This is a genomic window from Acidaminococcus sp. HCP3S3_G9_1 (assembly GCF_052122455.1).
Classification (GTDB): Bacteria; Bacillota; Negativicutes; order Acidaminococcales; family Acidaminococcaceae; genus Acidaminococcus.
Genome location: NZ_JBQKCH010000009.1, coordinates 56,174 through 111,293, shown reverse-complemented (window position 1 = coordinate 111,293; position 55,120 = coordinate 56,174). Strand labels below are relative to the sequence as shown.

The 55,120-nt window shown below is 57.8% G+C and carries 50 protein-coding genes and 1 tRNA gene (1 of these 51 only partly in view); 13 read left to right on the top strand and 38 right to left on the bottom strand.

Annotated features, from left to right (window positions below):
- Positions 1-159 precede the first annotated feature (159 nt).
- From ACTQY1_RS07245 to ACTQY1_RS07180, 14 genes are all read right to left on the bottom strand, one after another.
- Positions 160-1,296, bottom strand: coding sequence for a murein hydrolase activator EnvC family protein (locus ACTQY1_RS07245; protein WP_022488374.1), 1,137 nt, complete (start codon positions 1,294-1,296; stop codon positions 160-162).
- Between the two features lie 12 nt (positions 1,297-1,308).
- Complete coding sequence (gene ftsX / locus ACTQY1_RS07240) at positions 1,309-2,196, bottom strand: permease-like cell division protein FtsX (RefSeq protein WP_022488373.1); 888 nt, start codon at positions 2,194-2,196, stop codon at positions 1,309-1,311.
- The gene (ftsE, locus tag ACTQY1_RS07235) at positions 2,186-2,872 is read right to left on the bottom strand and encodes a cell division ATP-binding protein FtsE (protein ID WP_154487931.1); all 687 of its coding nucleotides are present in this window, start codon (positions 2,870-2,872) and stop codon (positions 2,186-2,188) included. Before ftsE ends, ftsX begins: the two co-directional genes overlap by 11 nt.
- A gap of 63 nt (positions 2,873-2,935) precedes the next feature.
- Positions 2,936-4,024 (bottom strand): polysaccharide pyruvyl transferase CsaB, encoded by a 1,089-nt coding sequence (csaB, locus tag ACTQY1_RS07230; RefSeq protein ID WP_441373948.1) that lies wholly within the window; start codon positions 4,022-4,024, stop codon positions 2,936-2,938.
- Positions 4,017-6,116: a DUF5693 family protein gene (locus ACTQY1_RS07225; protein ID WP_154487932.1), complete on the bottom strand. Its 2,100-nt coding sequence runs from the start codon at positions 6,114-6,116 to the stop codon at positions 4,017-4,019. The genes csaB and ACTQY1_RS07225 overlap by 8 nt, the downstream gene beginning before the upstream one ends.
- Before the next feature lie 16 nt (positions 6,117-6,132).
- Entirely contained in the window at positions 6,133-7,233 is a 1,101-nt protein-coding gene (gene prfB / locus ACTQY1_RS07220) for a peptide chain release factor 2 (protein ID WP_441373947.1), read from the bottom strand.
- A gap of 129 nt (positions 7,234-7,362) precedes the next feature.
- Complete coding sequence (gene secA / locus ACTQY1_RS07215) at positions 7,363-9,834, bottom strand: preprotein translocase subunit SecA (RefSeq protein WP_441373949.1); 2,472 nt, start codon at positions 9,832-9,834, stop codon at positions 7,363-7,365.
- A 186-nt stretch (positions 9,835-10,020) separates the two neighbouring features.
- Positions 10,021-10,566 (bottom strand): ribosome hibernation-promoting factor, HPF/YfiA family, encoded by a 546-nt coding sequence (gene hpf / locus ACTQY1_RS07210; RefSeq protein WP_154487933.1) that lies wholly within the window; start codon positions 10,564-10,566, stop codon positions 10,021-10,023.
- 146 nt (positions 10,567-10,712) lie between these two features.
- A complete protein-coding gene (locus ACTQY1_RS07205; protein ID WP_154487954.1) occupies positions 10,713-11,432 on the bottom strand; it encodes an amino acid ABC transporter ATP-binding protein in 720 nt (239 codons plus the stop codon).
- Between the two features lies 1 nt (position 11,433).
- Positions 11,434-12,090 carry an amino acid ABC transporter permease gene (locus ACTQY1_RS07200; protein WP_154487934.1) on the bottom strand — a complete coding sequence of 219 codons (657 nt, stop codon included), beginning with the start codon at positions 12,088-12,090 and terminating at the stop codon, positions 11,434-11,436.
- Positions 12,091-12,117: 27 nt separating this feature from the next.
- Positions 12,118-12,897 carry a basic amino acid ABC transporter substrate-binding protein gene (locus ACTQY1_RS07195; protein WP_154487935.1) on the bottom strand — a complete coding sequence of 260 codons (780 nt, stop codon included), beginning with the start codon at positions 12,895-12,897 and terminating at the stop codon, positions 12,118-12,120.
- A 236-nt stretch (positions 12,898-13,133) separates the two neighbouring features.
- On the bottom strand, positions 13,134-13,919 hold the full coding sequence (locus tag ACTQY1_RS07190; RefSeq protein WP_154487936.1) for a basic amino acid ABC transporter substrate-binding protein: 786 nt from the start codon (positions 13,917-13,919) through the stop codon (positions 13,134-13,136).
- Positions 13,920-13,985: 66 nt separating this feature from the next.
- Positions 13,986-15,092, bottom strand: coding sequence for a glycosyl hydrolase family 18 protein (locus ACTQY1_RS07185; RefSeq protein ID WP_441369070.1), 1,107 nt, complete (start codon positions 15,090-15,092; stop codon positions 13,986-13,988).
- Positions 15,093-15,195: 103 nt separating this feature from the next.
- Positions 15,196-15,789, bottom strand: a complete 594-nt coding sequence (locus tag ACTQY1_RS07180; RefSeq protein ID WP_154487937.1) for an HD domain-containing protein — start codon at positions 15,787-15,789, stop codon at positions 15,196-15,198.
- 49 nt (positions 15,790-15,838) lie between these two features.
- Between ACTQY1_RS07180 and ACTQY1_RS07175 the strand changes: the two genes are divergently transcribed.
- On the top strand, positions 15,839-16,003 hold the full coding sequence (locus ACTQY1_RS07175) for a hypothetical protein (protein ID WP_154487938.1): 165 nt from the start codon (positions 15,839-15,841) through the stop codon (positions 16,001-16,003).
- A gap of 60 nt (positions 16,004-16,063) precedes the next feature.
- On the opposite strand, the gene ACTQY1_RS07170 is transcribed toward ACTQY1_RS07175, so the two are convergent.
- Entirely contained in the window at positions 16,064-17,083 is a 1,020-nt protein-coding gene (locus ACTQY1_RS07170) for a YeiH family protein (protein ID WP_441373946.1), read from the bottom strand.
- 109 nt (positions 17,084-17,192) lie between these two features.
- Between ACTQY1_RS07170 and ACTQY1_RS07165 the strand changes: the two genes are divergently transcribed.
- The gene (locus tag ACTQY1_RS07165) at positions 17,193-18,113 is read left to right on the top strand and encodes a LysR family transcriptional regulator (RefSeq protein ID WP_154487956.1); all 921 of its coding nucleotides are present in this window, start codon (positions 17,193-17,195) and stop codon (positions 18,111-18,113) included.
- Here the strand turns inward: ACTQY1_RS07165 and rsmI are convergent.
- From rsmI to ACTQY1_RS07135, 6 genes are read right to left on the bottom strand one after another with little or no spacing between them, the layout of a single operon-like run.
- Positions 18,086-18,919 carry a 16S rRNA (cytidine(1402)-2'-O)-methyltransferase gene (gene rsmI, locus ACTQY1_RS07160; RefSeq protein WP_329777927.1) on the bottom strand — a complete coding sequence of 278 codons (834 nt, stop codon included), beginning with the start codon at positions 18,917-18,919 and terminating at the stop codon, positions 18,086-18,088. The two genes, ACTQY1_RS07165 and rsmI, sit on opposite strands and share 28 nt — an antisense overlap.
- Complete coding sequence (locus tag ACTQY1_RS07155; protein WP_154487939.1) at positions 18,909-19,643, bottom strand: tRNA1(Val) (adenine(37)-N6)-methyltransferase; 735 nt, start codon at positions 19,641-19,643, stop codon at positions 18,909-18,911. Before ACTQY1_RS07155 ends, rsmI begins: the two co-directional genes overlap by 11 nt.
- Positions 19,643-20,488 carry a PSP1 domain-containing protein gene (locus tag ACTQY1_RS07150; RefSeq protein WP_022488355.1) on the bottom strand — a complete coding sequence of 282 codons (846 nt, stop codon included), beginning with the start codon at positions 20,486-20,488 and terminating at the stop codon, positions 19,643-19,645. Before ACTQY1_RS07150 ends, ACTQY1_RS07155 begins: the two co-directional genes overlap by 1 nt.
- A gap of 10 nt (positions 20,489-20,498) precedes the next feature.
- Positions 20,499-21,539, bottom strand: coding sequence for a DNA polymerase III subunit (locus ACTQY1_RS07145; RefSeq protein ID WP_022488354.1), 1,041 nt, complete (start codon positions 21,537-21,539; stop codon positions 20,499-20,501).
- 21 nt (positions 21,540-21,560) lie between these two features.
- On the bottom strand, positions 21,561-22,181 hold the full coding sequence (tmk, locus tag ACTQY1_RS07140) for a dTMP kinase (RefSeq protein ID WP_022488353.1): 621 nt from the start codon (positions 22,179-22,181) through the stop codon (positions 21,561-21,563).
- Positions 22,178-23,623: an aminotransferase class I/II-fold pyridoxal phosphate-dependent enzyme gene (locus tag ACTQY1_RS07135; protein WP_022488352.1), complete on the bottom strand. Its 1,446-nt coding sequence runs from the start codon at positions 23,621-23,623 to the stop codon at positions 22,178-22,180. Before ACTQY1_RS07135 ends, tmk begins: the two co-directional genes overlap by 4 nt.
- Positions 23,624-23,937: 314 nt before the next feature.
- Here ACTQY1_RS07135 and ACTQY1_RS07130 point away from each other — a divergent pair, with 314 nt between their 5' ends.
- Complete coding sequence (locus tag ACTQY1_RS07130; RefSeq protein ID WP_022488351.1) at positions 23,938-24,726, top strand: HAD-IIA family hydrolase; 789 nt, start codon at positions 23,938-23,940, stop codon at positions 24,724-24,726.
- Positions 24,727-24,823: 97 nt separating this feature from the next.
- On the opposite strand, the gene ACTQY1_RS07125 is transcribed toward ACTQY1_RS07130, so the two are convergent.
- Positions 24,824-24,914, bottom strand: a tRNA-Ser gene (locus ACTQY1_RS07125).
- A 416-nt stretch (positions 24,915-25,330) separates the two neighbouring features.
- A complete protein-coding gene (locus ACTQY1_RS07120) occupies positions 25,331-26,098 on the bottom strand; it encodes a basic amino acid ABC transporter substrate-binding protein (protein WP_441373945.1) in 768 nt (255 codons plus the stop codon).
- A gap of 425 nt (positions 26,099-26,523) precedes the next feature.
- On the opposite strand from ACTQY1_RS07120, the gene ACTQY1_RS07115 reads away from it, so the two are divergent.
- The 3 genes from ACTQY1_RS07115 (at position 26,524) to ACTQY1_RS07105 (ending at position 28,257) form a co-directional block, all read left to right on the top strand.
- The gene (locus tag ACTQY1_RS07115) at positions 26,524-27,120 is read left to right on the top strand and encodes an HD-GYP domain-containing protein (protein ID WP_022487092.1); all 597 of its coding nucleotides are present in this window, start codon (positions 26,524-26,526) and stop codon (positions 27,118-27,120) included.
- Positions 27,121-27,175: 55 nt separating this feature from the next.
- Entirely contained in the window at positions 27,176-27,430 is a 255-nt protein-coding gene (locus ACTQY1_RS07110) for a TIGR03905 family TSCPD domain-containing protein (protein ID WP_441373944.1), read from the top strand.
- Between the two features lie 92 nt (positions 27,431-27,522).
- Entirely contained in the window at positions 27,523-28,257 is a 735-nt protein-coding gene (locus tag ACTQY1_RS07105; protein ID WP_022487094.1) for a DUF554 domain-containing protein, read from the top strand.
- A 37-nt stretch (positions 28,258-28,294) separates the two neighbouring features.
- On the opposite strand, the gene alr is transcribed toward ACTQY1_RS07105, so the two are convergent.
- Together alr and ACTQY1_RS07095 are read right to left on the bottom strand one after the other, a co-directional pair.
- Positions 28,295-29,464 carry an alanine racemase gene (gene alr, locus ACTQY1_RS07100; RefSeq protein ID WP_441373943.1) on the bottom strand — a complete coding sequence of 390 codons (1,170 nt, stop codon included), beginning with the start codon at positions 29,462-29,464 and terminating at the stop codon, positions 28,295-28,297.
- 88 nt (positions 29,465-29,552) lie between these two features.
- Positions 29,553-30,557, bottom strand: coding sequence for a nucleoside hydrolase (locus ACTQY1_RS07095; protein ID WP_441373942.1), 1,005 nt, complete (start codon positions 30,555-30,557; stop codon positions 29,553-29,555).
- Positions 30,558-30,684: 127 nt separating this feature from the next.
- On the opposite strand from ACTQY1_RS07095, the gene ACTQY1_RS07090 reads away from it, so the two are divergent.
- Positions 30,685-31,236, top strand: a complete 552-nt coding sequence (locus ACTQY1_RS07090) for a PH domain-containing protein (protein WP_329777923.1) — start codon at positions 30,685-30,687, stop codon at positions 31,234-31,236.
- A gap of 62 nt (positions 31,237-31,298) precedes the next feature.
- Here the strand turns inward: ACTQY1_RS07090 and ACTQY1_RS07085 are convergent, their stop codons facing one another.
- The 4 genes from ACTQY1_RS07085 to recD2 form a co-directional block, all read right to left on the bottom strand.
- Entirely contained in the window at positions 31,299-33,173 is a 1,875-nt protein-coding gene (locus tag ACTQY1_RS07085; RefSeq protein ID WP_441373941.1) for an ABC transporter ATP-binding protein, read from the bottom strand.
- Positions 33,166-34,977 carry an ABC transporter ATP-binding protein gene (locus ACTQY1_RS07080; RefSeq protein ID WP_441373940.1) on the bottom strand — a complete coding sequence of 604 codons (1,812 nt, stop codon included), beginning with the start codon at positions 34,975-34,977 and terminating at the stop codon, positions 33,166-33,168. Before ACTQY1_RS07080 ends, ACTQY1_RS07085 begins: the two co-directional genes overlap by 8 nt.
- Before the next feature lie 84 nt (positions 34,978-35,061).
- Positions 35,062-35,736 (bottom strand): ComF family protein, encoded by a 675-nt coding sequence (locus ACTQY1_RS07075; protein WP_022487100.1) that lies wholly within the window; start codon positions 35,734-35,736, stop codon positions 35,062-35,064.
- Positions 35,737-35,747: 11 nt separating this feature from the next.
- Positions 35,748-37,913: an SF1B family DNA helicase RecD2 gene (gene recD2, locus ACTQY1_RS07070; RefSeq protein WP_022487101.1), complete on the bottom strand. Its 2,166-nt coding sequence runs from the start codon at positions 37,911-37,913 to the stop codon at positions 35,748-35,750.
- 143 nt (positions 37,914-38,056) lie between these two features.
- On the opposite strand from recD2, the gene speD reads away from it, so the two are divergent.
- From speD to ACTQY1_RS07055, 3 genes are all read left to right on the top strand, one after another.
- On the top strand, positions 38,057-38,521 hold the full coding sequence (gene speD / locus ACTQY1_RS07065) for an S-adenosylmethionine decarboxylase (RefSeq protein ID WP_022487102.1): 465 nt from the start codon (positions 38,057-38,059) through the stop codon (positions 38,519-38,521).
- A 64-nt stretch (positions 38,522-38,585) separates the two neighbouring features.
- Positions 38,586-39,275, top strand: a complete 690-nt coding sequence (locus ACTQY1_RS07060; protein ID WP_441373939.1) for an HAD family hydrolase — start codon at positions 38,586-38,588, stop codon at positions 39,273-39,275.
- A 4-nt stretch (positions 39,276-39,279) separates the two neighbouring features.
- Entirely contained in the window at positions 39,280-40,026 is a 747-nt protein-coding gene (locus tag ACTQY1_RS07055; RefSeq protein WP_154488388.1) for a pentapeptide repeat-containing protein, read from the top strand.
- A gap of 108 nt (positions 40,027-40,134) precedes the next feature.
- Here the strand turns inward: ACTQY1_RS07055 and pta are convergent, their stop codons facing one another.
- Both pta and leuS read right to left on the bottom strand, forming a co-directional pair.
- Complete coding sequence (pta, locus tag ACTQY1_RS07050) at positions 40,135-41,148, bottom strand: phosphate acetyltransferase (RefSeq protein ID WP_022487105.1); 1,014 nt, start codon at positions 41,146-41,148, stop codon at positions 40,135-40,137.
- Between the two features lie 521 nt (positions 41,149-41,669).
- Positions 41,670-44,159, bottom strand: a complete 2,490-nt coding sequence (gene leuS, locus ACTQY1_RS07045) for a leucine--tRNA ligase (protein WP_279128484.1) — start codon at positions 44,157-44,159, stop codon at positions 41,670-41,672.
- Between the two features lie 155 nt (positions 44,160-44,314).
- On the opposite strand from leuS, the gene ACTQY1_RS07040 reads away from it, so the two are divergent.
- Together ACTQY1_RS07040 and lgt are read left to right on the top strand one after the other, a co-directional pair.
- On the top strand, positions 44,315-45,019 hold the full coding sequence (locus tag ACTQY1_RS07040) for a metallophosphoesterase (RefSeq protein WP_288310549.1): 705 nt from the start codon (positions 44,315-44,317) through the stop codon (positions 45,017-45,019).
- 15 nt (positions 45,020-45,034) lie between these two features.
- A complete protein-coding gene (gene lgt / locus ACTQY1_RS07035; RefSeq protein WP_288310550.1) occupies positions 45,035-45,811 on the top strand; it encodes a prolipoprotein diacylglyceryl transferase in 777 nt (258 codons plus the stop codon).
- Between the two features lie 84 nt (positions 45,812-45,895).
- On the opposite strand, the gene ACTQY1_RS07030 is transcribed toward lgt, so the two are convergent.
- The 3 genes from ACTQY1_RS07030 to ACTQY1_RS07020 are packed head-to-tail and all read right to left on the bottom strand — an operon-like array spanning position 45,896 to position 50,644.
- The gene (locus tag ACTQY1_RS07030) at positions 45,896-48,190 is read right to left on the bottom strand and encodes a hydratase (protein WP_441373938.1); all 2,295 of its coding nucleotides are present in this window, start codon (positions 48,188-48,190) and stop codon (positions 45,896-45,898) included.
- Positions 48,191-48,211: 21 nt separating this feature from the next.
- Positions 48,212-49,477, bottom strand: coding sequence for an SLC13 family permease (locus tag ACTQY1_RS07025; protein ID WP_022487761.1), 1,266 nt, complete (start codon positions 49,475-49,477; stop codon positions 48,212-48,214).
- 24 nt (positions 49,478-49,501) lie between these two features.
- The gene (locus ACTQY1_RS07020; RefSeq protein WP_022487760.1) at positions 49,502-50,644 is read right to left on the bottom strand and encodes a 2-methylaconitate cis-trans isomerase PrpF family protein; all 1,143 of its coding nucleotides are present in this window, start codon (positions 50,642-50,644) and stop codon (positions 49,502-49,504) included.
- Positions 50,645-50,978: 334 nt separating this feature from the next.
- Here ACTQY1_RS07020 and ACTQY1_RS07015 point away from each other — a divergent pair, with 334 nt between their 5' ends.
- On the top strand, positions 50,979-51,887 hold the full coding sequence (locus ACTQY1_RS07015) for a LysR family transcriptional regulator (protein ID WP_022487759.1): 909 nt from the start codon (positions 50,979-50,981) through the stop codon (positions 51,885-51,887).
- 91 nt (positions 51,888-51,978) lie between these two features.
- Here ACTQY1_RS07015 and ACTQY1_RS07010 read toward each other — a convergent pair whose 3' ends face one another.
- From ACTQY1_RS07010 to recO, 4 genes are all read right to left on the bottom strand, one after another.
- Entirely contained in the window at positions 51,979-52,755 is a 777-nt protein-coding gene (locus ACTQY1_RS07010) for an ADP-ribosylglycohydrolase family protein (RefSeq protein WP_022487758.1), read from the bottom strand.
- Positions 52,756-52,765: 10 nt separating this feature from the next.
- Positions 52,766-53,518 (bottom strand): exodeoxyribonuclease III, encoded by a 753-nt coding sequence (locus tag ACTQY1_RS07005; RefSeq protein ID WP_022487757.1) that lies wholly within the window; start codon positions 53,516-53,518, stop codon positions 52,766-52,768.
- 304 nt (positions 53,519-53,822) lie between these two features.
- Positions 53,823-54,539, bottom strand: a complete 717-nt coding sequence (locus ACTQY1_RS07000; RefSeq protein ID WP_022487756.1) for a hypothetical protein — start codon at positions 54,537-54,539, stop codon at positions 53,823-53,825.
- Positions 54,532-55,120, bottom strand: partial view of a DNA repair protein RecO gene (gene recO / locus ACTQY1_RS06995; RefSeq protein ID WP_022487755.1) — the 3' portion only. The gene runs 158 nt beyond the window's last position; the window shows 589 of its 747 coding nt (coding positions 159-747); its start codon lies beyond the right edge, outside the window; the stop codon is at positions 54,532-54,534. The genes ACTQY1_RS07000 and recO overlap by 8 nt, the downstream gene beginning before the upstream one ends.

Genomic DNA, 55,120 nt, shown 5'->3' with positions numbered 1-55,120 from the left:
TTCTGATAGACAATTACCAAACGTCCATTTTAAAGGTACCAGGATTGTTGAACTGTCTAAAACAAGGGGTCCTACTTTTAGAAACTGTCCTTGACAAGGGGTACGGTTTACTCTTTTCTCTGCACTCTGCACTCTGCACTCTTTACTCTGCACTCCTGCTTACGGCAGATACTGCAGGGGGCTGACCACTTCTCCGTGGATACGGACTTCGAAATGACAGTGGGGTCCGGTAGAATTGCCGGTGCTGCCGGCCAGGGCGATGGTCTGCCCTTTGCTCACCTGTTCCCCTTCTCCCACGGTAATGGAAGAATTGTGGCCGTACAGGGTCACCATGCCCCCGCCGTGGTCGATCATCACCGCATTGCCGTAGCCGCCCATCCAGCCGGCGTACACCACGGTGCCGCTGTCCGCGGCATGGACCGGATCCCCGTAATCGGCGCCGATATCCAGCCCTGCATGGAAGATCTGGGTCCCCCAGATGGGATGGACCCTCCAGCCGAAGGGAGAGGTGATCTCCCCGTTCACCGGCCAGGCCAGCTGGCCGGTGCCCCCTGCCTGGGGCATCATCCGGCCTTCCTGTTCCATCCGCTGGATCATGGCGGTGATTTCCTGGCTGTTCCGCTGGAGTTCTTCATATTCCGCATCCAGCTGGGCTTTTTCCGCCAGAGCCTGTTCATACAGTTTCTGCCGTTCCACCGTCTTCTGGGCCACGATCTGCTGTTCCTTCTGGCCTTCCGCATGGGCAGCTGCCAGCTGGCTCTTGATGTCGTCCAGTTCCGCCTTTTTCGCCAGCAGTTCCTCCCGCTGGGTCTCCAGCCGGTCGATCAGGTTGAAATCCCGGCGGACCACCCGCTGGAGCAGGTACATCCGGGAAGAGAAATCCCGAAAATCCGCCGCTCCCAGCAGCACATCCAGATAGTTCACCTGGCCGTTTTCGTAAATGTCCCGGAGCCGTTTTTTGTACACCGCCCGGCTTTTGTCATATTCCTTCTGTTTGGCTGCCAGAGCCGCCTCGTTCTGACGGATCTTGATTTCCAGAGCCTGCTGCCGGGCCTCGATGGCCGCCAGCTTCCGCTTGGCTTCCGCCAGTTCTTCCTGGGTCAGGATCAGCTGCTCCATGGCATTGCCGATTTCTTTTTTCTTTTCTTCCAGCTGGGCGTCCTTTTCCCCCAGCTGCTGCTGGATCTCGTCCAGCTGAGCCCGCTTCTCCTCAATGGTTTCCGCCCAGGAAACGGAAGCGGACAGCTGGGTCCCCAGCAAAAGGAGGGCGGCAGCAAGGGCTGCTTGTTTCTTCATCCCCACCGCCTCCTACACATCCAGGAACTTCCGCAGGGAGATGCTGCTGCCCAGAGCCCCGATCAGGGTCCCCACACAGACCAGTCCCCCGCAGAGCCAGCCCATGGTGGGCCAGCTGGGCAGCATGGGGAAGAAGGCCAGTGTCCCGTAGATCTTGGCCTGGATGGCATTGTACCCTTTGTACAGAGCCGCCGAAGCGATCACCGCCCCCACAAAGCCCATGATCATTCCCTCCAGCAGAAAGGGCCAGCGAATGAACCAGTCAGTGGCCCCCACATATTTCATGATGTTCACTTCCCGGCGCCGGGCAAACACGGTGATCCGGATGGTGTTGGAGATAATGAACAGGGTGGCAATGGCCAGAAGCACGATCAGCAGCACCCCGCCGATCCGGAGCACCCGGGTCAGCTGGAACAGATGTTCCACCACTTCCTGGCCGAACTTGGCGGTTTCCACCCCGGGCATCTGCTGGAACTGGGGCACCAGCTGGGGAATCCGTTCCGGATTGTCCACCTGGATCTCAAAGGAGGCCGGGAAGGGATTGTCCTCTCCCAGGGCCGCCAGCAGCTTCTGCTGTTCTCCCAGACGGCTCTTGAAATCCGCCAGGGCCTGCTCCTTGGTCCGGGGCGTCACCTTCACGATCCCGGGGGTGCTCCGGAGCACTTTTTCCATCTGCTTCAGCTGGTCGGCGGAAGCGCTGTCTTCCATATAGATGGTGACCTGGACCTGGTTCTCCAGATGTCTGGCCAGGTTGTTCACATTGAGCACCATGGTGAGGAACATCCCCAGCACCAGGATGGACAGGGCCACAGTGCTGATGGAAGCAATACTCATCAGGGAATTCCGCTTCAGAGAGGTAAAGGTCTCCTTGATGTAATACCATTTTGTACTAAACTTCATACCCGTAAACTCCTTTGCGGTCATCCCGGACCAGCCGCCCGTTTTCCAGGGCGATGACCCGTTTCTGCATATAATCCACCATGGTCTTGTCGTGGGTGGCCATCAGGATGGTGGTGCCCCGGCTGTTGATCTGGGTGAAGATTTCCATGATTTCCTTGCTGGTTTCCGGGTCCAGGTTGCCAGTGGGTTCATCGGCGATCACCAGGAGAGGATCGTTGACAATGGCCCGGGCAATGGCCACCCGCTGCTGTTCGCCCCCGCTCATCTCTCCCGGATAGTTGTCCCCCCGGCCCTTCAGGCCCACCAGTTCCAGCACTTCATTGACCCGCTGTCGGATCTTGTGGCTGGGGGCCTCGATCACCTGCATGGCAAAGGCCACGTTTTCATAGGCGGTCCGGTCGTTGAGCAGCCGGAAGTCCTGGAAGACGATGCCCAGCTGCCGCCGGAGATAGGGAATGTCCCCCCGCTTCAGTTTCATCACATCCACTCCGTCCACCAGGATCTGCCCGGAAGTAGGTTCGATTTCCCGGGAGATCAGCCGGATGAAGGTGGATTTGCCGGCCCCGCTGGGGCCCACCAGGAACACAAACTCTCCCGGTTTGATATGTACGTTGATATCCTCCAGGGCTACCGCCCCGCCAGGATAGACCTTGCCTGCATGACGCATTTCCAGCATGGGATTCCTCCTGTATTTTCATAGGTTGGAAAACCCGGTCCAAAAAAGGCCCGTGGACATCTGTCACCGGGCCAAAAGGGCCAGGGCCCCTCCAATATTGGCTCTGGCTTCTTCCCGGAGGGCACGGATCTGTTCCCGTCCCTGCCGGCCGTCAGAGTTCCAGAGTTTTTCGGCCATGGCCGTCAGTTCTTCCGCCGTCACCTGGCCGATGGTATCCACCACCGTCCCCTTCATGCCATCCACGAACCGGTCCACCTTGGGGTCATAGGAAATGGCCATAAAGGGAACGTCGTTGATGGCGGCAAACACCAGGGCGTGGAGCCGCATGCCAATCAGCAGATGGAGACAGCTGATCAGGTCCTGGTATCCCTGGGTGGAACATTTCTGGTCCAGGATGAACACATCCCGGCGGTTTTCCATAGCCTCCGCCACCTGATTGGACAGTTCCCCGTCCGCCGGAAACTGGAGGGGCACAAAGACAATCTGGGCCTGGAACCGCTTTTTCAGTTCATCCGCCGCCCGGGCAAATTCCCGTACGAACCGTTTTTCTCCCTTCCAGTGCCGGAGGGCAAAGCCCACCAGAGGCCGGGAAGGATCCACCCCCAGTTTTTCCAGGAGCCGGAGGCCCTCCTGTTTCCGGCCTTCCGGAAGGGAGAACACCGCATCGCTGGTCACATGGATGGCGGCAGGATCAAAGCCCATGGATTTCAGATCATCCAGGGACCCGTCGTCCCGGACGGTGATCAGATCCGCCTGCCGGCACACCAGCCGGGTAAGACGGCGGCTGAACCAGCCCCGGATGGGGCCGATGCCCTGGGCAAACAGCATGATTTTCTTCCCCATGACCGCCGCCAGGGCAATCAGGGAAAGATAATAGTAGAGGCTCAGCCGGCTGGTCACGTTCTGGAGCAGGCTGCCGCCTCCGGAAAGGAGCAGATCCGTCCCGGCCATGGCCCGGCAGATTCCAGGCAGGTCGAACCGATGGACCGCCTTCACCGGATGGAGCCGGGCGGTGACTTCCGGATTCCCGGAGATCACCGTCAGCTCCACCTGGGGATCCTGCTGTTTCAGGCTGGTTACAATGGCCGTGAGCATGGCCTCGTCTCCGGCATTGGAAAACCCGTAATAACCGGAAATCAGGATCTTACCCAAAGGGATTCCTCCTCTTTGCACAGAACGCTGCCACATGGGGATACGCCAGGGCGAAGATGGCAAGGGCAATAAGCCCGGCCACCAGCCCCACTCCGTATCCGTCCAGGGCCCGTACATAACTCATGAGAATGGGCGAACGCATGTGGGCAAAGGTCTGGACGGCACTGCCCTGGCCGATGGCGGCCCCGGTGACGCACAGTCCGTAGAACCAGGTGGGCAGCTTTTTCCAGGCAGCCCAGGCGGCCAGGAAAAAGGCCGGATGGCCGATCATGAATTCCTTTTCCCGGGGCCGGGCCCACATGGTCTCTTCCAGGAAGAACCGGAGCTTCTGCTCAATGGCAGGCACCGGCACCCCGGCCGTATGGCCGCTGCGGCCGATGAACACCCAGGCCACAAAGGCGAAGATGCCCAGGATGCACAGGGCCTTCAGGTTCAGAGGCTGGTTCAGGAAGCCCAGCACCCGGCGGAAAGGCTTCCGCCAGTCTTCTCCCTGCTGCCACAGACCATGGGTCCGGAGGAACAGCAGGCAGGTCAGGACCACCGGCAGCATGAAGGTGGCCTTTACCCCCCGGTAGATATCCATTTCCAGCAGGAACCGGGTATCGCTGAGTATGCCTCCCACCATGGACGCCCCGATCAGGGACAGGACGATGGTTTCAAACAGATGGACACAAGTCCGGAGAGCCAAAGCCCCCAGGCTGCCCCGGGATCCGTTTTTCCGCCAGATCCCCATCATCCGGTGCATGCTCAGCACCGGGAAGATCACCGCAGCCCCAAAGGCCACGCCCTGACGGGCCAGGAGCCCCAGGGGTCCGGCAAAAAGGCCGGCAGTCACCAGCACCCCGAAAATGCCCGTGGCTTTGACATAATGCTTTTCAGGGAGTACCCCCAAAAGCAGGAAATACAGGCACCAGGCGGCGGCCAGGGAGAAGGCCATGGGAATGTACCACAGCCGGCTGGGCTGGTATACCTTGTAAATATCCGCCGGCCCCGTGGCAAAGCCCTTGCTGGCCACATCCCTGGTCACCCGGTCCACATAGTCCAGGTTGGTCTGGAGCAGGGTCTTGTTGTCCCGGGGAGTCAGGAAGGTCTTGATGTAGTTCACCCGGATGTTCCGTTCCTCATCCGCCAGGGACCAGCGGCGGAAGGCATCGAACACCTGCATTTTCCGCTGTTCCGCATCGGCGATCACATAGGTCCGGGCCACCTGATAGTTGGCCAGTCTGGCCAGTTCGGTCATCCCTTCCAGTTTTACGAACTGGAGCTGGGTGACCCCTTCCACCATACCCATGGTAATGTGCCGCTGGAGCAGGTTTTTGGCCACCAGAGGCAGGTACTTGTTGTTCCCCAGCATCTGTTTGCCGCTGCCGATGATCAGGCTCACTTTGGCCCCGCTGTCATCCAGCCGGCGGAAGAAGGCGTTGATCTGTTCCTCTTCGCTGGCGGCGGCTGCGGTATACCGTTCACAGTAGTTGGTGGGACGGATGGCCACCATGAAGCCGTTCTTCGTCACATCCTGGAGCTCATCGGTGGACGGCCCCAGGTCCATTTCCCGGACGCCCCGTTCGTCCCCGGCAATGGGGTTCTTGCTGATGATGGTATCCCCGTCGAACCGGAGGATCAGGGGAGAGGCATTCAGTTCCACGATCCGTTCTTTCCCGAACCGGAGCCGGATGTCCTCTTCTGCTTCCTTCAGGGCCCGTTCACTGGTCCCGGCGGAAATGTACAGGGCATCCACCATAAAGTCCGGATTGTCCACAATGGCCTGCCATTCCGGACGAAGCTGCTGGACCCGGGCCAGTTCCAGGAGCTGGGCCCCGGTGAGCACATTCACGGACCCTTTCTGGGCCAGTTTGTCCAGGCTGGTGTCGAACACTGTCAGGGTGGTCACCCCCCGGTCCCGGAACTCCTTGAACACCTGCTCCTTGGGAACTCCTTCCTCCTGGGCCATGCGCACCAGGCTGTTGTATTCCATGACCGTTTCAATGGTTTTGTTGGCCCGTTCCACCTGGATCCGCTGCCAGTTCAGGCACAGGGAAGCGGCCAGTCCCAGGCCCACCAGGGCCAGGAACAGTTTCTGATAGGTTTTCATGGTGTCAGACCACCTCTCAGTGTTTCAGGCTGCGGAGATAGGCTTCCACAAACAGGTCCAGATCCCCGTCCATCACCGCCTGGATGTTGCCGGTTTCCGCTCCCGTCCGATGGTCCTTCACCATGGTGTAGGGCTGGAACACATAGGACCGGATCTGGCTGCCCCATTCGATGGCCTGGTAATCCCCGGCGATTTCGCTAATCTTTTTGTCCTGGATGGCCTTTTCATATTCATACAGTTTGGCACGGAGCAGGGCCAGGCAGCGTTCCTTGTTCTGGAGCTGGCTCCGTTCGTTCTGGCACTGGACCACGATCCCGGTGGGAAGGTGGGTCATCCGGACAGCGGAAGAAGTCTTGTTGACGTGCTGTCCGCCGGCACCGCTGGCCCGGTAGTAGTCCACCCGCACATCGTCCATGTTCAGGTTCACTTCCACGGTTTCGTCCAGTTCGGGCATTACATCCACTGCGGCAAAAGAGGTGTGCCGCCGGGCGTTGGCATCGAAGGGAGAGATCCGCACCAGACGGTGGACCCCCTTCTCGCTTTTCAGGAACCCGTAGGCATTGTGTCCCTGGATGGTAAGGGTGGCGCTTTTCACCCCGGCTTCTTCCCCGGGGAGTACATCCAGCAGTTCCACGGAGAATCCCTTCCGTTCCGCATACCGGGTGTACATCCGCAGCAGCATGTTGGTCCAGTCCTGGGCTTCGGTGCCGCCGGCCCCGGCATGGAGGGTCAGGATGGCGTTGTTGGCGTCATACTGGTCGCTGAGGAGCATGCCCAGTTCCAAGTCCGCCAGGGTCTTCCGGGCGGTTTCCACTTCGCTTTCGATTTCACTCTGGAGGCTGTCGTCCTTTTCCTCCATGGCCATTTCCCAGAGGGTCTCCACGTCTTCCAACTTCTGGTTCAGCCCGTGGTAGGTCTCCACTTCGCTTTTCAGGTTGTTGGCTTCCTGGGCCACGGTCTGAGCCTTGTCCGGATCATCCCAGAACCCGGGCGCCGCCATCTGGTGTTCCAGGTCTTCGATCCGCTCTTCCTTCTGGACAATCTTCAGACCGCCCTTCAGTTCTTCCAGTTTATCTTTCAATTGGGTGATTGCCGGTTTCAGTTCTTCCAGTAACAAGATTTTCCAGCCCTTTCTTTTCGTAATGGTAAAATGGGAAAAACGAAGCCGGGTTTCCCCAGCTCCGTTTGGTGCATCCGTTTTTGTCTCCCCCAGCGGGGATTCGGGGAATGCTGTCCCCGGGCGCTCTTACTGCCGGGGAGCCCCTGCCGGCTTTCCTTCCCCGTGGATTTCCGCAGGAGTCTGAGCACCTTCCGCCGTACCGTCCACATTGGGGTTATTCACGGAAGCGTTGGACAGGTGGTCTACCACCGTAGGCTGGGTCACCACGTTCACCCGGTACATGTACCGGACCACATCGTCCACAATGGCTTCCTTCATGCCTTCGAACATGTCGTAGGCTTCAAATTTGTATTCCACCAGAGGATCCCGCTGGCCGTAGGCCCGGAGCCCGATTCCTTCCCGGAGGGCATCCATGGCATCCAGGTGTTCCATCCAGTGGGTATCCACCACCTTCAGCATCACCAGGTTTTCCAGTTCCCGCATAATGGGAGCGGTGATGGCGGTTTCCCGTTCGTCGTAGTAATCGTGGGCCACCTTGTGGAGATGTTCCTCCAGTTCTTCCCGGCTCATGTTGGCCAGTTCGTCAGCCTTCAGGCTGCCCTGAGGTGCATAGAATTCCTCTGCGTATTTGATCAGGGAAGGAATGTCCCAGTCCTCGCTGTAGGCTTCTTTGGGAGCGTACATATCCATGGTCCGGTCCACAATGTGGTCCGCCATGCCCAGGACCGTTTCCTTCAGATCGGCCTTTTCCAGGATCTTCCGGCGCTGGTCGTAGATGACTTCCCGCTGTTCGTTCATCACATCGTCATATTCCAGCACGTGTTTCCGGATGTCGAAGTTCCGGCTTTCCACTTTCTTCTGGGCGTTTTCGATGGACCGGGTCACCAGCTTGTGTTCGATAGGTTCGTCTTCGTCCATCCCCAGCTTGTCCATGATCCCGGAAATGTTGTCAGAACCGAACAGCCGCATCAGGTCGTCTTCCAGAGACAGGTAGAAACGGGTGGAACCCGGATCCCCCTGACGGGCGCAGCGGCCCCGGAGCTGATTGTCGATCCGGCGGGATTCGTGCCGTTCCGTACCGATGATGTGGAGACCGCCCAGTTCGGCCACCCCTTCGCCCAGGGTGATATCCGTACCACGGCCGGCCATGTTGGTGGCAATGGTCACGGCCCCCATCTGGCCGGCATCTGCCACGATCTCCGCTTCTTTTTCATGATACTTGGCGTTCAGCACATTGTGCTGGATGCCCTTTTTCTTCAGCATGGCGGACAGTTCCTCGCTCTGGGCGATGGAAGTGGTCCCCACCAGCACCGGCCGGCCTACGGAATGGAGTTCCTCAATGGCCTTCACCACAGCCCGGTACTTGGCTTTCTTGGTTTTGTAGATCACATCCGGGTAGTCGATCCGGATATTGGGTTTGTTGGTGGGCACCACGTAGACGCTGAGCCCGTAAATCTTCTGGAATTCCTGTTCTTCCGTCTTGGCGGTGCCGGTCATGCCGGACAGCTTGTCGTACATCCGGAAGTAGTTCTGGAAGGTGATGGTGGCCAGGGTCTGGCTTTCCCGTTCCACCTTCACATGTTCCTTGGCTTCGATGGCCTGGTGCAGCCCTTCGGAATACCGGCGGCCGTACATGAGCCGGCCGGTGAATTCATCCACGATGATGACTTCCCCGTCCTTCACCACATAGTCCCGGTCCCGGATCATCAGTGCCTTGGCCTTCAGGGCTTCCATCAGCTGATGGGACAGATCCGTGCCGTTTTCCGGATCGTACATGTTCTTTACGCCCAGGAGTTTTTCCGCCTTGGCGATACCGGCTTCGGTAGGAGCCACGGTCTTGAGCTTTTCATCTACGGTGTAGTCTTCTTTTTCCTTGAAGTTCTTCACCACATCCGCCATGATGTTGTACAGATCCGTGGATTTTTCCCCGGGACCGGAAATGATCAGAGGCGTACGGGCTTCATCGATGAGGATGGAGTCCACTTCGTCCACGATGGCATAATGGAGGGGCCGCTGGACCATCTGATCCAGGGACACCACCATATTGTCCCGGAGGTAGTCGAACCCGAATTCGTTGTTGGTGCCGTAGGTGATATCCGCTGCATAGGCTGCCTTCCGGGCGGGGAAATCCATGTCGTGGACAATCAGCCCCACGCTCATCCCCAGGAACCGGTACACCCGGCCCATGTCTTCACTGTCCCGGCGGGCCAGGTAGTCGTTGACGGTGACCACATGGACCCCTTTGCCTTCCAGGGCGTTCAGGTAAGCCGGCAGGGTGGCCACCAGGGTCTTCCCTTCACCGGTACGCATTTCGGCGATGTTCCCCCGGCGGAGGATGCAGCCCCCGATCAGCTGCACATCGAAATGACGCAGCCCCAGCACCCGGCGGGAGGCTTCCCGGACCACGGCAAAAGCTTCCGGCAGCAGGTCATCCAGGGTTTCTCCTTTGGTGAGCCGCAGCCGGAATTCCTGGGTCTTGGCACAGAGGCGGGCATCGCTGAGCCCGGCCATTTCCGGTTCCAGCGCATTGATTTTATCCACATAGCCCTGGCAGACCTTCAATTCTTTCTTATTGGGGTCACCAAAGACCAGTTTCATCAGGTTTTCCAGCAAGTATATCACTCCTCAGTTCTTGTAAGCGCTCCAGGCGCAAATTACCACTATGAATCCATTTTTTTATTGTAGCAAATGCGTATATGAAAGTCAAAAAGAGTCGGGGCAAACGCCCCGGCTCTTTGTAAAAATTTCTTGAATTTACGGGATAACCCAGTTTTCGGAAAAGGTTCAGGCCATTTCCGGATTAATCAGGCCGTAATCCCCGCTTCTTCTCCGGTATACAATGGCGATTTTTTCCGTTTCCGCATTGAAGAAAATGAAGAAATCGTGGTTCAGCATGTTCATCTGCATAATGGCTTCCTGGACGCCCATGGGCCGCATGGCGTAATTCTTGGTACGGGCTACCTTGAATTCCCCGGTTTCTTCCGGTACATCTTCACTGTCTTCTGGCAGCGGAGCCGGTGCCGCATCCTTGAAGTTGCTGTATTTCCGTTTCATCAGGCGGGTCTTGTATTTATGGATCTGCCGTTCGATTTTTTCCACGCACTGGTCAATGGATGCATACATATTTTCAGAAGTTTCCTGGGCCCGCAGTACGATGCCGCTGGCAGGAACCGTGATTTCAACCGTATGTTTGCCTTTTTCCACCCGCATTACCGCGGTGATCTCACCTACCGTCTTGAACTGTTTGGTAATGGTCTGCACGCGTTTTTCCACGTAATCTTTTAATGCCTGGGTGACCTCGATGTTTTTACCACGAACTTTTACTGCCATAATAACTACCTCCTCACCAATGGGACATTTCCCATCGTTGTTATTATACATATTCTACAACTCTTCGGAAATCCCTGCAAAAGAAAATAAAAAAATGTAAATTTTTTTGATAAAAAGAGGCTGCCGCACAGGCAGCAGCCCCTCTCTTACAGGATTTTGGACAGGAAATTCCGGGCCCGTTCGTTTTTGGGATGGGCGAAGAATTCGGTAGGATCTCCCTGTTCCAGGATCTTCCCGCCGTCCAGGAACAGGATCCGGTCTCCCACTTCCCGGGCAAAGCCCATTTCGTGGGTCACCACCACCATGGTCATCCCTTCCTGGGCCAGGTTCTTCATAACATCCAGTACTTCGTTGATCATTTCCGGGTCCAGGGCGGAAGTGGGCTCGTCAAAGAGCATGGCCTTGGGCTTCATGCACAGGGCCCGGGCAATGGCCACCCGCTGCTGCTGGCCCCCGGACAGGCTACCGGGATAGGCGTCGGCCTTGTTCAACAGGCCCACCTTGTCCAGGTACAGCTTGGCCTTTTCCACCGCTTCTTCCTTCTTTTCGTGGCGGACGATCATGGGAGCCAGGATCAGGTTGTCCATCACCGTCATGTGAGGGAACAGGTTGAACCGCTGGAACACCATCCCCACTTCTTTCCGCACTTCGTTGATGTTGGCTTCCCCGTTGAGGGGGATCCCGTCAAAGGTAATGGAGCCGGCCGTAGGCACTTCCAGATAGTTCAGGCACCGGAGAAAGGTACTTTTCCCGCCGCCGCTGGGGCCGATGACCACCACCACTTCCTGTTCGGCAATGGTCACGTCGATGCCCTTGAGCACCTCGTTGTCCCCATAGCTTTTCCGGAGGCCCTCCACTTTAATCATTTCACTGTTCATCTTTCTTGTACCGCCTTTCCAGGACGCCTACCAAACGGGCCACCGCAAATGTCATAATGAGATAGATGATGGCCACGCTGAGCCAGATTTCAAAAGAGGCATAGGTCCGGGCAATGATCAGCTGGCCCCGGCGGGTCAGTTCTTCGAACCCGATGACGGACACCAGGGAGGAGTCCTTCAGCATGGCGATGAATTCGTTGCCCAGAGGCGGGATGATCCGCTTGAAGGCCTGGGGCAGGATAATGTGGCGCATGGTCTGCCACCAGGTCATGCCCAGGCTCCGGCCGGCTTCCATCTGTCCCTTGTCGATGGATTCGATGCCGCCCCGGAAGATTTCCGCCACATAGGCCCCGGAGTTGATGGAGCAGGCGGAAATGGCAGCCACATAGGCATCCACCCGGTGATGGATCAGGGCCGGCAGGGCAAAGTACACCAGAAAGATCTGGACCAGCAGGGGGGTGCCCCGGAGAAAGGTCACATAGATATCGCCTAAAATGCGCAGGGCCCTGATGCCGCAGAGACGGATCAGGGACACCACTACGCCGATGAAGAGCCCCAGGCCCACACTGGCCGCTGTGATTTCTACAGTAATGCCTGCCCCGGCAAGCAGCAGGGGCAGGGATTCCTTCATGATTTCAAAATTCATGCATTCTCTTCCTTTTCCAGAAACCGCTTATTGAGCGGCTTTGGCATCTTTGCCGAACCATTTGGTGTAGATCTTGTCATATTCACCGTTTTTCTTCAGTTCAGCCAAAGCCTTGTTGAAGTCGGCAGCCAGTTTGCTGTCCTTCTTGAAGGCAAAGCCGTAGGATTCCGCATCCATGGTATCCCCTACGATCTTGTCCTTGTCCTTGCCTTCCTTGGTCAGGTAGTACTGGGCCACAGGCTTGTCGATGATCACCGCGTCAACCCCTTTGTTTTCCAGTTCCAGGAAGACTTCCGCATTGGTGTTGAAGGAAGTCACTTTGGCGCCGGGAACCTTGGCGGCCTTGTCAGCACCAGTGGTGCCGATCTGTACGGCGATCTTCTTCCCTTCCAGGTCTTTGATGCTCTTCACATCGTTGTTGTCCTTGGTCACTACCACTACCAGACCGGAAGTGTAGTAGGGATCAGAGAAGGTCACGGCCTTTTTCCGTTCGTCGGTGATGCTCATGCCTGCGGCCACCGCATCGATGTTGCCGGAGTTCAGGGCCGGGATCAGGGCATCGAAGCCCATGTTCTGGATTTCCACTTTTTTGCCCAGCTGTTTGCCGATGGCCCGGGCCAGGTCCATATCGAATCCGGCGAATTCCTTGGAATCTTTTTCCTGGAATTCGAAAGGAGCAAAGGTGGGTTCGGTCCCTACTTTGATCACTTTCTGGTCATTGGCAGCCTGTTTGGTATCGCTTCCGCAGCCGGCCACGGCCAGCATCAGAGCAGCCAGTACGCACATTACAGCAGAGATTTTTTTCATAATCTTCCCTCCATCTTCATAATGTAATCATTATACAGCGTTGCGTATGTTTATACAACCGGTTTTCGAGAAAAAGGGGCTGCCGCATACGCAGCAGCCCCGTCACCAGCCTCTAGTCACTAGTCTCTGGCTTTTGGAAATCAATTGTACCAATTGATTTTGAATTTGTTTTTCAATGCCAGCAGAGCTGGCTTCCCCCGGCCATTGACAATTGACCACTGACCATTGACAATCTCTTATTCCGCCTTGAACCACTTGTCGTAAATCTTCTGGTATTCTCCGTCTTTCTTCAGTTCAGCCAGGGCTTTGTTCAGCTTGTCGCAGAGTTCTTTGTTTTTCTTGGCAGTGGCGATGCCGTAGAAGTCGCCTTTCTTGGGGGTCCCCACGCTCTTGGCGTACTGGCTGCCCCCCTGTTTCAGGAAGTACTGGAGCACCGGCAGATCGCTGATCACCGCATCGGCGCCGCCGTTTTTCAGTTCCAGGCAGGCCAGGTCGGAGGAATCGAAGGTCTTGACCTTGGCTCCTTCAATGGTTTCCGCATATTTGGCCCCGGTGGTGCCCAGCTGGACGGCAATGGTCTTGCCCTTCAGATCATCCAGACCCTTGATGGCATCGTTATCCTTTTTCACCACGGCCATCAGACCGGATTCATAGTAGGGATCGGTGAAGTTCACTTTCTGTTTCCGGGCATCGGTGATGCTCATGCCAGTGATGGAAACGTCGATGTTCCCGGATTCCAGGGACGGGATCAGTCCGTCAAAGGCGATGCTCTTGATGGTCACCTTTTCATAACCGGCTTTTTTGGCCAGAGCATTGATCAGGTCGATGTCGAAGCCCTGGACCTTGCCGTCCTTCTTGTCGGTAAATTCAAAAGGAGCAAAGGAAGGGTTGGTCCCCACCACCAGTTCCTTTTTGTCAGTGGCTTTTTTGTCGGCGGTGCCGGAGCCCCCGCCGCATCCTGCTGCGGCCACGCACAGCATCAGCCCGGCCAGGATTCCAGCAAGCATCTTCATTTTCTTCATAAATATTCCTCCTCATTTGGCCCATATACTGGCTATTTCGTTATTTGATGGATAAATTATACATCTTTATTTATTTTTATTCAACAAGAAATTCGCATCCGCCAGAATTTCCCACACTTCCGGCTCTTCCAGACCTTTCCTCCAGTAGGCGCTGCCGGCCAGGTTGTACCGGCTGATCAGGGCGTTCTTCAGGGCCAGGCTCCGGGCATCTTCCTGCCATACCCGATGGAGCACCCCCTGTTCCCGGTATTCAAAATAATACTGGGCTTCCTCGCTGCGCCAGGCAGGCACCAGGCCCTTTTCAGCGATCAGCTTCCGGGCTCCGGGCATAGAAAGGGTTTTGGCGCTGACCATTCCGTTTTCTTCTTTCCAGTCCCGCATGTAGAGAGGCATCCCCAGCACCAGTTTTTCCGCCGGCACTTCTTCCAGGGTCTTCCGGATTCCCCGTTCCACCCAGGGCAGGCTGGCTACAGAGCCGGCTACTTTGGACAGCCGGTGGTGTTCATCGTAGGCCATGAGCATTACATAGTCCACCTGTTCGCTGAGGGCCTTCCGGTCATAGCACCGGGACCAGTTCCCGTTGTCAGAAGGCACGGTCACGTCTATGGATACCGTGTACCCTTCCTGGCGGAGGGGCCCTGCGATTTCTCCCACAAAGGCGGTGAGCCGGTCGCTGTCTTCTGCCCGGATGTTCTCGAAATCCAGGTTGATGCCGTCCAGCTGGTACTTTCGGGCCAGGGCCAGGAGCCCTTCTGCTGCATTTTTCCGGCCGGCCGGATTGTCCAAAAGCCCGTGGGTCAGGTCCGGGTCGAACCCGTTGGTAATAAGGGCCCACACCCGGTATCCCTTGGCATGGGCCTGGGGCGCATAGTCCAGGGAGGCGTTCTTTTCTTCCATATTCCCATCCGTATCCCGGATCACGAACCAGCTGGGAGAAAGGACGGTGATCCCGGGAAGCTTCTTCTCCCTGGCCAGGGTGGAAGGCTTTTCTCCCGGAGCCTGCCAGTCCCACACCAGCCCCACTGGCCCTTCCACCTTCCGGGGACGGTAAGGTTCCTGGACCGGGGGATTTTTCCCCTTCTCCGGTCCCGCCGGTTCTGGAGTCCGGGCACAGGCGGTGCCCGTAAGGGTCATCAGGCAAAGGCAGAAAATACAGATCCATCGTTTGTCCACACGATCTCCTCCTCACTGTTTTGTGGGGCATCGGATCAGCGTCCCCACGGTACCCAAGGTACCGTTTGATTGCCGCCAGCCCCCTCTTCACTCTTCCCTGCTGTTACGGCTTCAGGTTCCCCTTCTCCACATTCCTGTCAATGATGGCCTGGACGGCCTGGGCGATTTTTTCGCTGCCTTCGTGGGTCCGGGCATTCCGTTTTTCCACCTGCTGCCGGCCCACCTGGTGGAGCCGCCAGTCTTTTCCGTTGTTGGCGTCATTGAGAAGGATGGGCTGGAAATTGTCCAGGGCATGGGCATACCGGGCTTCCGGGGTGTCTCCCCGGTCGAATTCCTCAAACAGGTCCCGGAATTCCCGGGCCTGGTCTTCCGGCAGCAGTCCGAAAATCCGGTCCGCCGCCTTTTCCTCCCGTTCCCGCTGGGTCTTCACCGCATCCGGGTCGTAGGCATAGGTGTCCCCGGCATCGATTTCCACCACATCGTGGAGAAGGATCATCAAAAGGGTCCGGGCCAGGTCAAAAGGTTCGTTGGCGTATTCCTTCAATAAACAGGCCATCACCCCCATATGCCAGGCATGTTCCGCATCGTTTTCCTGCCGCCGGTATCCGGTCAGATGGGTCTGCCGGAGAATGATCTTTTCCTTGTCCAGCTCCAGGATGAACCGGAGCTGTTTGGCAAAACGTGAATCGTCATTCATACTGTTTCCATTCCTCCCTTGCAAATGGTGCTTTAAAATTTATTATATCATGGAAAAGAAGACAGGCACCCGAATTATGGTAACCCTGCCCACTCACGCCGCTCAGGCGGATTCCATCGGCTATTCCTTTGTAAAAACCGCCGAAGACATGGAACGACTCCAGCAGGAACTGCACCAGCGAGTTCAAGGGGTTGAAAAGAGCAAAAAAGTATAGAAATGGAGGCCAGACGCGGCAGCGTTTGGCCTCTGACAATACGGGATTCCCTGCGTCCTCTCACCACAATCCCAGCACTTGTTGCAGAGCCAGGCTCACCACAGTGATGCCAATCCAGCAGCATCCTCCCAGAAGAATGGGTTTGCCGCCAGTGCGGATCAGTTTCACAAGGTTACTGTTCAGCCCTATGGCAGCCATGGCCATAACGATGAGAAACTTGCTCAGGGTCTTCATGGGGGCAAACAGGGTGGCTGAAATGCCCATTTGGAGGGCCAGGGTGGTGACCAGGGACGCCAGGATAAAATACAGCACAAACACGGGAACAGCCTGGGCCAAACGGAACTTTTTCCCGGTCGCCGCTTCTTTCTTCCCGTAATACAGGGACAGGCCCAGAGTAATGGGGATAATGGCCAGGGTCCGGGTAAGCTTCACCGTCACAGCCTTGTCCAGGGTAGCGGTCCCCAGGTTCCACATGCTGTCCCAGGTGGCTGCGGCCGCAGTTACAGAGGAAGTGTCATTCACCGCCGTGCCTGCAAAGATCCCGAACCCTTCCCCGCTGGTGGTGCTGAATCCCAGTGCCGACCCCAGGAGGGGGAACAGGATGGCCGCCAGTACGTTGAAGAAGAAGATGACGGAAATGGCCTGGGCCACTTCTTCATCATCCGCATGGATGGCCGGAGCCGCGGCGGCAATGGCGGATCCCCCGCAGATGGAAGACCCCACCCCCACCAGAGTGGAGATTTTCGTGGGGATGTCCATAAGCCGGTGGAGTCCATAGGCCAGCACCAGGGAGGTGGTAATGGTAGCCAGGATAATGGGCAGGGACTGTTTCCCCGTAGCCGCCACCACATGGAGATCCAGCCCGAATCCCAGGAACACCACTGCCGACTGGAGGATGATTTTGCTGGTCCACTGGATACCCGGAGCCGCCGCCCCTTTCTCCTTCCAGAACAGGGTAATGACCATCCCCAGGAGAATGGCAATCACCGGTCCTCCCACCACCGGGAAATGCTGCCCCAGCAGCCAGGACGGCAGGGCAATGGCCAGACAGGCCAGGATTCCTTTTCCTCTTTTTTCCATCAGTAACTTCCTCCTTCACTTCAAAGCATCTTGTTGTATTATAGATGCTCTATTTAAAAAGCGGAAATTATGGTTTATAATGAACCCATAAAATACCCTTATGGAGGAACTGATGGATACCCAGCTGCGCACTTTTTTGACGGTCTGTGAAACCATGAACTTCACCCAGGCGGCCCGGAAACTGTTCCTGACCCAGCCGGCGGTTTCCCAGCACATCCACACCCTGGAAAAGAAATACGGGCTGCCTCTTTTTGCCCACCGGGGCCGGAACCTGGAACTGACCCCTGCCGGAAAGACCCTGGCCGCCTACGCCCGACTGCTCCAGACCGATGAGGCCCTGCTGGTCCGGAAGATGGAAGCCTGTCAGCAGGGTGTCCGCCGTCTCACCTTCGGGGTGACCCTTACCATCGGGGAATACGGCATTGCCCGGCCGGCAGCCCAGTATCTGAAGGCCCATCCGGAGGTGGAACTGACCCTGATTTTCGGGAATACCCGGGAACTGCTCCAGCAGCTGGACCGGGGGACGTTGGATTTTGCCCTGGTGGAAGGGTACTATCCTCCGGAATCCTATGACCACCTGCTGTTCCGGCTGGAACCGTTCGTCCCGGTATGCGCCGCCCGGCACCAGTTTGCCCGGGAGCCCCAGCTGTGCCGGGATCTTCTGCCGGAACGGCTGCTGGTCCGGGAACCTGGTTCCGGGACCCGGAACATCCTGGAACGGAACCTGGCCCTCCAGGGCATTACCCTGGACCAGTTCGCCCACCGGGCCCAGGTGGGAAACATGCACGCCCTGATCCAGCTGCTGGAAGAGGACTGCGGCATCACTTTCCTGTACCGGATTGCCGTAGAAAAAGAGGCAGCCGCCGGTCGGGTCCGGCTGCTGCCTCTGAAAGATTTTTCCATGGTCCACCCTTTTGATTTCATCTGGCCCAAAGACAGCCTCTTCGCTCCGGAAATCCGGGTCATCTGTCAGGAACTGATGGAATCCAAAGGGAATTCTCCCTATTCTTCTTTGACCAGACGGTTGTAAAGCTCCCGTTTGGGCACTTTGTAAGCCTTGGCCACCTGGGCCAGGGCTTCTTTTTTGTCCGTACCCCGGGCCATCAGGTCTTTCACTGCCTCCAGCGGGTCCCCCTGGGGCTCCTGTTTTTCCATTTTTCCCTGTTCCACCACCAGGACGAATTCTCCCCGGGGAGGATTTTCCAGCAAATGCTGGCGGCAGGTGGAAATGGTCCCCCGGAAGAACTCTTCGTGGAGCTTGGTAAGTTCCCGTCCCAGGGTCATTTTCCGGTCTCCCCACACTTCCTCCATGTCCTGGAGCACGTCCAGGATCCGGTGAGGGGCTTCATACAGTACCAGGGTAGCCGGGATATGCTTCCATTCCTCCAGCTTTTCCTTCCTGTTTTTCCGGCTTTTGGGCAGGAAGGCCCCAAAAAAGAAGGGAGTGCTGGGGAGCCCGGAAGCCACCAGGGCCGTGAGGCAGGCATTGGCCCCCGGCACCGGAACCACCGGGATCCCGGCAGCAATGGCCTGCTGGGCGATCATCTCTCCCGGGTCCGATATCCCCGGAAATCCGGCGTCAGTGACCAGGGCGATGTTTTTCCCTGCCTCCAGGGCTTCCAGCAGCACCGGCCCCTGTTTTTCCTTGTTGTGTTCATGGTAGCTGATCAGCTGGCCGTGGATTCCGAAATGGGTCAGCAGCTGCCGGGTATGCCGGGTATCTTCCGCGGCGATCAGATCCGCCTCCTGGAGCACCCGCACCGCCCGGGGAGTCATGTCTTCCAGGTTCCCGATGGGAGTGGCGCACAGGTACAGGGTCCCTTTATTATTTTCCATGGGTTTCGTCCCCTTTCAATGCATAATAGGCCAGTGTTTCCCGGCTGTAGGAACCGTCCGGATCGTACATGCACAACGGGGGCAGCACTTCCAGTCCGGGCTTCCCCCCTTTGACGAATTCCGCCAGGAAGATCCAGGCCGGCCGGTCCACATAGGCATGGACCCACTGAAGCCGTTTCAGTTCCAGCTGGTACCGGATCCCCAGCTTCACCGCGTCGGTGAACCGTTCCGGCAGCTGGACCAGAGCGAACCGGCCCCGGGTCTTCAGGGACCAGGCGGCGGCCGCAAAAAAATCCTCCAGGGTGGTGCCTGTTTCATGACAGGCGGCTTGACCCACCTGACGCCGCCGTCCCCCGATCCGGTAGGGCGGATTGGCCGCCACCAGGTCCAGGGCATCGCAGGGCAGCTGGGTCCGGTATTCCCGCAAATCGCACACCCGGCCCTCCACCCGGTGTTCCAGATGGTTTTCCCGGATACTCCGCTGGAACAGATCCACCACATGGGGATTCACATCCACCCCCAGCACCTTTTCCGCTCCCCGGTTGGCCAGAAGCAGGCTCACCGCCCCGGTGCCGCAGCCCAGTTCCAGGGCCTTGGCCTTCCGGACCAAGTGGGGAAAAGCGGCCAGGAACACCGCATCCGTGGTAAAGCAGAATTCCCGGCTGTCCTGCCAGATCCGGGTGGTCCCGTCCGGCAGGCAGTCCAGCCGTTCCGTATTTTCCATTACTTCTCCGCCCGGGAGGATTCCACGATCTCATCCCAGGAGACCACCACCCGGTTCCCCGGGGACAGTTCCACCGTCACGGTCTGTTCCCGGCGGCTGATGGTCATGACCATCCCTTCCCCGCTGGGGGTCACCACTTTCATCCCGGGACGGGGCACCATGGGCCGGGGTTCCTTTTTCTTTTCCCGTTTCTTGCAGCAGTTGCCGCAGTACATGTCGCTTTCATATTTCAGGCAGCACAGGAGCCGGCCGCAGATTCCGGAGATCTTGGTGGGATTCAGGGACAGGTTCTGTTCTTTGGCCATTTTGATGGACACCGGCTCAAAATCCCCCAGGAAGGTGGAGCAGCACAAAGGACGGCCGCAGCAGCCGATGCCTCCCAGCATCTTGGCTTCGTCCCGGACCCCGATCTGCCGCAGCTCAATCCGGGTGCGGAACACTGCCGCCAGATCCTTCACCAGTTCCCGGAAATCGATCCGGCCGTCGGCGGTGAAATAGAAGATGATCTTGCCCACATCAAAAGTGTATTCCACGTTGACCAGACGCATTTCCAGCTTCCGGGCAGCGATTTTTTTCTCACAGATCACAAAGGCTTCTTTTTCTTTCCGGTGGTTTTCCGCCACTTTCCGGGCGTCGGCTTCCGTAGCCTTCCGAATCACCGTTTTCAGAGGAGAGACAATCTTGCTGTCCTCCACTTCCTGCCGGGGAATCACCACTTCCCCGTATTCAATGCCCCGGGAGGTTTCCACAATGGCATGGTCTCCCTTTGCCAGGTCGTAGTTCCCCGGGGAAAAATAATAGATCTTCCCGGCCCGTTTGAACCGGATTCCAACGATGGTTACCATTTTTTCTCCTTTATTCCAGCATTCCATGGAGTTCCAGTGCCAGAGCCTCCACTGCCATCCGGCGGGTCACAAAGGACGCCAGGGCCCGGCGGCACTTTTCTTCCAGTTCCAGGGCCTGACGGAGCATCTTCTCCGACCAGCCTGCAAAACACAGGCCCAGCCTCTGGCGCAGATCTTCATTGTACAAAACCTGGGGCAGCCCGCTTTCCAGGATCAGACCGTCCCGTAACAGGAGGAGCAGCAGCTCCATGAGCACCAGGCTCTCCTGCCGGTCGTTTTTCAGCATCCAAGGCAGGCTGTCCGCGTAGACCAGGATATCCTCCCGGCCCGCCTGTTCCAGCAGGTCCAGGATGTTTTCCCGCAGCTTCAAGGCATCCAGCCGGAACCAGGTCAGGGCCTTGCCGGCAGAACCTCCTGCCAGCCGGGCCAGCACCGGCAATTCCCGGCGCCATTTGGCTTCCACCTGGGCCAGGTCCTCTTCAGCCATATCTTCCGGACGGTCCCCTTCTCCCAGATGGATGGACGCCAGCACCTGTTCCGTTTCCGCCATGGAAAGAGGATCGAACCGGAGCTCCATCACCCGGGACCGGATGGTGGGCAGCAGTTTTTCCCGGCCGTCTGCCACCAAAAGGAACAGCCAGTAGTCCGGGGGCTCCTCCAGCAGCTTCAGCAGGCTGTTCTGGGCCTCTTCCCGGAGGGTATGGGCCTCATCGATGAGACACACCTTGTACCGGGACAATACGGGCCCGAAGGCAGCACTGGCCGCCAGCTGATGGATGGCCTCCACCCCGATGGTCCGGCTTTTGCCCCCGGGCTCCACCTGGATGAAATCCGGATGGCTGTCACTGTCCATGGCCCGGCAGCTCCGGCAGGTACAGGGGACCAGGGGATCTTCCAGGCACAGGAAACTTTTGGCGAAGGCCCGGGCCATTTTTTTCTTCCCGATGCCTTCCGGCCCACAGAACAGCAGAGAAGGCGTCTTCCGGGTCCCTTTGAGCATATTCTCCAGGAAGGTTTTGTTGGTTTCATGTCCGATGATGGATTCCCACATGGCTTTCCCCTTCCTGCCCGGTTATACCCATTTTTCCAGTTTCCGGATGATTTCCTCCGTCACCACTTCCGGTTCCCGGAGAGCATCCACCACCAGGATCCGATCCGGCTCCTCCTGGGCCAGTTGGAGATAGCCCGCCCGGATCCGGTCCTGGAATTCCAGTCCCTGGAGTTCGAATTTATCCACGGTGCCCCGGTCTTCCCGGCGTTTTACCAGTTCCCGGGGATCCCCGTCCAAAAGCAGGGTCACATCCGGCCGGAGGCCCCGGGTGGCAAAATCGTTCAGCTTCCGCAACTGAGCCAGATCCATGTTCCGGAGGATACCCTGGTAGACCAGGGTGGAATCGCTGAACCGATCGCAGAGCACCACCTGCCCTGCCGCCAGAGCCGGCCGGATGGCCTGGGCCACATGGTCCGCCCGGGCGGCCAGCTGGAGCAGGGTTTCCGTTTCCGCGGAAAGGTCCAGAGCCGGATCCAGCACCAGTTCCCGGATATTTTCCGCCGTGGGGGTCCCTCCCGGTTCCCGGGTGATCAGCACCTCCCGTCCGTAAAGCCGGAACCAGCGGGCCAGCTGCTGGGCCTGGGTGGTCTTGCCGCCTCCGTCCGGCCCTTCCAGGGTAATGAACAATCCTTGTTTCTTCATATCAGTACCTCGATCTGCTGGAGAGAGCTATCCCGGGGACCGCTCACCAGCAGTTTTCTTTCCTGCATTTCCCGGCAGTACCGGATCAGTTCTCCGGTGATCCGCTCTCCGGGCATCACCAGAGGGATTCCCGGAGGATAGAAGCTGATGGTCTCTCCGGAGATCAGCCCTGCCGCCTTTTCAAACTCCACCGGTCTGTGGCCGGCAAAGAACGCCTCCCGGGGGAGCTTCACCATTTCCGGCAGCGCCGCCACCGGAGGCACGGGCTTCAGGTCCCGTTCCGGCTTCCGGATGGCTTCCAGCACCTGACAGAGGGTCCGGCCCATTTTTTCCAGTTCCGGTCCCTCATCAGCGTAGGTCACCAGCAGCAGTACATGGTCTTCGTCCACCAGTTCCACTGCGATGCCCGCCTGCCGGAGGGCATCCGCCGCTTCCGGACCGGTGACCCCCAAAGCGCTGACCTGGAGAGTGATCTTCCCCGGATCCAGGGCGGCCACGCCTCCCTTGCCCACCAGTTCCTGTTCCAGGACAGGAAGGCCGGGCACCTGGTGGAGCATCCGGCGGAGTACACCGGCTGCCCGTACCGACGCTTCTCCCATGGCTTTCCCCTGCTCTGCCAGCTGGGCCTGGGCTGCATCCAGGGCTCCCATCAGAAGATAGTTGGGGCTGGTGGTGGTCACCAGGCTCATGGCCCCTTCCATGGCTTCCGGAGAGATCCGGTCATAACGCACCTGGAGCAGGCTGCACTGGGTCATGGCCCCCACGATTTTGTGAGTGCTCTGGGCTGCTGCATCGGCACCGGATTCCATGGCCCCGGGAGGCAGCTGATCCGTGAACCCCAGATGGGGTCCGTGGGCCTCGTCCACCAGCAGCAGGGCGCCGTGGGCGTGGGCAATGTCTGCGATTTTCCGGGTTTCCGCCGCCAGGCCGAAATAGTTGGGGGTGGTCAGGAACACCGCCTGGATGGAGGGGTCCTTTTCCAGGGCCTCTGCCACCTGTTCCGGCGTCACCTGGAGAGTAAGCCTCCACTGGGGATCATAGGCCGGCTGTACATACACCGGATGGAAACCTCCCAGCACCAGGGCTCCCAAAACGCTCCGGTGGCTGTTCCGGGGGATCAAAATCTTATCCCCCGGTTTCAGGGCTCCCAGCAGCATCCCGTGGATCACCCCGGTGGTGCCGTTGACGCCCAGAAAACACCGGTCCGCCCCGTAAAGCCGGGCCGCCAGTTCTTCCGTTTTCCGGATGCACCCTTCCGGGTGATGGATGTCGTCCAGTTCCACCATCAGGGACACGTCGCTGGCAAGAGCCACGTCCCCCACCAGATGGCGGAGTGCCGGATCCGCTCCCCGTCCCCCTTTGTGACCGGGGGTATGGAGAGGATATACATGTTGAAGACGGTAGTTTTCCACTGCCGTCAGTAAAGGTCGTTTTGCATTCATGATTTCACTCCTTGGCAATATCTTATTGTACCATATGGGGGGAAGAGGGGAAAGTGCGGAGTAGCAGGGTAAGTGGGTAAGTGATTAAGTGGTTGGGTGGTTGGCCGAAGGCCTGTGTCCCCCTGAAAGGGGGAAAGGCCCCGTGCTTGCACGGGCAGAGGGTTTCCCGGAGGGCAAGTATGTCTTTTTCGGAGAAAATGGCGCAAATTTTACCATTTTTTAACAAGATCTTTGCAGAATCTTATTGTGTTTTTCTGAAAATAAGGTCATAATGTAACAATAAGAATTATTTTCTGGCAACAAGGAGGTTTTTTATGCGTGATTTAAATATTATCCGCTCGAAAAAAGGTTTTATCAGTGATATGGACGGTGTGATCTACCATGGCAGCACCCTGCTGCCCGGTGTTAAGGAATTCGTGGCCTGGCTCCAGAAGGAAAAGAAACAGTTCCTGTTCCTGACCAACTCCAGTGAACGGTCTCCCCTGGAACTGCGGAAAAAGCTCCAGGCCATGGGACTGGACATCGAAGAAAGCCACTTTTACACCAGCGCCCTGGCCACGGCCCATTTCCTGAAGACCCAGGCCCCCGGCTGCTCCGCCTACATCATCGGGGCCCATGGGCTGATGAACGCCCTGTATGACGCAGGCATCACCTACAACGACGTGAACCCGGAATATGTAGTGGTGGGCGAAACCAACGGGTACAATTATGAAATGATCATCAAGGCCACGGAGCTGATCCACAAGGGAGCCAAACTCATCGGCACCAACAGCGACATGACCGGCCCCAGCGACCGGGGGATCATCCCGGCCTGCCGGGCTCTCATCGCCCCCATCGAACTGGCCACCGGGAAAAAGGCCTATTTCATCGGCAAACCCAACCCCCTGATGATGCGCACCGGCCTGAAACGGCTGGGGGTCCATTCGGAAGACGCGGTGATGATCGGGGACCGGATGGATACGGATGTGATCGGCGGGGTGGAATCGGGCATGGAAACGGTGCTGGTGCTCACCGGGGTCTCCAACCGGGAAAACATCAAGCAGTTTTCCTATCAGCCCCATTACATCCTCAACGGTATCGGGGATCTGGTACCGGAGAAATAAGGGACCGAAGGCGGCTGTAAAAAATGATTTTTCATTTTTTACAGCCGCCTTTTTTAGGCACAAAAAAACCTGCCCACAGGCAGGTTTTGATTTTGAATGGCGGAGTGGGAGAGATTCGAACTCTCGCGGGGTTTAACCCCCCTAACGATTTAGCAAACCGTCCTCTTCAGCCACTTGAGTACCACTCCGTTTGAATCAGCTGACTTGTTTATAATACACGATTTGCTGGTTTCTGTCAACAGTTTTTTTAGAGGGGATATGGCAGGGCAAATACCCGGCATTTGCCTTCCGTCGGCCGCTGACCGCTGACAAGGGGGTGTTGCACGTTATGTGCAACACCCCGGCCTCGTGAGCCGCATAGCGGCTCAGTCTCGGGTCTCGAGCCAAATGAAAAATTTGCAGGCAAATTTTTGAACGTGTAAATCGATACCGTAGGGGCTGCACGCCGGGCAGCCCGCCAAATCATCGATTATCTGTGCATTTTGCGGGGCGCCGGGCCTGCGCCCCCTACGGTTATACACAATAAGAAGAACCTGGTCGAAGGACAGGTTCTATCCAGTAGCCCGCGACCAAAAAAAGGGGTGCTGCTCATGCAGCAACCCCTTTACTTAAACCACTTGTCATAGATTTTCTGATATTCCCCGCTCTTTTTCAGTTCTCCCAGAGCTTTGTTCAGCTTGTCGCTGAGCGCTTTGTTCTTTTTGGCGGTGGCGATGCCGTACATGTCCCCTTTGGTGGGTTTTCCCACCATCTTGGCATATTCGCTGCCCCCCTGTTTCAGGAAGTACTGGAGCACCGGCAGGTCACTGATTACCGCATCGGCTCCCCCGTTCTTCAGTTCCAGGCAGGCGGTATCGGAGGTATCAAAGGTCTTTACCGTAGCCCCTTCGATTTTCCCGGCGGCGTCAGCCCCGGTGGTCCCCAGCTGGACGGCGATAGTCTTCCCTTTCAGATCCTCCAGGCTCTTGATGGCGTTGTTGTCCTTCCGGACCACGGTGGCCAGACCGGATTCATAGTAAGGATCCGTGAAGTTCACCTTCTGTTTCCGGGCATCGGTGATGCTCATGCCCGCAATGGCCACGTCGATGTTGCCGGCGTCCAGGGCAGGGATCAGGGCATCGAAGCCCATGCCTTTCACCGTGACTTTCTCAAACCCGGCCTTTTTCCCCATGGCCTTGATCAGGTCCAGATCGAACCCGGTCAGCTCTCCGCTCTGTTTGTCCGGGAATTCAAAGGGCGCAAAGGAAGGCTCCGTCCCTACGATCAGTTCCTTCTTCTCCGCCGGTTTGGTTCCGGCAGTCTGGCTGCCTCCGCAGCCCAGGGTTCCCATCAGTGCAGCGAACAGGCAGATCGCAGCTAGAATCTTTTTCATAATTATTCCTCCCTCATTCAGCCCTTTCCGTATTGTATGGCTTTGATTGGGATTAATTATACGACTCTATGTATTATTATGCAACAGCTTTTTAATAAAAATACAAAAAAACAACTCAGCTGACCTGGTTTTCGCCCCCACACCCGCCTGCTGGAAGGTTCGCTCCTAAGCCTCATGCTCCCCACTACTGCTTCTCTCGCTTTTCGCGGCAGGACTTACTTCTAAGCTGCACCGTGCTCACAATGGCTTTTCATTGCTTACGTGGATCGTTTTGCCTGCAACTGGCATCGACTTGCAACCACAGACCTGAGTTGTTTGTTCTATTATAAAAGCCGGGGAAAACTTTGGCAACCGGAAATTCACAAAGGAACGTTTTTAGTGTATACTGAAAGCGGATAGAAATCTCAAGCAAAGGTCGAATTCTCATGATCACCATTCCCCAATTCCTGGATTTTCCCACAGATACCGATACCACGGAAATCGTACAGGGGTTCCTGAAACTGCTGGAACTGAAAAGCCACGGGCTCTTTCTCCACAGCCAGCAGGTGGCCAACTATGCCGCTGCCACGGCCATCAAAATGGGGCTGCCTCTCAACGAGGTCGGCTGCATCAAAACGGCGGCCCTGCTCCATGATATCGGGCAGTTGTCCATCCCCAACACCATCCTGGCCAAATATCCCTATTTCAATATCCGGGAACGGGCGGCCTACCGGCGGCACTGTGAAGCCGGGGCCAGCATGGTGGAAAATATCCCGGCCTTTGCCCATATCATGAAAATCATCCTCCACCACCACGAAAACTGGGACGGCAGCGGCTACCCCAAACGGCTGAAGGGAGTCAATATCCCCATCGGCAGCCGGATCATCGCCGTGGCCAATTTCTACGACCGGAAATGCAATCCCTGCACCCGTCAGTGGCAGATTGCCGGCTGCAAAAGCCCCCAGGTGATCCGGGATCTGGCCGGGATCCAGTTCGACCCGGATGTGGTCCAGGCCTTTTTCGCCTCCATTGCCAATCATTAAGAAAGCACAACCGGACCTCCGGTTTGCCCATAAATCTTTTGAGGAGTACACACCCATGAAAAACTTTACCGTAAAGACCCAGGGAACCTGCGCCCGCCAGATTGAATTCGGTCTGGAAGACGGCAAGCTCCACAATATCCATTTCCAGGGAGGCTGCCCCGGCAACCTGTCCGCCATCAGCAAACTGCTGGAAGGCGCCGATGCCCGCCATGCGGTGGAACTGCTGAAAGGCAACACCTGCGGGGATAAAGCCACCTCCTGTGCCGATCAACTGGCCAAAGGTGTGGAAGAAGCGTTGACAGAAGAATAAGAAAGAAGAGCTGCACACTGGGTGCAGCCCTTTTTTTCATGCCCAATTTATAGTAAAATAGTAATGATACATACTTTTGAGGGGGATTTGTTATGCCAATTGGGGTTTTGATGAATGTGGCTGCGGTGGTACTGGGGGGAATCCTGGGGAATTTCCTGGGGCCGCGGCTTTCGGAGGATTTCAAGGAGAAGCTGACCACAGTGTTCGGCTCCTGTGCCCTTTTGATGGGAGTCATCTCCATTACCTTCATGAAGAATCTGCCGGCGGTGGTGTTTGCGGTGATTGCCGGCACCATTGTGGGCCTGGGGATCCACCTGGGGGACCGGATTGTCAACGGATCCCGGAACCTGGAAAAACTGATCAGCCGGGTGCTGCCCGCTTCCACTGGGGACAGCCTGATTCCCAGGGAAGAATATGAAAGCCGGCTGATCACCATCATTGTGCTGTTCTGCGCCAGCGGCACCGGGATCTACGGCAGCATGGTGTCCGGCATGGCCGGGGATCACAGCATCCTCATCGCCAAATCCATCATGGACCTGCCTACGGCAGCCCTTTTTGCCTGTGAACTGGGGATCATCGTCAGCTTCATCGCCCTGCCCCAGCTGGTGATCTTCCTGTGCCTGTTCGTTCTGGCCAATGCCCTGCTGCCCTTCTGCACTCCGGACATGATCGGAGATTTCAAGGCCTGCGGAGGCACCCTGCTCCTGGCCACCGGGTTCCGGATGCTCCAGCTGAAAGATTTCCCCATAGCCGATATGATCCCGGCCATGGCCCTGGTGATGCCCTTGTCGGCGGTGTGGAGCGGAGTAATCGTACCGCTGTTGTAAGAAAACGGGGCTGTTGCGTATGCAACAGCCCCGTTTTTCACATTCTCAGCAGCAATTCTTTTTCCACTACTTTCCCGTCCTGCACATACACCCGGGGCACCCGCTTGCTGATGTTGCAGGTGATTTCGTAGGGAATGGTGCCGGCCAGGGCGGCCAATTCATCCAGGGACTGGTGGGTGCCGAACAGTTCCAGTTCGCTGCCCACGTCCACTTTCGGCTTGTCCGTCAGGTCCACCATGCACATATCCATGCAGATCCGTCCCCGCTGGGGAGCCAGGCCCTGCTCCGTCACGAAACCACACCGGTTGGACAGGCAGCGCATGAACCCGTCGGCGTACCCGATGGGCGCCACCCCCATCCGGGTAGTCCTGTCACAGGTGTAGATGCCTCCGTAGCTGATCCTGGTCCCTTTGGGATAGATCTTGATGGTGCTGATGGTGGTCTTCACCGCCATCACCGGCTTCAGCCCCAGGATCCGGGCGTGTTCTCCATAGCCGTAAAGCAGCAGCCCCGGCCGGACCATGTCCAGATGGGTATCGGGGAACAGGGTGGTGGCTCCGGTATTGGCGCAGTGGCGGAGTTTGAATTTCTTTCCGGTCCGTTTTTCCACTTCGTCGCAGACATTTTTGAACAGTTGGAACTGGTGCCGGGTATAGGCCAGGGCCTCTTCTCCCGGTTCATCGGCCACGGCGAAATGGGTGAAGATCCCTTCCGGCTCCAGCCCGGGCAGACTGCAGGCGTGGATAATCCCCTCCACCCCGTGTTCGAAATAATCTCCCTCGCAGATGTACCCCAGCCGGGACATGCCCGTATCCACCTTCACATGGATCTTCAGGGTTCCCCCGTACTTCACGGCTTCTTCACTGTATTCCAGGGCCTTGGCTTCACAGGTCACCGCCTGGGTGATGTTGAAGCAGATCAGCCGGTCCACCTGTTCCCGGGGGGTATGGCCCAGGATCAGGATGGGCATGGTGATGCCGTTGAACCGGAGTTCCATGGCTTCGTCGATGCTGCTCACCGCCAGATAGTTGGCGCCCAGGGACTGGAGCAGTTTCCCCACCTGGACGGCTCCGTGGCCGTAGGCATCCGCCTTCACCACTCCCAGGAATTTCACCTTGGGTCCGATGTGTTCCCGGATTTTATGATAGTTGTAGGCCAGGGCGTCCAGATCGATTTCCGCCCAGGTACGGCGCAGCGTAGATTTCATGTTCATATCCCCTTTGCAGAAGGCCTCGGCTCAAGGCAGGCCCATTTCTCTGCTTTATGATACCACATTTTTCCGGCCAGGGCACAGTTTACTGACCGAAGCTCTTTTCCAGGGCTTTCCACTGATACCGGGGATTCACGCCCAGCACTGCATGGACCAGGGTCCCCTGGGGATTTTCCTGGAGTTGTCCGTTCTTGCCCACGGTGATCCGCCGGTCCTCCACGGCGAACTGTTCCGGAGCCAGCTGATAGAGCACCGGGAAAATAGCCGGCAGCACCGCCGCATTCTCTTCCCCGGCTTTGGCATGGGCAGCCTGGTTGGCCCGGATCAGATCCAGGAATTCCGGCCAGGTACCCTGCCGGGACAGATTCTGGATCTCTTCTTCTTCAATGTACTGGGTACCGGTGAGTTCCACCGGGAACAGGGTAATGTCCAATCCGCTTTCCATTACGATTTTCACCGCTTTGGGGTCCCAGGCGAAGTTGGCTTCCCCCGGGGTTTCCGGATCCGGAGCCGCCAACTGGCCTCCCAGGATGTACACCTGGTCGATCCGGCTTTTGATGTCCGGATCCTGGACCAGGGCTGCGAGGGTAGACAGAGGGCCGGTGGCCACATAGGTGATGTGCCGGTGCTGTTTCAGTTTTTCCCGGGCTTCTTCCAGGCTGCCGGGCTGAACCAGTTTCCGGCCGTTTTTTTCGTTTTTATCCCGGAAGGTATCCGAAAGGCCCAAAAGACCATCCTTCCCGTTGAATCCGGGTTCCCGGTATCTGGGCTTTTTCCCCTTCCAGGGACGGTCCGCCCCGTGGTATACCGGCAGATCCAGTTCCAGATCCCCCAGGACCAGCACCAGGTTGCTGCTGGTCTGCTTTTCCGGGGCATTGCCATAGGTAGCCAGAACCAAATCCGGTACTACCTGCCTTTGCTTCATCAGAAACAGGGCCAGGGCATCATCGCTGCCCGGATCGCTGTCAAAGACCAGGGACGGGGCTCCTGCCGTTTCTCCTGCCGCAGCTCCGGAAATCCCGGGGATGCTGAAGGTACAGGCACATATCAGGCCTGCCACCAGCAAAGCCAGTTTTTTCTGTATGTTCACCAAGGTACCAAACCTCCCATTGTCAAAAATAACCATGGAATAGTATAGTACGGAAGAAGAAAGGTGGCAAGGGAAAGCGGATATGGTATAATCGGGGAAGACGACAATCATGAAGGAGAGATGCGCTATGGAACCCAATCAGCAGGAAAATCCCGAAACAGCGGAAAACAGCCAGGCGTCCCCGGATACAGCGGCGGACGCTTCGGAAGAAAAAAAGACGGAACAGACGGAAGCCCAGGCTTCCCAGGAGGCAGCCGCCCCGAACCTGCCGGCGGAAGATGAGGCAGAAGAGGCGGAAACCCGGCCCATGGACGAAGAAGAAGAGAAACCCCTGGCCCGGGCGGATCGGTCCCTGATGTATTTTTTCTGGCCTCTGGTGGTGCTGATTCTGTACGTGCCGGCAGGGCTGATCTGGCTCTGCTTCCGGTTCATGTACTATAAATCCCAGCTGCTGCTCCTTACCAACAAACGGCTGGTGCTGTTCAAAGGAGCATTCAAGAAGAAGCAGTACATGATTCCCCTGGACATGGCCGCCCAGATGACCATGGAACAGGGGTTCCTGGGCCGGAAAGCCGGCTACGGCACCCTGGTTATCGGAAAAGGCAAAGAAGCGATCCGGTATGATTACGTCCGGGATCCGGAGAAGTTCATAAAGAAGTGCAAAGAGGCTGTGAATTGATTCACAGCCTCAGCCGCGGCCCCAAAAAGGGGACTGTTGCTCATGCAACAGTCCCCTTTTTGTCATTCCAGCTCAAACGCTCCCGTGTACAGCTGCCAGTACATCCCCTTCTGGGCCAGCAGCTGTTCATGGGTTCCCTGCTCCCGGATCCTGCCGTGATCCAGTACCAGGATCTGGTCCGCGTTCCGGACGGTGGACAGCCGGTGGGCGATGACGAATACGGTCCGCCCTTCCATCAGGGCATCCATCCCCCGCTGGACAATCTGTTCGGTCCGGGTGTCGATGCTGGAGGTGGCTTCGTCCAAAATCATCACCGGAGGATCCGCCACCGCCGCCCGGGCAATGGCCAGCAGCTGGCACTGGCCCTGGCTGAGCCCGGCACCGGCCCCTTTCAGCACCGTAGCATACCCCTGGGGCAGGTGCCGGATAAAATCGTCCGCTCCGGCCCTTTTGGCCGCCGCCACACATTCCTCATCGGTGGCGTCCAGCCGTCCGTACCGGATGTTTTCCAGCACCGTGGCGGTAAACAGCACCGTATCCTGGAGCACCATGCCCAGGGACCGGCGGAGAGCCCCTTTCCGGATCTGTTCCAGAGGGATCCCGTCATAGGTGATGGACCCGGAAGCAATGTCGTAGAACCGGGTGAGCAGGTTGGTGATGGTGGTCTTCCCGGCGCCGGTGGCCCCTACCAGGGCGATTTTCTGGCCGGGCAGGGCATCGATGGAAATATCCTGGAGGATGGGTTTGCCCTTTTCATACCCGAAATCCACATGGCGGAAATGGACCTCTCCCTGGAGAGGCTGCAGTTCTTCCTTTCCCGCTTTTCCCGGCAGCACCCAGGCCCAGTGCCGGACCCCAGTGCCTTCTTCCAGAGGCCGCAGTTCCACGGTCCCGCTGTCCTGTTCCGGTTTTTCGTCCAAAAGCCCGAAGATCCGTTCCGCCCCGGCCATGCCCATGACCATGGCGTTGATCTGGGGGGAGATCATCTGGATGTTGGTGGCAAACTGCCGGCTCATGCCCAAAAATGGCACCATCACCGCCAGGCTGAAGGGCAGCCCGGAAAGGGACAGGTTGGGCACCTGTTTTTCCAGGAACAGGCCTCCGCAGGCCGCCACGATGATGTAGATCAGATAGCTTACATTGTTCAATATGGGCATCAGGGTGTTGGAATACTGGTTGGCTTTGCAGGAGGCATCAAAAAGAGCCTGGTTCACCCGGTCGAACTCCGCCCGGGCTGCCCTCTCATGGTTGAACACCTTGATCACCTTGCCCCCGTTGATGCTTTCTTCCATGAAGCCTTCACAGTCCGCCAGGGTGTGCTGCTGCTCCATGAAATACCGGGCACTCCGGCCCCCCACTTTCCGGGTAATGACCACGGACCAGAGGGAGCCTCCCACCACCACAAGGCTCATCCACAGGCTGTAATACAGCATAATGGCCAAAAGCACCGTCAGCGTCACAGCGGTGACACACAACTGAGGGAAGGACTGGGAAATCATCTGCCGGAGGGCTTCCACGTCATTGGTGTAATAGCTCATGATGTCCCCCCGCTGGTGCCGGTCGAAATACCCCAGAGGCAGGGTTTCCATATGGGTGAACAGCTTTTCCCGGAATTTGGCCAGACTCCCCTGGTTGAATACCGCCAGCAGCTGGTTGTAGGTTACATTGGCCAGTAGGCTCACCAGGTACAGCAGGGCCAGGATCCGCACATAGCCGTAGATTTCCGGCTGGACCGCCGCCCAGGGCAGCTGCTGGTTCCAGGCCCTTTCCAGCACGGCCACCACCTTCTGCATGAAGATCCCGGGCAGGGACAGGATCCCCGCATTGATGAAGATCAGCACCAGGATCCCGGGCAGCAGCCGGGGATAGAACCCCCACAGGGTCCGGAAGAACCGCCAGGCTTTTTTCCAGCTGAAGATGTTTTTCTTCTCAGCCATGGAGCATCCCCTCCTTTTCCCTTTCTTTTTCCAGCAGATTCTGGGACCGGGCCATTTCCTGGTAGATGTCATCGGTCCGGAGCAGCTCTCCATGGGTACCCATACCGTGGATCCGTCCCTTGTCCAGCACCAGGATCCGGTCCGCCCGTTCCACGGAAGACAGCCGCTGGGCGATGATGAAGGTGGTGGTGCCGGGAAGGGCCGTGGCCAGGGCGTCCCAGATGGCCCGATCCGTCCGGGTGTCCACTGCCGACGTGCTGTCGTCCAGGATCAGGATCCTGGGCCGTTTCAACAGGGCCCGGGCAATGCACAGCCGCTGTTTCTGGCCTCCGGACAGGTTGGTCCCCCCCTGTTCGATCCAGGTGTCATATCCTTTGGGCAGCCGCCGGATGAATTCGTCCGCACAGGCCCACCGGCAGGCTTCTTCCAGCTGGGCCCGGGTGGCATGGGGATTTCCCCAGCGCAGGTTGTCCGCCACCGTACCGGAAAACAGCAGGTTTTTCTGGAGCACCATAGCCACGTTTTCCCGGAGGGTTTCCAGGTCGTACCGGCGCACGTCCACCCCGCCCACCTGGACGGAACCCTGGGTCACGTCATAGAGCCGGGGAATCAGCTGGACCAGGGAAGATTTGCCGCTGCCGGTGCCTCCCACGATCCCCACCACTTCCCCGCTCCGGACGGACAGGGTAATGTCCTGGAGCACCGGTTCCCCGGTACTCCCTTCATATTGAAAAGAGACCCCCTGGAAATCCACAGAGCCGTCCCGGACGGTTTTCACCGGATCAGCCGGAGAAGTGAGGGTACTGGCTTCTTCCAGCACTTCCCGGACCCGCTGGACCGATTCTTCCGTAAAGGTAAGCATCACCATGATCATGGACAGCATCATCAGGGATCCCAGGATCTGGAAGCTGTAGGTGAGCAGGGTGGAAAACTGGCCAATGTCCAGCAGCCGGCCCCGGGTAGTAACGATGAGCCGGGAGCCCTGTGTCAACAGGAAAATCATGACCCCGTAAATGCAGATCTGCATGAGCGGGTTGTTCAGGGCCACGTACCGTTCCCCTTTGGTGAAGATGGCCTGGACCTTCCGGGCGGTTTCATCGAATTTGGCGATTTCCGTTTCTTCCCGGACAAAGGATTTCACCACCCGGATGCCCTTGATGTTTTCCTCCACCTTGTAGTTCAGGGCATCGTACTGAAGAAAGCCTTTCCGGAAAAGGCCCACGGACAGCACGGCGATTTTATACAGTCCATAGCCCAGAATGGGGATCACCACCAGAAAGCACAGGGCCATCCGTCCCCCCATGTACCAGGCCATGAAGAAGGAGGCCAGCAGGTTGAAGGGGGCCCGGAAGGCGGTGCGCACCAGCATCATGAAGGCCATCTGGATATTCTGGATGTCCGTGGTGAGGCGGGTCACCAGGGAGGCGGAGGAGAACCGGTCCATATTCCCGAAGGAAAATTCCTGGATCTGATAGAACACGTCCTGGCGGAGATTCTTGGCAAACCCGCAGGAAGCCCGGGCGCAGGTGATCCCGGCCACATAGCCGCAGGCCAGGGCGCACAGAGCCATGAGGAGCAGGATCCCCGCATAGTGGAGGATCCGGTCCAGTCCGCAGCCGGCCTTCACCTCATTGACCAGCAGAGCGATTTCATAGGGGATCAGGGCCTCGAACACCACTTCCCCCATGACGGTAATGGGAGTCAGCAGAGCATCTTTTTTGAATTCCCGGAGGGACCGGAGCATCATCAGCCAGGAACCCTGGCGGGAAACCCCTGCCCCTGATTTTCGGTTGTTGTTTTCCATAGCACATCCCCTGTTTCCGTTAGTATGAACTACCTTATAGCTTACCATAAAAAAGGAGCTGCTGCACGGGCAACAGCTCCTTTATCAATTCCCACTGGCCAGGGCCAGCGCATAAACCTTTTTCACTCCTCCCTGCTTCAGGGTCCGGGCGGCTTCTTCCAAGGTGCTGCCGGTGGTGCAGATGTCGTCGCAGAGCAGCACGATATCCGGCAGATTTTCCTGCCGGACCAGGGTGAAGCATCCTTTGATGTTCTTTTTCCGTTCTTCCGGGGTCAGGCCGTACTGGGGCCGGGTGCTCCGGTTCCGGATCAGCAGGGTCTCCCACCGGTACCCTTCCTGCCGGCACCAGGGCCGGAAGATTTCTTCCGGCAGGTCGTATCCCCGTTTTTTCCGCCGCCGGGGATCCGTGGGGATGCCGGTGGCACACAGGGTCACTTCCGGAGGCAGGTCCCAGGAGAATTTCCCCTCCTGGCGGATCCCCCGGGCCCATTCTTCCCCCAGCCGGGGCAGCAGGTCCTCCCGCCCCTGAAATTTGGCCTGCTGGAGGGTTTTCTGGATGGCCCCGGCGTAATCCAACAGGAAGAACATCCCGTCCACATGGGGACAGTCCAGACTCCCGGGATGGAAAGAACGGGGATGCCACACCCCTTCCCGGCACCGGCCGCACAGGACCCCCGGTTCCCGGACCTCCTCCCCGCAGCCGGGACAGCAGTGGGGATAGAACAGGGACTGGAGCAGGGCAAGGATGGATGAGAACATGGTGCACCTCTTCACTCACTGTACCTTTTCAGCCGTTCCGCCAGGAGACTGTAACGCTTCCGGGTCCGGTCATTGCCTACAGCGGCGGCCAGGGCTTTTTTGCTCCCGGCCAGGTACACCTGCTTTTTGGCCCGGGTGATGGCGGTATAGAACAGGTTCCGCTGGAGCAGGATGTAGTGGCTCAATACCAATGGCATGAGCACCACGGCATATTCGCTGCCCTGGCTTTTGTGGACGCTCATGGCATAGGCCAGCCGCAGATCGGAGATTTCCGCCCCTTCGTAGGTCACCGCCTCCCCTTCCGCCCGGTCCGGGAAGTCCACGGTCACATAGGCTCCCTGGATGCTCCGGATCCGGCCGATGTCCCCGTTGAACACGTTCTTTTCATAATTGTTCCGGATCTGCATCACCTTGTCCCCTTCCCGGAGCAGCAGGAAGCTTCCCCGGTACTCCTGTTTTTCCGGGTCCGGGGGATTCATCCGGGCCTGGAGCAGGTTGTTCAGGTTCTCCACCCCGCACAGGTTCTTATGCATGGGGGTAAGCACCTGGAGGCTGTCCTGGGGTTGGGTCCGGGCCAGATGGGCATAAAGGTCCACAATATAGTGCATGGTTTCCTCTTCCGTGGCAAATTCCCGGAAGCTGAAATCCTTCTCCCCTTCCCATTGGGGCATCAGCCCCTGGTTGATCCGGTGGGCATTCCGGACTATGGGGCTCAGTTCCGCCTGACGGAACACGTTTTCCAGCCGGACAATGGGCATGGTGCCGCTGCGGATAATGTCCTGGAGCACGGAGCCGGGCCCCACACTGGGCAGCTGGTCCACATCCCCCACCAGGATCAGCCGGCAGCCCAGCGGCAGAGCCTTCAGCAGGTTGTACATCAGCACGATGTCCATCATGGAGGCTTCGTCCACAATCACCGCATCCGCCTCCAGGGGATTGTCCTCATCCCGGCCCCAATAGGAATCCCCTTCTCCGTTGGGAGTGTATTCCAAGAGCCGGTGGACCGTAAGAGCCGGCTTCCCGGCGCTTTCCGACAGACGCTTGGCCGCCCGTCCTGTAGGCGCTGCCAGCAGGATCTTGCACCCGGCCTGTTCCATCACCGACAGGATTCCCTTCACCACGGTGGTTTTCCCGGTGCCGGGACCCCCGGTGAGCACAAAGACCCCATGGTCCACGGACGCCTTCACCGCTTCCGCCTGTTCCGGGGCCAGCTGGATCCGTTCATCCTGTTCCCATTCCCGGATGATCTTCTGGTAGTCCACCTTCCACAGGGCGTTCACATTGTCCCGAAGGGCCAGGAGCCGCCGGGCCACCCCTTCTTCCGCCCGGTACAGGTATTCCGGATACACGTCCACATGGTCCCCCTGGTCCTCCACCCGGAGCAGGTTGTCCCGGAGCAGCTGGTCGAAGACCTGACGCACTTCCAGAGGTTCCACCTGGAGCACTTTGGCCGCCATGGCCACCAGCCAGGAATCCGGCACACAGGTATGGCCCTGGTTGGCTCCCTGGAGCAGGGTAAAATGGATCCCCGCCCGGATCCGGTCCTCGTCATGTTCATCCACCCCCAGGTTCCGGGCCAGGGTGTCCGCCGTCCGGAACCCGATCCCGTCCACATCTTCCGCCAGGCAGTAGGGGTTGTTGCTGATCCGGGTCACCGCCGTATTCCCGTACAGAGCCTGGATCCGGGGAGCGAAGTTGCCGCTGATCCCGTGGCTTTCCAGGAAAAACACCAGTTCCCGGTTTTCCCGGAGTTCTCCATAGGAAGTCACAATGGCCTCCGCCTTCTTTTTGCCGATGCCGCTGACCTCCCGGAGCCGTTCCGGGAATTTTTCCAGGATCTCCAGGGTATCCTCCCCGAACTTGTCCACGATCCGCTGGGCCATGGCCGGGCCCACTCCCTTCAGCACCCCGCTGCCCAGCATCTTCACCAGGCCTTCCGCCCCCTTGGGCTGGATGGCTTCCCAGCTCTGGGCCTGGAACTGACGCCCGAACCGGGGATGTTCCCCCCAGGTGCCCGTAAGCCGCACCTGTTCTCCGGCATAAGGGGCCTGTCCCTTGTAAACAATGGAAATGGTCCCCACTTCCGGATTTTCTCCCCGGAAGACACTGAAGGTGCCTGTAGCTGCCTGGAAGACGATATTTTTAATGGTGATTTCGATGGAAACGGTTTCGGCCATACCCTGCTGCTCCTTCTGAACGTATGTTCCTATCATTATAGCATAGTTTTCCGTTTTTTTTGACAGCCCATGGAGAATTACGGTATAATAAGAAAGCTGAATTCTGAACGAAATCGAAGAAAATCAAAGGAAGTGAACGCCACGTGATTGGAAAAGGCACACAGGCAGCGCTGGACATGTACCGCTGTGCAGAAGAAGTTGTATTCGACAAAGAAAAGATCCGGGATATTCTGGAAGAAGCCGCCGAACGGTTCTGTCTGAAGGAACTGGCCCTGTATTCCACAGAAAATGATGAAGGAGACGATTTCTGTTTCGTCATGCTGTGTACCAACGGCCATCTTTTCCTCCATGTCTTCCCCACCTACGGGTATGTGGAGGCGGATGTATTCACCCTGGAAAGCGCGGCCAATCCGGAACAGGTGGCTGTATTCCTGCGGCAGGAATTCGGTCCTGACCAGTCCAAACTCACCACCCTGAAACGGGGGGACTACGGTTCCATCAAAGACATGAAGCCTCAGCGGAAAAAGATGGTGAAGACCATGCGCCGGGCCAAGAACGCAGGCGCCAAACTGAAGAAATTCATGACCTGGAAAAAAGACAAGGAATAAGACAAAGAACAAGAGGCTCTGCTGCGGCGCCTCTTGTTTTTGACAATCAAAGGAAGAATGAACCATGAAATATATCTGCTGGGACATTGACGGCACCCTGCTGCTCACCAACTACGCCGGGGTGGCTGCCATGAAGTCCACCATCAACGACCTGTACGGTCTGGACAATTTTGAATTCACCTACGGCATGGCCGGCCGGACGGACACCTATATTGCCCGAAAGGCCATCGAAGGGATCCAGGGCCACTGTACCCCGGACGAAGTGACCCGGATGCTCCAGGCCTACGGAAAAAAACTCCCGGCCTCCCTGGTGGCCAAAAAAGGCCATCTCCTGCCCCATGTACAGACCACCCTGGACTGGCTCCGGGAAAACCCGGACACCACCAGCCTGCTGCTCACCGGCAACTGCGAAGTAGCCGCCCATGCCAAGCTCCGGTATTTCGGCATTGAAGAGGAATTCGACTACAGCCGCAGTGCCTTCGGGGAAATCAGCGAGCTCCGGGACGACCTGTCCCAGGCCCTGTGGGACAAAGTGCGGAAAACGAATCCGGCAGCCACCCGGGACCAGCTGGTGGTCATCGGGGATACTCCCCACGACATTACCTGCGCCCAGGCCATCGGGGTCCGGAGCCTGATTGTACTGAAAGGCTCCGCCTACAAACCGGACCGGCTGGAAGCTTATCACCCCTGGAAGATCATCCCGGAACTGCCGGAAGACCCCAAAGACCTGATGGCCATCCTGGAGGAGGAGTAAGACCATGTTTGGAAAAAAAGTTTTTCTCACAGCCCTGCTGGCCCTGACCGCTGCCCTGCCGGTTTCCGCCTACCGGCAGAGTGATGTGGATCAGCTGCTGGCCACCCGTTCCTGCCCCGGCGGGGATCTCCGGGGCGCTTATCTCCGGGATGCGGATCTTACGGGAGCCAATCTCCAGGGGGCGGATCTCAGCTATGCCAATATGACCAGCGCCATTTTGGAAAACGCCAACCTGAAGGAAGCCAATCTCCAGAAAGCCAATCTGCGGAATGCCTATATGGCTGGTTCCGACCTGGAAGGGGCGGACCTGTCCAACGCCAATTTTTCCCATACGGTGCTGAACCGGAGTTCCCTGGTGGGGGTCACCGCCTACCGGACCAGCTTTTCCCATGCTCTTTTGACCTTCGCCAACCTGTACACGGCGGACCTGCGGGAAAGCAATTTCGACTATGCCAACGGAGCCATGGCCAACTTCTTTTCCGCCAACCTGGCCCGGAGCTGGCTGTTCGGGACCCAGCTCCGGGGAGCCAACTTCACCTCCGCCAACCTGTACAACGCCCGGCTCCGGAAGGCCAGCCTGCCGGAAGCCAATTTCAAGAACGCCAATCTCATGAGCTCCACCCTGGAAGGGAGCAACCTGAGCAAAGCAGTGCTCACCAACGCCAACCTGGACGATGCGGACCTGAGCCACGCCAACCTGGAAGGTACCCAGTTCTCCAGCGCAGATCTGGCGCTGGCGTACAGGAAATAAAAAAGGAGGTGTGAAAGAATTCACACCTCCGGTCTCGGACCGCGGGTCACGACCCGAGACCTTCACAAAAAAAAGCTGTTGCTCTCGCAACAGCTTTTTTTATACTTTTTATTTCCCTTCAGCAGCAATGGCGTCGCTGGCGCAGACAGCCACTACGTCTACTACGTCCTGGGTGGAGCAGCCGCGGCTCAGGTCCAGAACCGGTTTGGCCAGGCCCTGTACCAGAGGCCCAAGGCAGGTGGCACCGCTGAACCGTTCAACCAGTTTGTAACCGATGTTGGCAGCGCACAGGTTCGGGAAGATCAGCACGTTGGCATGGCCGGCCACTTTGGAGCCAGGAGCCTTCCGTTCCCCAACTTCAGGAACCAGGGCAGCATCAGCCTGGAGTTCACCGTCGAAAGCGAAGTCCACGTTCCGGGATTTCAGGATTTCAACAGCTTCCTTCACTTTGTCAACTTCTTCACCGGAGCCGGAGCCTTTGGTGGAGTAGCACAGCAGAGCCACTTTCGGTTCTGCGATTTCCAGGGTGGTCTTGGCCCGTTCAGCGCAGCTTACAGCGATATCGGCCAGCTGTTCAGCAGTGGGATCGATGATAACGCCGCAGTCCCCGAAGACCAGTTTGCCGTGGTCGCCCAGGTTTTCTTTGTCGCTGAGCACAATGAAACCGCTGCATACGGTCTTGTTGCCGGGTTTTACGCCCACAACCTGCAGGCCGGCTTTGATGGTGTCAGCGGAAGTCCGGGTGGAACCGGAAACAACGCCGTCAGCATCGCCCATGGCCAGAAGGCCGGCACCAAAGAAGGTGGTATCTTTCAGCATGATTTCCCGTGCTTTTTCCACGGTCATGCCCTTTTTCTTTCTCCGTTCTGCGAAGTAAGCGCACAGTTCGTCCATTTTTTCATAGGTTGCAGGGTTGACGATCTTTACGCCGTCAAAGCTGATGCCCAGACGTTCTGCATCTTTCTGCAGTTTGGCGGGATCCCCTACCAGCACGATTTTAGCAAACCCTTCCTTCGTAACGATAGCAGCAGCTTTCAGAGCTCTGTCACTGTCGTTTTCCGGCAGCACAATCACCTTTTGTGCAGGTTTAACACGAGCCTTCAGTTCGTCCATAAATGCCATTCCATATCACTCCTACCCAAATATTAAAAGGCTGGCGCAGAGCGCCCCTTTTCACAGTTTCTATTATATCACTTTTTTCCGCAATGCCGCAGGAGAACTTTTCCCATTTTAAAACAAGTAATATTCTGATAAAGGTGCTGCTTTCCCAGCAGCACCTTGTCAACGGTCAGTTGTCAGCGGCCGAAGGAAATCAATTCTGCAAATTGATTTTGAATAGAAACGCCGCTGAAGCGGCTAACCCACCACCAGCCTTACGGCTGGTCCCCCGCCCTTGAAAAGGGACGGATAGTGACACTGGTGCTCAGCCCGCGTGTCACGGGAGCAATGGGCGCCAGCCCGAGCCTATATTCGCCCTTTTCAAGGGCGGGGGTATCCATGCGCAGCATGGGTGGTGGGTTAGCAGCCGCAGGCTGCGTTTCCATTCGTGTCCAAGCGCTGCGGCGGTTGGATTCCTTCGGCAGATGACCGTTGACAGTTGATAGTAAAACAAGGGGCTGTTGCTTGCGCAACAGCCCCTTGTTTTACTTCGCTACAATATTTACCAGCCGGCCGGGGACGGCGATGACTTTCATCACCTTTTTGTCTCCGATGGCGGCTTTGACTTCTTCCTGTTCCAGGGCCAGGTTCCCCAGGTCCTCTTTGCTGATTTCCGGTGCGGTCATGATCCGGGCCTTGGGTTTCCCGTTGACCTGGATCAGCACTTCCACCTGTTCCACTTTGATGGCTTCCGGGTCGTAGGTGGGCCAGGGTTCCTTGTGGATACTGGTTTCGCTGCCCATGGCGTCATGCCACAGTTCTTCGGTGATGTGGGGCGTAAAGGGCGCCAGCATCAGCAGCAGCTTGGAAATGGCTTCGTACACCAGACCGTCGTTCACCGGTTTGGCCTTTTCCCGGTACGCATACAGGGCATTCACCAGTTCCATCAGGGTGGAAATGGCAGTGTTGAAGTTGAACCGGTTGTCAATGTCCTCGGTGACCTTCTTGATGCTCACATGGAGGATGTGCCGCAGTTCTTCGTCCGCTTCGTTCAGGTGGGCGGTATCATAGGAGGTGACCTTCCGGGCCAGCACATCCTTGAAGTAGTACACGATCCGCCATACCCGGTTCAGGAACCGGAAGGACCCTTCCACTCCCTGGTCGCTCCATTCCAGTTCCCGTTCCACAGGAGCGGCGAACATAATGAAGAGACGGGCGGTATCGGCCCCGAACTTCCCGACGATTTCTTCCGGAGACACCACGTTCCCCAGGGATTTGGACATTTTGGCCCCGTCCTTGATCACCATGCCCTGGGTCAGCAGGTTGGTGAAGGGTTCGTCCGCTTTTACCAGGCCGGCGTCGTGGAGCACCTTCATGAAGAACCGGGAATACAGCAGGTGCAGGATGGCGTGTTCGATGCCCCCGATGTACTGATCCACCGGCATCCAGTGATTTACGGCTTCTTCGCTGAAGGGAGCCTTGTCATTGTGGGGATCAGTGTAGCGCAGGTAGTACCAGGAAGAGCACAGGAAGGTATCCATGGTGTCCAGTTCCCGTTTGGCCGGACCCCCGCATTTGGGACAGGTGCAGTTGACGAACTGTTCACTGGTAGCCAGGGGAGAAGAGGCACCGGCGTCGAACTTCACGTCCAGAGGCAGCTTCACCGGCAGGTCTTTTTCCGGCACCAGCACTTCTCCGCAGTGCGGGCAGTACACCACCGGAATGGGACAGCCCCAGTACCGCTGACGGCTGATCAGCCAGTCCCGGAGACGGTAGTTGATCCGCCGTTTCCCCAGGCCTTTTTCTTCCATATAGTCAATGATGGCCTTCATGGCCTTGTGCATTTCCATGCCTGTGAAGGGACCGGCATTCACCAGTACCCCGTCTTTGTCCTCATAGGCATCGGTCATTTCTTCCAGCTTCAGTTCCTTGTCCTTGGGCTGGAGGGTGAGGATCTTCTTGATGCCGTATTTGGTGGCAAACATCCAGTCACGATGGTCCCCGGTGGGCACCCCCATAACGGCGCCGGTACCGTAGTCCACCAGTACATAGTTGGTGATCCAGATCTGGACTTTTTCCCCGGTGAGAGGATGGATGCAGTCCACTCCGGTGTACATGCCCAGTTTTTCCGATTCACTGGAGGTCCGTTCAATATCGGAGGTGTTCTTCACTTTGTTGCAGAAGGCTTCCAGTTCCGCTTTCCGGGGATTGTCCTTCAGCAGTTCTTCCACCATGGGATGTTCCGGAGGGATCACCACAAAAGTGACCCCGTAGATGGTATCCGGACGGGTGGTGTACACATTCAGTTTCTTGTGGAGGCTGGGAACTTCAAAGCCGAATTCCAGACCTTCGCTGCGGCCGATCCAGTTCCGCTGCATGGTCTTCACCCGGTCCGGCCAGCCCGGCAGTTTGTCCAGGTCGTCCAGCAGCTGTTCCGCATAGTCGGTGATCTTGAAGAACCACTGGCTCAGCTGTTTCTTTTCCACCGGCTGATGGCAGCGCCAGCATTTGCCGTCTTCCACCTGTTCGTTGGCCAGTACGGTGCCGCAGGTGTCGCACCAGTTCACGGAGGCTTCCTTCTTCACAGCCAGGCCCCGTTTGTACATCAGTTCAAAGAACCACTGGGTCCATTTGTAGTACTCTTCCTTGCAGGTGACCACTTTCCGGTCCCAGTCATAGGACAGTCCCAGTTCCTTCAGCTGCCGGGTCATGTTGGCGATGTTTTCCATGGTCCATTTGGCAGGGGGAATCTTGTGTTTGATGGCGGCATTTTCCGCAGGCATGCCAAAAGAGTCGAAGCCGATGGGATGGAGCACATTGAAGCCCCGCATGGTCCGGAACCGGGCCACCACGTCCCCGATGGAATAGTTCCGCACATGGCCCATGTGCAGGTTCCCGGAGGGATACGGGAACATTTCCAGCACATAGGATTTGGGCCGGGGATCCTCATTGCTGACCTGGTAGGTCTTGTTGTCTTCCCAATACTTCTGCCACCGGGCTTCGATCTCGTGTGGCTCGTACTTTTCCTTGAACATGAACATACCTCCTAAAAAAGAAAACCCGTCTGAAACACCTTGCATAAGTTCTCTGGATTCAGTAACATATGAGTATTACAGTGGTTTTTGTCTGTGCAATAGATTCATTATATATTTCGTATCACATAAAGTCAACGCAGGAAGGAGTGGGAACAATGGCAATTTATGCCATGGGGGATCTGCATTTTTCCGGAGAACCCCCCACAAAGCCCATGGAGGTTTTTGGAGCCCAGTGGCTGGGCCATCGAAAAAAAGTCATCACATACTGGAAGGAAACGGTAAAGGACGGAGACACAGTGCTCCTGGTGGGAGACACCTCCTGGTCCATGGATCTGGAAGACGCGGTGGCAAAGGATCTGGGACCTTTGGCGGCCCTCCCCGGGGATCTGGTGATCCTCAAGGGGAACCATGACTACTGGTGGAATTCCTTAAAGAAACTCCAGGCGGCTCTGCCCCCCAAAGTCCATTTTCTCCACAATACCTTCTACCAGACAGGGGATGTGGCCCTGTGCGGCACAAGGGGCTGGAACCTGCCCAGCATGCCCGGGTTCGGAGAACACGACCAGCTGGTCTACGACCGGGAATGCCAGCGGTTGGAACGGAGCCTGGCCGGAGCCCGGGAGGCCGGGGCGAAGCACCTGATCGCCGCCCTCCACTACCCTCCCCTGTACAACCCGGAAGAAGTCACCGGCTTTACGGAACTGTGCAAAAAGTACCAGGTGGAACAGTGCATCTACGGCCATGTCCACGGGGATGCGGCCCATTTCCTGAACCTGTTCCAGGGAGAACGGGACGGCACCCGGTACCGGCTGGTGGCGGCGGATTATGTGGATTTCCATCTGGTGAAGATTTGCGATTGAAGAAAGGGACCCATCGTGCATCAATATCTGTTTTTTGTAGGCGGCTTCCCGGTGCGCATGTACGGGATCATGCTGTGCATCGCCATTTTCATGGCCACCGCCGTGGCTTATTTCCTGGCCTGGCGGGACGGCCGGGGCTGGGAGAAGTACCTGCCGGACATCGGCATCTACGGAGGCTTCTGCGGGCTCATCGGAGCCCGGCTCTGGGATGTGTTTTTCTTTGACTGGGGGTATTACAGTGCCCATCTCCTGGAAATCCCCTTTGTGTGGCAGGGAGGCATGGCCATCCAGGGGGGCATCCTGGGAGGGGTGCTGGGCGGTGCCCTGTACTGCTGGCGGCACAACGTCAACTGGATCGACATGCTGGATGTGATCTGCCCGGCTCTGTTCATCGGTCAGAGCATCGGCCGGATGGCCAACCTGCTGAACGGGGATGCCTTCGGGGCTCCCACGGGAGGAGATTTCGGCATCCTGTATCCGGCAGGGACCCTGGCCCGGGCCACCTACGGAGCGGTTCCCCTGTGGCCGGCAGAAGTGTGGGAAGGCCAGATCGATGTGATCCTTTTTGCTCTGCTGCTGCTGTTCCAGACCACCAGACCCAAAAAAGGACAGCCCTGCTGCCTTTATGTAATGCTCTACAGCCTGCTCCGGTTCTTCCTGGAATTTCTCCGGGGAGATTACGTGGAACCCATGCTGTGGGGCCTCAAAAGCGCCCAAGTCACCGCCCTGGTGTCCTTCGGCGTTGCTCTGGTGCTGTTTGTATGGGCGGGGATGAGAAAACCGGCTGCCTGAGGCAGCCGGTTTTTGTCAACGGCCGCTGACCGTTGGCAGCTGACAGCGATAGGGTGTTGCACGCAACGTGCAACACCCCCTTTTTTATTTCTTCCGATTGTAATTGATCAGGCACCCGGCCTTGATGATTTCTTTTTCTTCCTGGGTCAGGGGTTTGATGAACAGGGTCAGTTCCACCGGTTCTCCCTCTTTCAGCACCCAGGCCCGGATCTGGTCCAGACTGCCGTCCAGGGCTTCCTGGATTCCCGGCACGAAGATCCAGTCTCCCACTTCAAATCCTTCCGGTTCTCCTTTCAGGTGGAAGGGCAGCATCCCCCAGTTGATCACATTGCTCCGGTACCGTTTGGTGGCGTAGTCCTGGGTGATGTTGGCCAGGCCCCCGATCACCCGCTGGCAGCTGGCTGCCTGTTCCCGGGCAGACCCGTCACCGGGCCGGGTGGCGTACACCAGGGACCCGATTTCCGTATTGGACAGGGCAGCCCCTTCTCCTCCCGGGATCCCCTGGATCCGGCGGAACAGAGTCCCCAGTTCCGGTTTCTCCAGCAGCAGGTCTTTGCCGGCTTCCCGGGCCAGTTCCAGTTCCTTCACCGCCTTGGTCCGTGCCACATAGCCCGGATCCCGGCGGCTCAGGGTGAATTCCGCCAGGCCCAGAGGGTTGGACCGGTAGGAGGAAGTTTCTCCGGAGGGGATCAGTTCATCGGTGGTGGTCACCGGGTCCAGGATCTTGGAGCACACCTGGAGCAGTACATTTTCTCCCAGTTCCGGCATTTCCGGCCAATCCTTGATGTTGGGACCGTAGAACAGTTTCTGTTCCGGTTCCGGTTTGCCAAAGCCGTTGTACACCCGGGCCTTGTAGGCGCTGTCGTCGAAATGGTATTCCGGTACGCTGCCGAACACATCCCCGTAGGCTTCCGCGGAAGTCAGGATGCCGTTATTGGCTGCGGTAGCCGCAATACTCCGGGCGTCCATCAAGGCCACCGCCGCCATCTGTCCCTGGCCCGGTTTGGATCCTTCCCGGTTGGGGAAGTTCCGGGTATTGTGCCGGATGGACAGGCCGTTGTTGTTGGGGGTATCCCCTGCCCCGAAGCAGGGTCCGCAGAAGGCGGTCTTTACCACGGCTCCGGCAGCCATCAGATCTCCCAGCAGGCCCTTTTTCATCAGATCCATGTACACCGGCAGAGAAGACGGATACACATTCAGGGCAAATTCCCCGCTGCCCATGGACCGGCCCCGGAGGAGAGCGGCGGCTTCCGCCACGTTGGAGTAATTCCCGCCGGAACAGCCTCCGATGACCCCCTGCTGGACCTGGAGCTTCCCGTCCCGGATCTTGTCCGTAAGGGTATAGGGAGCCCGTCCCTGGGACACTTCTTCCGCTTTCTTTTCCGTTTCCCGGAGGATGTCTTCCAGGTTGGCGTTCAGTTCGTCGATGGTGTAGGCGTTGGAAGGATGGAAAGGCAGGGCGATCATGGGCTTCACCTGGGACAGGTCCACCTGGATGCAGCCGTCATAATAGGCCACTTCTCCCGGATTCAGTTCCTTGTAATCGGCCTCCCGGTGATGTTCCTTCAGGAAGGCCCGGGTATCTTCGTCAGTCCGCCAGATGGACGACAGGCAGGTGGTTTCCGTAGTCATTACGTCCACCGCATTCCGGTAGTCCGTGGACATGGAGGAAACCCCGGGTCCCACGAATTCCATCACTTTGTTCTTCACGTAGCCGTTCTTGAACACCGCCCGGCACAGGGCCAGGGCAATGTCCTGAGGTCCCACCCAGGGCTGGGGCCGGCCGGTAAGATACACGGCCACCACTTCCGGGTAATCCGTGTCCCAGGTGTCTCCCAGGATCTGTTTGTCCAGTTCCCCGCCCCCTTCGCCTACGGCCAGGGTCCCCAGGGCCCCGTACCGGGTATGGGAGTCGGAACCCAGGATCATCTTCCCGCAGCCGGCGTGCATTTCCCGCATGTACTGGTGGATCACGGCCACATGGGGCGGTACGAAGATGCCCCCGTATTTCTGGGCGGCGGTGAGGCCGAAGAGATGGTCGTCCTCGTTGATGGTGCCTCCCACGGCGCACAGGGAATTGTGGCAGCAGGTGAGCACATAGGGCATGGGGAAATGGTCCATGCCGGAAGCCCGGGCGGTCTGGATGATCCCCACATAGGTCAGGTCGTGGGAAGTGAGGGCGTCATAGCGGATCTTCAGATGATCCGGGGAACCGCTGGTGTTGTGGTCCTGGAGGATGCCCCAGGCAATGGTCCCCTTCCGGCCTTCTTCCCTTTCCAGTTTCCGGCCCAGTTTCTGTTCTCCCAGGGCCTTGTTCTCTTCCGGGATCAGTTCCCGGCCGTTCAGCAGATATGCACCGTTTTTCGTCAGTTCAATCATTTCATTCACCTCATGGATAGATTACAGGAACAGGCCGCCCAGGAAGAATACATGGAGGGCTGCCATGATCACATTGATGCCCACATTGGCCACACTGAGCAGGAACAGGGTCTTGAACATTTTGTTCATCTCGTAGGTGGTGGTTTCCTTGGCTGCGGAATAGGAGGACATGATGATGGCCCCGCCGGTGGACAGAGGGCTGATGGCCGCCGCAAAGGAGGTAGCGGTAATGGCGGAGATCAGTTCCACGTAGCTGACGCTGCCTCCGAAGGTACCGGTGATCTGGTGAGCGATAGGATACAGAGCCGGCATGACCACACCGGTGGTGGAGCTGACCCAGGACAGGATCCCGGAAGTCGCGGCCATAATGGGCACGGCGGTGGAAGCGGTCATAAAGGAAGCCAGGAAGTCGGACACCAGTTTGATGCCTCCCAGTTTGGTGATCACGCTGACCAGCATCCCCACTCCGCAGATCAGCATCAGGGTGCCCCAGGGAATCTGGCGGATGGCCTGTTTTTCGTCAGCGCATTTCAGGAGAATCAGCACGGCAGCCGCCACAAAGGCGAACAGCCCCGTATCCATCTTGAAGCCGATGCAGAAGATGACCATGACGGCAATGGCGCCCATGGTGATTTTCTGTTCCCGGTTGAAAGCGGGAATGTCGGACAGTTTCAGCGGGTTGTCCCCGTTCACCTTGTACCCTTTGTACAGCAGGTAGACAACCACCGTGAACACAAAGCCGGAAAGCAGAGTGGTCAGGAACAGGTGGAGGCCGAAGCCGTCGATGCCATAAGGTTCCGACAGGTTCCGGGCCAGGATCCCGGTAAGGGACAGAGGAGAAGCGCAGCCGGCGTTGGCCCCCAGTTTGGCGTACAGAGCCGTGGCCATAGGGTTGATCTTCAGCTCAAAGGCCAGGTACACGGCGAAGGTGGTCATCAGGATCCCTGCGGCAATGTGGCCAGGTCCGATGGCAGAGATGAAGGCGCTGAGCACAAACATCAGGATGGGAATCAGGTAGGTCCGTTTCCCCACCAGGGCCACCACTTTTTTGGAAAACAGATCCAGGGTGCCGTTGGCGGAAGCCATGCCGAACAGGAAGGTGACCCCTACCAGGGTTACGAACATGGAACTGGAGAACCCGCTGACAATGGCCTTGGCCGAAAGGTTCCCCGCCATACCCAGCAGGAAGGCGGCCCCCACAGAGAAGAAACCGATGTTGATTTTTTTGATGAACCCTACGGCGACCACCAGGGCCAGCACCAGCAGGGAAATTACACTGAAGTCCATATCCATTCTCCTTTTTCTTCTGTATCAGACCCGTACCCGGGCCAGGCCTTCCAACAGCAGGTTGGCTGTCCGGTACCCGAAGGTATCCAGGATTTCCGGCACCGTTCCATTTTCCTTCCATTCCACTCCGCAGGGCAGGATCCCTCCCGGATGACCGATCCGGATGTTCTGGAGATCCCCTTCCGGACGGAACACCTGCCGGACCAGGGTGCCGGGGACCGCTGCAGCGGCCGCGGTGCACATGGCTCCCGTCATGGCGTAACTGGGATGAGCCTTCTGCATGGACATCATCCGGGCCACCAGGTCCACCTGGTCAGCTTCTATGGTTTCCCCTGCTGAAGTGGTGTAGGAGGCAGGAGGAGCCACCAGGGTCATCTTGGGCAGTCCCGGAGTCACCCAGGCCGCTTCTTCCGGTTTCTCACAAAGTCCCAGCTTCACCGCTGCCAGGCCCCGGATGGTTTCCAGCAGCCGGAGCAGTTCCGGATCTCCGTTGATGGCATCCGGCAGTTCCGTTCCCGTAAGACCCAGGTCAGCGGCCCAGACAAATACCAGAGGGTTGGCCGCATCCACCAGGGATACTTCCACCGGACCCTTCCCCGGCACTTCCAGCACATCCACCGGATTCCCGGTGGGCAGCAGCCCTTTCCCCAGGGTCCCCGCCGGTTCCACGAACCGGAGTTTCAACGGAGACGCCGTCCCCGGCACCCCGGCGATCCGGAATTCTCCCTCATACTGGACCTGCCCGTCACGGGTGGGGACTTCTTCCTGGATCACCTTGCCGGTGTTGGTGTTGTAGATCCGCACCAGGGTAGTGCCTTCCAGAGCCGGCACCAGTTTCTTTTCAATGGCGAAAGGCCCGACCCCGGAAGAAATGTTGCCGCAGTTGCCTCCGTAGCTGACCACAGCCTTGTCCACGGAAACCTGGGCGAAGGTGTAATCCACATCCGCGTCAGGCCGGTCCGATTTCCGGAGGATGGCCACCTTGCTGGTCACCGACTGGCTGCCTCCCAGTCCGTCGATCTGTTTCTTGTCCGGGCTTCCCATGAGCCGCAGCAGCAGGGCATCCCACTGTTTCCGATTGGCCGGAAGATCCTTTTCCAGCAGATAGATCCCTTTGCTGGTGCCTCCCCGCAGTATCGTTACCGGCAGTTTGTATGCTTTCTCCATGTTTCTGTACCTCCCTGGATTCCTGAACTCCGTTCTTTCGTTGACTCTATGGTACCAGAATTTTCAGAATGGGTTAAATTCATCTTTTATCAGTTCATCATGAATTTAATTCATACTTTTAGGCCCAAATTTACGAAGAAAAGCTTTTTTCTGAACAGTACTTTTTATAAAATCAGTTATTTTGTCACTTTTTATCCGCTTGAAGGGTTCTGTACAGAAAGAAAAGAGAATTTTTGTATTTTCAGTACAATAAAAACAATTCATGTTTTCTATATTAGCTATGGTTTTCAGGAATGATCCAGGGTATAATCGAAGAAAAAACAAGGAGGATGCCATGGATTTCAAAGAACTGAACTATGTGCTGGCCATTGCCCGGCACCAGAACATCACCAAGGCAGCAGAAGCCCTCCATCTCACCCAGCCCACCCTGTCCAAATTCCTGAAGGCCCTGGAAACAGAACTCCACCAGCCTCTGTTCCAGCGTCTGGGGAACCGGTACCAGCCCACCTACGCCGGGGAGCGGTACCTCCAGCGAGCCCGGGAGATCCTGGAGGCCAAACGGGCCCTGGACCAGGAAATGGGGGATATTATCAAGAACAACGAAGGGTATCTGAAAATCGGATTTCCCACCATGCGGGGCACCTATATGCTGCCCATCACCCTGCCCCTGTTCCATGAAAAATACCCCAATGTACGGATTGACGTCCACGAGGCCAATTCGGACCATCTGGTCCGGCTGCTCCTGGACGGGGACATCGACCTGGCCTTTTTCAACTATCTGGACCCGGAGCCCGGGCTGGCCACTACGGTGATCAGCCGGGAGGAAGTGGTGCTGGTGATGCACAAAGACAGTGAATTCACCCGATACGGACGGAAGAAGAAGGACTGCCGTTATCCCCATATGGACCTGCGGCTCCTGAAGGACCAGGGGTTCATCGTCCAGAACCCCAGTCAGCGGACCCGGCAGGTGGTGGACCGGCTGTTCCGGCAGCAGCACCTGGAGCCCCGGATCATCCTGGAAACCAAGAATATCCAGGCAGAAGCGGAACTGGCGGCCCGGGGCTACGGGTTCACCTTCATCACCGAGACCCATCTGAAGTACATCCCGGACCGGAGCCAGCTGGCCCTGTTTTCCGTAGGCAGTCCCAACACTACGGTTACCTTCGTGGCCGCCTACCGGAAAAACGGCTACCTCCCCTTCCACGCCCAGGAATATATCAAGATCGTGAAGGAGTTTACGTAAAAAAAGGATGCTGCACGCGCAAAAAACACACGTGCAGCATCCTCTTTTTGTCAACGGTCAACGAAGGGGTGCTGCGTGCAGCACCCCTTTTTCACTTCACCATCTCCCGCATCTCCGGCAGATAAAACTTCCTTCCCTCTGCCAGGATCAGTTCCGGGATCCCGAAGAAAGGTTCGGCGATGCTGCCGGCCATGGCGGCCAGGGTATCCGTATCCCCGCCCAGGGACACGGCGTTCCGGAGGGCGTCTTCAAAATCTTCCGCCTCCAGGAAACTTTCCAGGGCCTGGGGCACGGAGCCCTCACAGGTGGCATCCCCCTGATAGCTGTCCCGGATCTCCTCCAGCCGGAAATCCAGGGGATAGTACTGGCGCAAATAGGTGCGGATCTGGTCCTTGTTCTTGTGCTGCCGGGCCAGGAACACCGCCCCGGCCACAGCCCGGGCCGCCCGGTAGGAATCCGGATGGTTGTGGGTCACCTGGCAGGACAATACTGCCAGATGCTGGGCCTCTTCCAGGGTGGAAGCAAACCACCCTGCCGGGGATACCCGCATGGCCGCTCCGTTGCCGAAGCTGCCATAGGGCCCCAGAGACGGATCACGGAGCCACAGCCGGAATTTGCCCCCGAACCCGGCATTGGGATACTTCTGCCCCAGGTTCCGCATTTCCCGGGCCAGAAGGGGCAGCACTGTATCCGCCTCCAGCAGTTTCCCGGCCTGTTGGGCCTCCCCAAAGGCCCTTGCCACCGCCAGGGTCATAAGGGAATCGTCCGTTGCCCGGCAGCCGGGACCGAACAGGGGAAATTTCTTCCCTTTGTGCCCGGACCATTCATAAACCGATCCCACAATATCTCCGATAAATGCCCCTTCCATCCTGTACCTCCTATTTCCACTCCAATTCCACCGGGCAGTGGTCGCTGCCCATGACTTCATTGTGGATGATCACGTCCTGGATCCGGTCTTTCCCGTTCTGGGACACCAGGAAGTAGTCAATCCGCCACCCGGCGTTCCGTTCCCGGGCCTTGAACATATAGGACCACCAGGTGTAGGCACCGGTCTTGTCCGGATACAGGCTCCGGAAAGCATCCACGAACCCGTGATCCAGGAACTGCTGGAACTTGGCCCGTTCCTCGTCCGAGAACCCTGCGTTCTTGTGGTTGCTGTCCGGATTCTTCAGATCGATGGGCTGGGCGGCTACGTTCATGTCCCCGCAGACAATCACCGGCTTCTGTTCTGCCAGTCTGGCGCAGTAGTCCTGGAACACGTCCTCCCAGTCCATCCGGTAGTCCAGCCGGGTAAGCCCCCGCTGGGAATTGGGGGTGTACACGTTCACCAGGATGAAATCCGGGTATTCGGCGGTGATCACCCGGCCTTCCTGGTCGTGTTCCGCCAGGCCCAGGCCGTAGGTCACTTTCAACGGTTCCGTCTTGGAAAAAATAGCGGTGCCGGAATAGCCCTTTTTCACCGCGCTGTTCCAGTATTCATGGTAGCCGGGGAACTGGAAATCCGCCTGTTCCCGCTGCATCTTGGTTTCCTGGACGCAGACAATGTCCCCGTCCGCCTCTTTCATAAAATCAGCAAAGCCTTTGTTCATACAGGCCCGAAGGCCATTTACATTCCAGGTGATCAGTTTCATGGGTATACCTCGTTTGTCGTTTATCGTGAATCGTTGGTCAAAGGATACGGCGCCGAACAAATGGCGGCGCCTAACCCACCACCATTGCGCAGGCGCAACGGTCCCCCGCCCTTGAAAAGGGCGGATATACTGCACGCCGGGCTGCGCCCTTGTGCATAAAGCAATGGGCCGCAGGCCCGAGCCCCTATCCGCCCTTTTCAAGGGCGGGGGACCAGCCGCAAGGCTGGTGGTGGGTTAGCAGCCCCCGGCTGCGTTTCCATTCATCACCATCTGCCCCGGGCAGATGGTCTCCATGGGCTGCGGACTAGAGACCAGTGACTGTTTGCCTCTCCCCCAGCTCCGGAAAAATCCAGTTCAGGACCCCCAGCCAGACTGCCCACAGAACCGGATACACCGGCTCCGGGAGGATGAATACGAAGGATGTGAGAAAGCTCCAGAAGGCCGCCGTAATGAGCAGCAGACCTCCGTTGAACAGCAGCCGGTGCTGGTAATGGGCACCGCAGCGGCAGTATTCCAGCCCCAGGGCCAGGTAGAACAGCTGCTGGAGGAAGGCCGCCCCCAGGGCTCCCTTGTCCGTATCCCACACGGCCCACAGGGCCCCCAGTGTCATGAGCACCGGCCACAGGGTCCACAGGGCGCCCCGGGGCTGACGTATTTTCCGCCAGCCGAAGAAATGCCACACACTGTACCAGGTACAGGGCACTGTCACCAAAAACCACAGTTCCAGCAGGGGATATTCCACCCGCAGCGGCCAGGCCGCCGGAAACAGGTACAAAGTCCCCAGCACCAGAGCCACTGTGGCCAGATGCCAGGCTTTTTCCCGCTTCTTCAGCCGTTCGATCACCGGCAGGGCCAGCCACACCCCGGACCCCACCCAGAACAGCAGCACCAGTTTCAGAGGAAAATACCAGTCCAGTGCCGGAGTGGCAAAGGTGGTCAGGGTGTTGAACAGCAGCACCACCCAGAAAATCAGGTCCTTCCGCTGCCGGAGGATCAGTTTGCTCAGCTGCACCTTATCCATGGCTGGTTTTCTCCATTTTGGCCAGGAATTCCAGGCTCCGGAGGGGCCGGTCCGTCTGGTACAGGATGAACTGGTGGAGGATCTTCTCCATGGCCATCAGTTCCCGGCCCCTGACGGTGAAATCCGGGGGAGACTGGAGATCCAAATGGAGCAGCCGGTCCATCAGGTCCCGGGTGGCTACCGTAAAGGGCAGTTCATCCCCCATGGCACAGTTTTTGCACAAAAAGCCCCCCTGGACCAGGCTGAAATATCCGTCTTCCGTCACCGGTTCCCCGCAGCTGGTGCACTGGTCCAGGATGGGATTCAGCCCGCACAGGGCCAGCAGCTTCAGCAGGGTGCTGTCGGTGACCAGCCGCCGGTTCCGTTTCCCCAAAAGACGGAAGGCTTCCAGCAGCAGCAGGAACACTTCTTCCTGGGGTTCCTCATCCCCCAGGAGATGTTCTGCCGCTTCCCCGATAATGGCTCCGTAGGCCAGGTTCTCCCAGTCCATGGCAAGGGGCATCTCCAGGCTTTCACAGCTCCGGAGAGAAGCCACCTTCCTCCCTGGGGAAAGGCTCAGCCGGAGATGGGCAAAAGGCTGG

Excerpts from the sequence above, each read along its gene's own strand:
- ACTQY1_RS07245 (WP_022488374.1), bottom strand. The coding sequence starts at position 1,296 with ATGAAGAAACAAGCAGCCCTTGCTGCCGCCCTCCTTTTGCTGGGGACC.
- ftsX (WP_022488373.1), bottom strand. The coding sequence starts at position 2,196 with ATGAAGTTTAGTACAAAATGGTATTACATCAAGGAGACCTTTACCTCT.
- ftsE (WP_154487931.1), bottom strand. The coding sequence starts at position 2,872 with ATGCTGGAAATGCGTCATGCAGGCAAGGTCTATCCTGGCGGGGCGGTA.
- ACTQY1_RS07225 (WP_154487932.1), bottom strand. The coding sequence starts at position 6,116 with ATGAAAACCTATCAGAAACTGTTCCTGGCCCTGGTGGGCCTGGGACTG.
- secA (WP_441373949.1), bottom strand. The coding sequence starts at position 9,834 with ATGAAACTGGTCTTTGGTGACCCCAATAAGAAAGAATTGAAGGTCTGC.
- hpf (WP_154487933.1), bottom strand. The coding sequence starts at position 10,566 with ATGGCAGTAAAAGTTCGTGGTAAAAACATCGAGGTCACCCAGGCATTA.
- ACTQY1_RS07205 (WP_154487954.1), bottom strand. The coding sequence starts at position 11,432 with ATGATTAAAGTGGAGGGCCTCCGGAAAAGCTATGGGGACAACGAGGTG.
- ACTQY1_RS07200 (WP_154487934.1), bottom strand. The coding sequence starts at position 12,090 with ATGAATTTTGAAATCATGAAGGAATCCCTGCCCCTGCTGCTTGCCGGG.
- ACTQY1_RS07195 (WP_154487935.1), bottom strand. The coding sequence starts at position 12,897 with ATGAAAAAAATCTCTGCTGTAATGTGCGTACTGGCTGCTCTGATGCTG.
- ACTQY1_RS07190 (WP_154487936.1), bottom strand. The coding sequence starts at position 13,919 with ATGAAGAAAATGAAGATGCTTGCTGGAATCCTGGCCGGGCTGATGCTG.
- ACTQY1_RS07180 (WP_154487937.1), bottom strand. The coding sequence starts at position 15,789 with ATGAATGACGATTCACGTTTTGCCAAACAGCTCCGGTTCATCCTGGAG.
- ACTQY1_RS07175 (WP_154487938.1), top strand. The coding sequence starts at position 15,839 with ATGGAAAAGAAGACAGGCACCCGAATTATGGTAACCCTGCCCACTCAC.
- ACTQY1_RS07170 (WP_441373946.1), bottom strand. The coding sequence starts at position 17,083 with ATGGAAAAAAGAGGAAAAGGAATCCTGGCCTGTCTGGCCATTGCCCTG.
- rsmI (WP_329777927.1), bottom strand. The coding sequence starts at position 18,919 with ATGGAAAATAATAAAGGGACCCTGTACCTGTGCGCCACTCCCATCGGG.
- ACTQY1_RS07155 (WP_154487939.1), bottom strand. The coding sequence starts at position 19,643 with ATGGAAAATACGGAACGGCTGGACTGCCTGCCGGACGGGACCACCCGG.
- ACTQY1_RS07150 (WP_022488355.1), bottom strand. The coding sequence starts at position 20,488 with ATGGTAACCATCGTTGGAATCCGGTTCAAACGGGCCGGGAAGATCTAT.
- ACTQY1_RS07145 (WP_022488354.1), bottom strand. The coding sequence starts at position 21,539 with ATGTGGGAATCCATCATCGGACATGAAACCAACAAAACCTTCCTGGAG.
- tmk (WP_022488353.1), bottom strand. The coding sequence starts at position 22,181 with ATGAAGAAACAAGGATTGTTCATTACCCTGGAAGGGCCGGACGGAGGC.
- ACTQY1_RS07135 (WP_022488352.1), bottom strand. The coding sequence starts at position 23,623 with ATGAATGCAAAACGACCTTTACTGACGGCAGTGGAAAACTACCGTCTT.
- ACTQY1_RS07130 (WP_022488351.1), top strand. The coding sequence starts at position 23,938 with ATGCGTGATTTAAATATTATCCGCTCGAAAAAAGGTTTTATCAGTGAT.
- ACTQY1_RS07120 (WP_441373945.1), bottom strand. The coding sequence starts at position 26,098 with ATGAAAAAGATTCTAGCTGCGATCTGCCTGTTCGCTGCACTGATGGGA.
- ACTQY1_RS07115 (WP_022487092.1), top strand. The coding sequence starts at position 26,524 with ATGATCACCATTCCCCAATTCCTGGATTTTCCCACAGATACCGATACC.
- ACTQY1_RS07110 (WP_441373944.1), top strand. The coding sequence starts at position 27,176 with ATGAAAAACTTTACCGTAAAGACCCAGGGAACCTGCGCCCGCCAGATT.
- ACTQY1_RS07105 (WP_022487094.1), top strand. The coding sequence starts at position 27,523 with ATGCCAATTGGGGTTTTGATGAATGTGGCTGCGGTGGTACTGGGGGGA.
- alr (WP_441373943.1), bottom strand. The coding sequence starts at position 29,464 with ATGAAATCTACGCTGCGCCGTACCTGGGCGGAAATCGATCTGGACGCC.
- ACTQY1_RS07090 (WP_329777923.1), top strand. The coding sequence starts at position 30,685 with ATGGAACCCAATCAGCAGGAAAATCCCGAAACAGCGGAAAACAGCCAG.
- ACTQY1_RS07085 (WP_441373941.1), bottom strand. The coding sequence starts at position 33,173 with ATGGCTGAGAAGAAAAACATCTTCAGCTGGAAAAAAGCCTGGCGGTTC.
- ACTQY1_RS07080 (WP_441373940.1), bottom strand. The coding sequence starts at position 34,977 with ATGGAAAACAACAACCGAAAATCAGGGGCAGGGGTTTCCCGCCAGGGT.
- ACTQY1_RS07075 (WP_022487100.1), bottom strand. The coding sequence starts at position 35,736 with ATGTTCTCATCCATCCTTGCCCTGCTCCAGTCCCTGTTCTATCCCCAC.
- recD2 (WP_022487101.1), bottom strand. The coding sequence starts at position 37,913 with ATGGCCGAAACCGTTTCCATCGAAATCACCATTAAAAATATCGTCTTC.
- ACTQY1_RS07060 (WP_441373939.1), top strand. The coding sequence starts at position 38,586 with ATGAAATATATCTGCTGGGACATTGACGGCACCCTGCTGCTCACCAAC.
- ACTQY1_RS07055 (WP_154488388.1), top strand. The coding sequence starts at position 39,280 with ATGTTTGGAAAAAAAGTTTTTCTCACAGCCCTGCTGGCCCTGACCGCT.
- pta (WP_022487105.1), bottom strand. The coding sequence starts at position 41,148 with ATGGCATTTATGGACGAACTGAAGGCTCGTGTTAAACCTGCACAAAAG.
- leuS (WP_279128484.1), bottom strand. The coding sequence starts at position 44,159 with ATGTTCAAGGAAAAGTACGAGCCACACGAGATCGAAGCCCGGTGGCAG.
- ACTQY1_RS07040 (WP_288310549.1), top strand. The coding sequence starts at position 44,315 with ATGGCAATTTATGCCATGGGGGATCTGCATTTTTCCGGAGAACCCCCC.
- ACTQY1_RS07030 (WP_441373938.1), bottom strand. The coding sequence starts at position 48,190 with ATGATTGAACTGACGAAAAACGGTGCATATCTGCTGAACGGCCGGGAA.
- ACTQY1_RS07025 (WP_022487761.1), bottom strand. The coding sequence starts at position 49,477 with ATGGACTTCAGTGTAATTTCCCTGCTGGTGCTGGCCCTGGTGGTCGCC.
- ACTQY1_RS07020 (WP_022487760.1), bottom strand. The coding sequence starts at position 50,644 with ATGGAGAAAGCATACAAACTGCCGGTAACGATACTGCGGGGAGGCACC.
- ACTQY1_RS07015 (WP_022487759.1), top strand. The coding sequence starts at position 50,979 with ATGGATTTCAAAGAACTGAACTATGTGCTGGCCATTGCCCGGCACCAG.
- ACTQY1_RS07010 (WP_022487758.1), bottom strand. The coding sequence starts at position 52,755 with ATGGAAGGGGCATTTATCGGAGATATTGTGGGATCGGTTTATGAATGG.
- ACTQY1_RS07005 (WP_022487757.1), bottom strand. The coding sequence starts at position 53,518 with ATGAAACTGATCACCTGGAATGTAAATGGCCTTCGGGCCTGTATGAAC.
- ACTQY1_RS07000 (WP_022487756.1), bottom strand. The coding sequence starts at position 54,539 with ATGGATAAGGTGCAGCTGAGCAAACTGATCCTCCGGCAGCGGAAGGAC.